The organism is Bradyrhizobium sp. 170 (assembly GCF_023101085.1).
Taxonomy (GTDB): Bacteria; Pseudomonadota; Alphaproteobacteria; order Rhizobiales; family Xanthobacteraceae; genus Bradyrhizobium.
This window is the reverse complement of the sequence record NZ_CP064703.1, coordinates 1,531,849-1,588,618: the sequence shown is the minus strand read 5'-3', so window position 1 is coordinate 1,588,618 and position 56,770 is coordinate 1,531,849. Positions and strand designations below refer to the sequence as shown.

Genomic DNA, 56,770 nt, shown 5'->3' with positions numbered 1-56,770 from the left:
CGCTGCCATCTCGGCCGTACAGGCCGTGAGAGCAGCCGGAGCGTACGGTGTGCTTCAGGAGCTATGGATTTCTTGCGACTTCCGAAGCTCTGACCACGGTCGGCATCTGCTCGAGGCGGTACATTCGGAGGCGAAGCGCCGAGGCTGGCAGATGATTGAGGTTGCGTTGCCCCGGATGGCTATCCGGCCTTAGAACGGGTACGCCGTTTCTACGAGGAGAGGGGATATCGGGTTGGAGGATTGCGCGCGCGCAAGAGGCTATGACAGTACTGCGACCTCTGCTCCACACAGTTAAAAGCGCTCCTGGGCCTATCAGTAAAGACTTTCAAAGCAGCAAACCCTGCTGCTTGTTGGTTCTCAAAACGAACGCTCCAACGCGTGCGTCGCGGTTGCTCGAGGATGATCGGAGAACCTCGACGCTGATGCGGTGCTTACTCCCACTGCGAGCGGTTACCTCTTCGACCTTCTTGGCGGGAACGTTCAAGATATCAGCCATCAAATCGTTTCATGGTGCGAAGCGATACGATGGTCTTCTCAAGGCTCGTGGACCGCGAGCCGAAACCTGCCCGGCTAAAAGGCGCGAAGCCAGGTCGGCGGCGGCCCGTTGCGGGCGAAGCCCGACCGAGCCTTACGAACGATAGCCCAGTCGTACTTTCGCGCTTTCCACACAGTGCTGCTTACTGACTCCAGTTTCGGATCACCGCACACAAATGCGATCCATTCGTCGCCAAGTACAATGCCTTGGCAACTAGCAAGCCAATCATCTACCGGGCTCCTTCCTGCATCTTGATTCGGTGGACCGTCGCGTGAAGGATTCGGTACCACCTTGTCACTCCTGCTGGCGAACGTTCAAGGAAGGTGAGCGAGATCAGCCATCAACACTGATCCGGTAGAGGATTCCGTAATGAGCAATGTGCCGTTTGCCGCCTCCAATACGAGGTTCGTGCAGGTCGCCCCAGCGCAGGACTTGATGCGGGCGATCGTTTCGCCGTTCGGCGCCATGACGAAGACGTGGCCGAGGGAGGCATGCGCGACAAAGAGCCGCCCTTTTTGATCCACCGTCAGCCCGTCAGGACCGCTGGTCCCGAAGAACAAGCTGAACCGTCCCACCTTCGCAACCCCGCCGTCACGCATCAGCGGCACGCGCCAGATGCTGTTGTCGCGCGTCATTGCAACGAACAACACGGCCTCGTCGGGACTGAGCACCAGCCCGTTCGGGCTAGGCCCGTTCGAAATCAGGCAATCGAGCCGGCCGTCAGGGCACAGTCGGAACACCCGGCCTGTCGGATCGTGCAATCCAGTTTGCCCCTGATCGGTGAAATAGATGCCGCCGTTGGTCGCGATATGCAGGTCGTTGCAGCCTCTGAAGGACTCGGAATTGCGGTGCCCCAGAAGCGGCCTGATAGTACCCCGCTGCGGATCGAGCTCCATGAGGCCGTTCATGTAGTCGGCCACCAGCACCCGGCCATCAGGTGCGATCTTCAGACCATTCGGCCAGCCGTCATATTCGATTATCAGAGACCAGATGCCGTCGGGCGAAATCCGGAAAATGCGGCCGAAGGGGATATCGACGACGTAGAGATTCCCGGACTTGTCGAACGACGGCCCCTCGATGAAACAATCCACCGGATGGCCCCCGCGGTTGGCATCCGCCCATTTCGAGGAAACACCCGGGCGACGAAATTCCGCCGGCATCGACGAGAACACGCGGGTCTCAACCAGCTGAGGCGACTTGTCGAGATACATCATGACGCGCCTCCCAGCGTGCGGCGCGGCTGGCCCTCATATTTGTAGCCAAACTGCTTGGGCATCGGTCCCTTGTTACGATCCTTGCGCCTGGTCTGTTCCCAGGCGTGGGCCAGGATTCCGACGGCGCGCGACAGGCAGAAGACGCCGCGCGCCAGCGAAGGCGCGAAGCCGAGCTCTCCGTAAATGACCGCGGTCGCGCCATCAATGTTCATTGGGATGAGTTTGCCCTTGCGCTGCTGCATCACGCGCTCGATCGCGCGGGCGGCCTTGGCATAGTCGCCGCTGACACTGCCCTCAGCACCTGCGCCATCCACCAGCGCCAATAGCGGTGCCGCGCGCGGGTCGACCGGATGAAACCGGTGGCCGAAGCCGGGCAGATATTTGCCGCGCCTTGCGGTGAAATGGTCGATTGCGGCGGCCGCGGCCTCGCCGATCTCTAGGCCATCGCGCCTCCGCAGCACATCTTCGTAGAGTTCGACCGCCTGCTCCCCTGCTCCGCCGTGCACGTCATCGAGTGTATTGATTGCGGAGGCCATCGCACCGTTCAGGGGCAGCCCGCAGCTCACCGCCATCTGCGCAATTGCGATGGAGGGCGCGTGCGGACCGTGGTCAACGGACGCGACCAGCGCAGCTTGCAGCAGCCGCTCCTGCGCTGGCGTCGGCAGATCGTCGCGCAACATCAGCCAGATCATGGCGGGAAAGGAAATCCGGCCGATCAAATCTTCGATTGGATAACCCCGATAGGCGATGCGACCGGGCGCGATATCGCAGATGGAGGTTCGCCACCAACGGGCCGCTTGCTGTCGCAATTCTTCTTCGCTCATTTCCGGTTCCGCCCCTCCAACCTGCCGATTGCCAACCGCCGCAAGCCGTCGAATATCATGATATTGGTCCGTCCGCGGCTACGCGGACGGGCAGGAAATCAGCCTCTCCTTGCTTTGGCGTCCCGACGGCCCGGCTTGAGACCAGTTGCTCGACCTCCGCATACGAATAGCCGAGCCGCTGCAGCCATCGCTCGGTGTCTGCTCCGAGCGTCGCAGGTGGTGAAGGCACCGAAAACTCCTCATCCAGCCGGAAGCCCGGCCGCGTGATTCGTAACGGCTGCGCACCGTGTTGTTCTGGAGCCAAAGTCTCGACGAATCCGCGCTCGAGGAGCTGTGGCTGCTGCAAAACTTGCGAGACCGTCAGCACGCAGCCTGCGGGGACTCCAGCCAGATTCATTTGGACCTCCCATTCGTCAGCGCGCTTGCAACTCAACGCCTTGTTCAACTCCGTGTTCAGCGCTGCGCGATTGACCTTGCGCATCTCGCGCCCAGCAAAGCGTGGATCGGTCTTCAGGTCCGGTCGGTCAATCAAGTCGCATAGGGCTTGGTACTGCTTCTGCTCGTTGGCGGAAATGTTCAGCGGGCCTGTTGCGGTGCGGAACGTGCCGGAGGGAGCCGCGGTGAAGTTCTCGTTGCCGATGGGCTGCGGCTCGACACCAGCGTTCAGGTGGTTGGAGACGACCCATCCCATCGCTGCAACGGTGGCTTCGAGCAGGGACACGTCAATGAACCGACCGCGGCCGCTATGCCGCTGTTCGACCAGAGCCGCGGCGATGGCAAAGGCAGCAGTCAGTCCCGCAATCGTGTCCGAGATCGGAAAGCCCGTGCGCAGGGGAGCCGAGGCCGTATCGCCAGTGACGCTCATAGCACCAGACAGACCTTGAACGATCTGGTCATAGGCTGGACGGGCGGACCACGGCCCGCTCTGCCCAAAGCCGGAGATCGCGCAGTAGACGAGACGTGGGTTCTGCCTGCTGAGCACATCAAAGCCCAGGCTAAGCCGTTCCATCACCTTCGGCCGGAAGTTTTCGAGCACCACATCGGCTTCCTTGACGAGTCGCAAGAATACCTCGCGGCCCGATTCCGACTTCAAGTCCAGCGCCACGGATTGCTTGCCGGCGTTCACCGCGACAAAAGAGAGGCCCTGCAGGCGCTCTGCCCTTTTCGGATCGGCGCCGAGGCGCCGCGCGAGGTCGCCGCCGTTCGGATTTTCGACTTTGATGACCTCCGCGCCAAGACGCGCGAGATGATAACCGCAGAACGGACCGGCCAACACGTTCGACAGGTCCAGGACGCGGATGCCGGTGAGCGGCAGAGACATCTGAAGACGCCTTCCTTTAGGTGATCCGATGGTGAGGGCTTGGCCTGCGGGCAGCTATTTCAGTTGTTGTGCGGCGCGTTCCGCGAAGCGATTGGTGAAGGTTTTGTTCAGGTCGATCTTTGCGGCAGCGATTTTTGGATCAAAGTCGCTCAGGACAGCCAGCGGGACCTTGGCCGCCTCAATGTCCATCTGCCCGGTTGGCGAGAAGAGCGCTTTCGATGCGTTCATGATTTCGATATTCACCTCGCGATTGTCAGTCTTGTAACCAGGAGGAATCGCATCGACGAGCTGCTCCGTCGGCGTTGCGTTGATCCAGCGGTGAGTTTTGAGCAAGGCGTTGACCAGGCGCTGGACCGTTTCTGGATTTTTGTCGAGGAAAGACTGCTGAAGATAGAGACACGCGGTCGGATAGGATCCGCCGAAGGCCTGCTTTGAGCCTTCGATCGTGCGCGCATCGAACAGCGCTGTCGCGCTCTTCTTGCGCGCGAGAACCGTCGCGATGGGATCGAAATAGACCAGGGCATCAACGTTCATGGCCTCAAGCGCCACCATGCCCCGTGCGCCGCTGCCGACGGCAATGATGTTGACATCGCGTGGACCCAATCCTGATTTCTTGATGTAGTAACGCGCCATAGTCTCCGTCGATGACCCCGGCGCTGTGATCCCGAGCCTGAGACCCTTCAGGTCGGCGCCGGTTCTGACCTTGTCGGCGAGGTCGCTGCGGACACCGAGCAGGACGCCGGGAATGTCATTCAGCAGGAACACGCAGGAAATTTGCTTACCCTGCGCCTGCATCTGAATGGTGTGGTCGTAAAAGCCGATAGTCCCGTCGACGGAGCCGCCGATCAGGGCCTGCAGAGCCTTTGAACCACCGGCCTGGAAATTCTCGACGGTAACGTCAAGGCCTTCTTCCTTAAAGGAGCCAAGCTTCACTCCAAGTTCGACAGGCATATAGTTGAGGATCTGTGACCCCACGGCGATCTTCAATTTTGTTTTCTCGGGCTCGGTGGCATGCGCCAAAATGACCGAGAATGCGGCCAGCGCCACGACCGGCGTCAGTCTTATGGAAACGTGCATGCGAACCTCCATGATTGATGGGAGAGCGTACGATCAGCTTTCGTGCGCAGGCGCCGGCCGCCAGACCAGGAGCCGCTTTTCCGCGCAGTCGACGATGGCATCGAGGACAACGACGAAGGCGGAGAGAACGATAATTCCTGCGAACACTCCGGTCGCATCGAGGACGCCCTCGGCCTGCGCAATTAAGTGCCCCAATCCTGCGGACGAGCCGAGATATTCGGCGACCACGGCTCCCATCACGGCCATGCCGACGGACACCCGCAGGCTCGACAGAATCCAGGTCGTGGCGGACGGCAGGTAGACGTGCCGTAGCAGGGACGACTTCGATGCACGCAGCAGGCGGGCATTCGCCAGCACGACCGGATTGACCTCGCGGACGCCCTGGAACGTGTTAAAGAATGCGACGAATAGAACCAGCGTGACGCCGAGCGCAACCTTGGAGGTGAGGCCCAATCCGAACCAGATGACGAAAATGGGTCCAAGCAAGATCCGCGGGATTGCATTGAACATCTTGATAAAGGGCTGAACGACTTCGGCAGCGAACGGGCTTAAGCCCAGCCAGATACCAAGTGCTGTGCCGATCCCGATGCCAGCCAGGAACGACAGGACCGTCTCCAGCAATGTTATGCCAATATCGGTCCAAAAGTCCGCCGTCGACATCCACTCCCCGATCCTTGCGACAAGTGTCGAAGGTGCCGGAAAGAAGAAGGAATCGATCAGTCCCGCCCACACGCCCAATTCCCAGATCAGGATCAGGCCAAGGACGATGGCGAACTGCGTGAGAGCGACCCTACCCCTGCGTGACATAGCTTTTCTCCACTTCGGCGCCGAGCAGCGACCAGATTTCACGATAGAGCGCGACGAATTCGTCGGTGGTCTGCAGCGCAGAAACATCGCGCGGACGAGGCAGCGTGATCCTGACGTCGGCAACCATGCGGCTGGCGGGACCGGCAGACATCACAACGACGCGGTCCGCCAGGGTGATGGCCTCATCGAGATCATGGGTGATGAAGACGAGCGAGCGCCGGTCCGCCTGCCAGAGGTCGAGCAGGATGCGGTGCATGAGCCGGCGTGTGTGAACGTCCAGCGCGGAGAACGGCTCATCCATGAGAACGATTTTGGGCTCCATGATCAGGGTTTGTGCCATCGCAACGCGCTTGCGCTGGCCGCCGGACAATTGATGCGGATAGCGCTCCTCGAATCCCTTCAATCCGACCTTGGCGAGCCAGGGCCGTGCCTGCTCGCGCGCTTTCGCGATCGAGCTGCCCTGAAAGACGAGCCCGAGGCCGACATTGTCCTGGGCGGTCTTCCAGGGCAGCAGCCCTTCCTGTTGAAGCATGTAGCCGGACTGACCGTTCAGGCCCGTAAGAGACTTGCCGAAAATGCGAACGTCGCCGGCGGCGGGCTTCAGCAGTCCGGTGACAGTGTTGAGAATGGTCGATTTTCCGCAGCCGGTCGGCCCCACCACTGCAACGAATTCAGTCTCGGCTACCTGGAGGTTCATGCTTTTGACGGCCGTGAAGTCGCCGAAGCGAATCATCACGTCGCGCAAGTCCACGGCAAGTCCCGGCCGCCCCATTGTTTCGCTCCATAGAACTTGTTCTGGCGTCTGGAACCGAGTAGCTCGCGTCTCACGAGGAGTCAATCGTATTCTGATGTGCAGAATGGCCCTCGTGCTAGCTGGCTGGACTCCTGGCGTCATTCTGACTATTGGTTCTGCACAGCAGAACCAGAGGTATCGATGGTAAGAACAGGGGTTGATGCGGTCGCGCGGGCACTGGCAATCCTTAAGGCGTTCGACCCGGAGCGCGCCGCGATGACGCTGACGGAGATTGCGGATGCGACTGACCTCTACAAGAGCACAGTCCTTCGCCTTGCCGCATCTCTGGAGGCGGATGGCTTCCTGGTGCGGGGTACGGACCGGCTATTTCGACCCGGGCCGGAGCTATGGCGCCTTGGGGCGCTCTATCAGCGCGGGCTCGACCTCGGTGACCTGATCAGACCCTCGCTCCATCGTCTGGTCGAGGCAACCGGAGAGACCGCATCCTTCTACATCGCGGAGGGCGACGAGCGCATCTGCCTTTATCGCGTCAATTCTCCGCGTTCGGTCCGGCATCACCTCGAAGAGGGTCAGCGATTGCCGATTGACCGCGGCGCTGCCGGCCGTGTTCTTACCGCCTACCGCGATTCTGCATCAGCCGATGGAAAGAAGGTCAGAGATCGTGGCTTCTACGTCTCGATCGGCGAACGGGATCCTGAGGTCGCGGCCGCAGCTGTGCCTGTGATCGACGTTCATGGCCAATTGCGCGGCGCCCTCTCGGTCTCCGCCATTCGGACTCGCTTTGATGCAGATGCTCGGAAGGCTGCGATTGTAGTTCTGAAGTCCGAGGCTAAAGCGCTGATCGGTCTGCTGCCTGCAAGCGAGCGCTGAGCTACAATGGCAGCGTTCCGTTTATGACGCACAGCTCAGCGGGTGCCGCAAGGGCCTCTCCTGAGCGCAGGGTGCATTTCTCACATTGTTGAGGCGCATCGGGGCGCGAATCGGCGAGGCGTTCTTTTGCGACAAGAATTTTGTGGTGGTTCAAGGAATGCCCTGATAACGACAGAGCGTAGTGCAGATCAGTCTGGAGTGGTGGGACGCCCCTGAAGCTGTTCCTGGAGTCGCCCAAGTGATCCCGCCGCAGATCATCCTCGATCTCGACGCCACCCACCCGTATACGGGCATCAGGAGGGAGGCTTCTTCAAAGGCTATTACGCTGCTCGATATATGTGCTGGTGTTCTGGAGCCGGCATATGCTGAGGGCCAAGCTGCGGCGCGCCGACATCGATGCAAGCGCGGCCAGAACGTTGCGCAGATTGTGCGGTCGTTCGACCCATTCGGCCACCATCTTCGGCGTGGTGTTGAACTGGCGCGCGGCGGCGTGCATTGCTCAGTCCCGCTTCCACACACCGCACCCTGGCCTCTCGACCTTTCGGCGTCAGTGGAGCATTCTTGTGGCTGTTCATCTGGTCTTTCCGTGGAACACTGAAGCTTCGCAACCTCAGCTTCCTCGGTTCGGACCAGATGGACAACCTCCTGAAAGACCACATCTAGCTCATGCACCGGCGTGGTCTTCGCACGCCTGATGATGTCGAGCGCCACGGTCTGATTGGTGTCGCACCCCAGGCACCGAACTTCCAAGTAAAAATAACCGGCATTGATCGCGTCGCCGATCGTAGGTGACGGCGGGGTCGGTCCCTTGTAACCAAGCATCCGAAAATTCCACGCCTCACAAGTCAGCTTGTCTTCTTGCTTGCGCGCCTCCTTTGCACGCTCGGCCGACATTCTGATTTGGGTGCCGAACAGATACTCGCGGGATTTCGTGGACATGGCGCTACAGAGAAGCGCAGTAAGACCATCAACGCAAACAATCAAGTAGTGGGGGCACGAGCGGGGCCGTGAAGTTCGGGTCGGTGCTCTCACACCAGGACTTGCGAGCCGCGGGGTCAATCTTGTGGCTGCACAGGAACCGCCAGACATATTGGACGTCAACGTCGCCCAGCGCCTCGGTCAGCAGAGGGCCTGTCCAGCGCGCAAACCCTTGCGGGGGCAGCTTATCCAGCAGCTTCAGAATCCGCTTGTAGGTCGTCCTCGTATAAATCGGCTGCTTGCCAGGCCGCGGCTTGTCTTGCGGCCCTTCAAGGCCATGGTCGGCATAGCGATGCCGCCAAAGGCTGACAATCCGCGGCTGGACCCCCAACTTCCTTGGCGATCGACCGGGTGCTGCGCCCATCCGCCGCCAACAGAACGATCCGCGCCGCTTCAAATCGCGCTGCAACGTCATTGGCGAGCGACAACACGCCTCAAGCGCCTTGCGATCTTTCCTCGAAAGGTGGACTTCTCTTGCTTCAAGGATCATCCATATCTTGAATCACGACTCACGACCAAGAAAGTGGGTACTGGTCTCGTTCATGGCGTATCGCTCTCCTTGAGATAGGCTCGACACCCGCCTCGATACGCCGCCTATCTCAGTCCGTCATCACCCAGCTTAGTCAGAGATCGAAGTGATCGATGATGATCTCGGTCGTTCAGCCGCCGGCGCCGTACAACGCGCCGGCTTCGAGCGAATGGTAGCGGAGGTTTGCCTTGGTAAGGTTGGTGCGGTTTGCGCCCGCGAGGTCTCGCGCTTCGCTCGCAGCAGTCGGGATTGGCAGCAACTCATCGAGATGTGCCGCGTGGTCGATACCGGTTCTGGTCGATCAGGAGACCATCTACGCGCCGAGGCATGGCAGCGACCGCCTGCTGCTCGGGCTCAAGGGCAGCCTCAACGAGTACGAACCGGATCTGTTGCGCCAGCGCTCGCTCTCGGCACGCTATGAGAAGGCGCGTCGGGGCGAGTTGGTTGTGGCAGCGTGTCCAGGAAGCGATCAAGATGGTGTTCGACAAGGTCGAGGAACTGGGCGGCGCGCGACAGGCGCTTTGCTGGCTCAATGAGTACAATCTCGATCTGCCGGTGAAGCAGACCAACGGGGACACGGCCCGGCGGCGACCACACTACTCCGCCATCGGCAGGCTTAAACACCGGGATGTGGTAGTTCGTGCGGCGCGGCATCAGGATGGAAGTCAGCACCAGTTGGCGCACGGCTGGATGATGTCGGCGGAGAGCATCACGCACCTGATCCCGCCGTTCCTTAGCTCTCTGCAGCCGCGATTGCAGCGGCGATCGCCCCGGGACCGATGACGCCAAGCAGCGCTTCCTCGATCACCGCGCTGAACGATGCGGAGTTGAATGCCCTACATTAACGCGCGCCCCGCGTATTGAGGGGCGATGGGACAACTGTTCGAAGCGCAACGTCCTGTCGGACGATAGCAGCGCAGACTGTCAGTCTTGAGACAAATGTCAGCAACTTGACGCTACACACCTTACGGAGTGCCTGCAGAGCCTCGAACTCTCTTCGGCACGAGGTTTGCTTTGTTCACGTCATCATCACCAATCGCAGTGCGATGGTCTTCGGGACGACTCGGCGCGCATCGCCGTTAGCGTCTGGTCCGCCCCGACGGTTTGCTGCGGGGATAACTTAAGGGCGCTCGGTTGTGGACCGAGAAAATGCACGGAAGTATTGGATACGATCTGGAGTTCTTCTTTCGGGAGCCACAACAATTGCGCTCATCGCAAGCGGTGCAGCCAATGCGGCGGACCTTGAGCCAGAAGTGAAACTGTCACCCGCGGTGTGGAGCTGGTCCGGAGGCTATATTGGCGGGCACGTCGGCGGTGGGTACGGCCGAACCTCCTTCAGCAATCCCGACGGTCCGTCAATCTATGGCGGCGTCGTCAATACCCCAGTGTTCCTCGCAGGAGGCCAGATCGGCTACAATTGGCAGAAGAACGGCTGGGTGTTTGGCGTCGAACTAGATGCCAGCCGTGCTGTCTCCGATGGCACAAATACTTGCCTGGCCGCCTCGGGCTTTGTGTGAGCGCAAACTGCACGGCAGGTCCAAACCTCTTTGCCACCGGGACCGGCCGCGTCGGTTACGCGTTCGGCGCTCTCGGCCATACGCTGGCCTATCTCAAGGGAGGCGTGGCTTGGCAATACAATCAGGGCAACGTGCTCAATAACAACGAATATAATGGCCTGCAGCCACAGGAGAACACTCATCTCGACTATGGTCAGGTCGGTGGCGTATCGGGCTGGGCGTCGAGCAAGCGCTTACGCCTGCATGGTCGGTCAAAGTAGAGTATGACTATCTGCATTTCGGTGGGCCAAGTGTCGCAACGCCTTCGACGGTGCAGTTTCCGCCGTTCGCAATTCTTCCGGCGAACATGACGAGCCTGTCCAGCAACTATCACATCGGAAAGATGGGATTGAAATACCATTTCGGCGCGGACCCATGGGCGGCGCAATGGTCCGATGCGCCGCTGTACGCGAAAGCACCTGCCGGCGCGCCGCCGATTGCTTACAAGGCCGGTTGGTCGTTCGAAGGCGGATCGCGGCTCTGGCTCAGCCGGGGACGATTCCAATGGGACGCCAGCGCTATTCCCGATGAGATCGCTACTGGAGATCCTAACATTCTTATATCAAGCTCACCTACCACGGCCTCGACGGACTTTCCGGGGAATTATTTGGCCGTCTTGACAGCGCGTGGGGAGTGTTCCTGAAGAGCAACGTTGGCATCGGGCGCTTCGATAAAGGAAAGCTCAACGATGAAGATTGGGGCATCCATCGCAGGCTCTCTTATAGCAACACGATATCGGGCCAGGCAAACGGGAGGTTCACGTACTACACGGCCGACGTAGGTTACGATTTTTCGCGTGGCGCCAACTACAAGGTCGGCGGATTTATCGGCTGGACCTATTACGCCCAGAACTCCGACACGATGGGATGCATGCAGATTGCCAACCCCATGTCTCCATGCACGGCGTCCGCTGATCAAATCGTTGGCAGCCAGGATACGCACTGGAATGCACCTCGCGTCGGCCTGAGCGCCGAAACCATGCTTACCGAGCGTTGGCGTTTAAGCACCGATGTCGCTTACCTGCCTTGGACCGATTTCGCTGGTCGCGACCACCATCTCTTGCGCCCGACGACTACCTTCGCTGATCAACGCGGGAACGGAGGCGGGGGTGTACAGGTCGAAGGCGTGTTGTCCTACTTCATCACCAATAATCTCAGCATCGGCGTCGGCGGGCGCTATTGGGCAATGTGGACCCAAAAGGACAACGAAACGATATGCACAGGCTGTTATCCGGGAACCACTGCGACTGAGTTTTCGAAGTTTAGCATGGAGCGCTGGGGTACGTTCTTTCAGGCCTCTTATAAGGTCAATTGAAAAGGCCCCACCGTAGTCAAGCTCCAGACTCCAGCCTTCCTGGACGAGCATCCTGAAGCCGTACGCGTTTCCCTAGCAGAAGTACCTTGAACCGTCCGAGACGTTTTCGAAGGTGGAAGTCATTACCGGCGTGGCCCGCCGGCGGCGGGTTTACGGTGGATTCCGCCGCCAAATAGTAGTCAGATACTGTCGAGCAGCTGATGGAAACGTGGAAGCGGCGCCAGGCTGGAATCGGCAACTTCAACAAGCCCCGCAAAGATTTGCCCTTGTAGGACGATTCACGAAGTGTGACGGGTGAAAACAAGGTTCAATTCCTTTGAAATGACGCACAGGCTGCTAGTGCTGCGATCGACGGGCGATTCGTAAGACGCACGCACTCATTCACTAGTAAAAAAGGGGCCGCCGCGTGAACTTCGGCGGCGACCCACCTGGGCCTACGGTGCAGAAAGTCCGGTCTGTTATCGGCCCGACATATCGAACTGACAACAAAGACATTCAGCGAGATCACACTACTAGGGAAACAGTCCGCGTGTTTCTTTTGCTCCGCGAACGCGCTCGACACCTATCGCCATGGCTGCCGTGCGATTGAACAGTTTTTCACGTTTGCTTCGCGCCAGGACGCGCTCGAAAGTACGGTCCAAAAGTTGATACTCCCTACGCGTGACTTCCTCCTCCTCCCAGAACAGTCGCTGGAGGTCCTGCACCCATTCAAAGTAGCTGACCACGACACCGCCCGAGTTGCAGAGAAGATCGGGGATGAGGAAGATCTCCTCCTGATGGCCTTCCTGCTGGCTATTTCGGCGTCGATGACCCGTTCCAGGGCAGCCGGAACAAGCACGTCACACGGGATCGTCAGCAACTCGCCTGGGTCTAGAGCAAGCTCGCTGGAGTAGCCATCCAGGCTACCTTGCGAGGCAGCATGTCCGACCAGCTGTGGTATATCGAGCCCCCGAGGTCGATAAAGCGCGCCCGTGTGATCGCTGACCGCGATCACTTTCGCTCCCATGTTGTGTAGCTCGAGTGCGGTCATCGAACCGACATTTCCAAAGCCTTGAACAACGGCTGTTGGCGCCATTGAGTGGGATTTTGAGCTCGTCCGCTGCGCGGCGAACCAAATGAGCCACACCCCGGCCTGTGGCTTCACGACGACCGAGCGTTCCACCAGCGCTGACAGGTTTGCCAGTCACGATCTCGGTGACGGTTTGGCCCTGATACATCGAGTAGGTATCCATGAACCACGTCATGATCTGCTCGTTTGTTCCAAGATCGGGAGCTATGACATCAGTGTGCGGCCCAACAAACGGGATCATTTCCTGCATATACCGGCGCGACAGAGTCTCAAGCTCACGGTTCGACAAGCTAGAAGGGTCGACGTTAATTCCGCCCTTGACGCCGCCATATGGCAATCCGACCAGGGCACACTTCCAGCTCATCCAGATCGCGAGCGCTGCAACCTCGCCAAGGTCGACGGTTGGCCCGAACTGGTGCCCCCTTTTGTAGGGCCAAGTGTAAGGTGATGCTGCACCCGATAGCCTTCAAAAGCCGCCGTTGTGCCGTCATCAAGGTGAATTGGGCACGACACCGTGACAGATCGCTTCGGCAGCAGCTGGCGGGGTCTTACGTCGTCTGGTATCCCCAGATAATCGCGATCACGTCGAATTGCTTTACGGCCATCTCAAACACTGGCCCAGTGTAGACAGTCACGATAGCTCCTGAGGCTGGATATGAAACATCGGAATGCTTGTGCTTCAGAGCACCGAGCTCCCTGGTGCGTGTTGCGCGTTTCAGATGTGGGCGAGACAACTAGTCCAATCAGCAAGATTGCGTCTCGCGGTCACGCCAAAAATATGACCAATGCGATGAAAGCGAGATTGACCGAGGCGGCCACGACGGCCCAACAGCGAATCGCGGCAGGCGAAAATTCAAGAGCGTCCTGCGAAGTGTCGGCCCAAAGCGGCGGCATTCAAGTTAGGTCCAAAGACCCGGGTTAAGAGACAAACCTGCATAAGCGCAGAAACCACCCACTCTGCTAAAGCCGAGCCTTTCGACCGCCGCGTAGAGCCCTTGCCGCCCCGCCAACCGCGCTCGCAAAAAGGCACCCCCGGCTGGCCGCGTCGAGCCTGACAACAGATGTGGTAGACCGACTCAATATCATTCCCCGATGCGGCATCTGGATCCGGCAGGCCGGCTGCTGTTTTGCCGCTCACGTTCGATCTCCTGATTGACCACAGAATAGCACTCCGCAGGTACCGATGCTCGGCGTTACGCCCGGCAATCTTCCAATTTCTTGGTGAAACTCATCGCAGAAGCTCTGGTTTGCGAGGTATTTCTACAAGCATGGCCGAAACGAAAGTCGAATCGATCCACCGCGGCAGACGATTCGGGCAACTTTGTTAAACGACCGGGGAATGGCAACAGCTCGCTTTCCTTTTTGACGCATGCTGCAAACTCGGAAGAGGCAAGGCAGGAGAACGCAGTGCCCTTTCTCCTGCCGAAAATTAGCCGGTCAGTGTGAGATTGAGTTTCAGCCTGCGCGGCAGCGATCGACCACCGTTCATGACGATTGATTGCCCGGTCACAGCAGAAAACTCCGTTCTGCGGCTCTTAAGTCAGAACAACGAGGAGCCTGATTGAGGTGTTCGTGGGTAGCCACCCAGGTTCTGCCAGTCATATTGTGCCGTTCTGCCCTTTTGTTGGCTTCTCGTCGATTGCGTTCACTTCTGTTTCTTCGATGATGATCGGCGGGGGAACGCGGCCGGCACCCTAGGGCCTCAAGTTGGCTTCTGCATCTACCGGATCTTGTAGTAGACGCTCCATCATCTGCATGGCACAGGCAATGAACGTGCCCAGAACCACTGTTGCGGTTCGGCGACGATCTCGTGCAAGCGCTCCATGATCTCAGGTTCCTCATCGCGATCGAGACGAACGGCAGCCTGCCGGTCCCGGCCGGCGTGGTGACTGGATTTGCGTCAGCAAATCGCGCCGCGTGGCCATCACTCGCGGACACGAACTCAAAATTCGTGTAGCCGCAGCCGGAAGCTCTGCCGGACCGGTTCGATGAGAGGGGGCTCGGACAATTTGACGCCGTCGACCACATGCGGCACGCCGTCGCGTAATGTCTGCTCATTGGAAATGGCGACTCAGCGTGCAATCCCACAAACATCCCGGCATCAGATGAAGATATCCCAGGTATTTAAGTTCGAGGCAGCGCACCGACTTCCAAATGTCCCGCAGACACATCGCTGTCATCGGATGCACGGTCATTCCTATCGGGTCGAGGTCGTGCTGAACGGGCCCGTCGATCCGCACACCGGGTTCGTAATGGATTTCTTCAACATGGAAGAAGCGTTCGGTCTTCTTCTAAAGAACCTCGATCACCGTTGCCTGAACGAAGTCCCGGGACTGGAAAATCCGACGGCGGAAAATATCGCCATCTGGATCTGGAAGCACGCGAAACCGCGCCTTGCGCAACTCTCGAGCGTGAGGGTGTACGAGACGACCGATTGTTGGGCGGAATATGACGGGCCCGATGGCTGAATTCAGCGCTCATTTGGGACTGTGTCGATGCGGCACGCCTGTCCTTCTTCGGCTCCGAAGCCGACTTGCTCGATCTGCACTTCGGCTCCTCGTCGGCCGGGTCCGCGGGCAGATTCCCGTGCTCGCGGAAGGCCCGTGGATCTCGCGGGAGGTCAGAGGACCGCGCCCGGCTTGGCCATGAGGACCCCCTAGCACGTGACCGCATTCGGCCAGACGATCCGGAATCCCGCGTTGTGCTAACCGCCGGAACTGTCTGGGGGGATTCGTTGGAGCGAATTCGATGCTGATTGTACCGGAGAGAGGACCCTCGATCCCGGACGCTCGCGGCTGGGCGATCTCGGTGCTGCAGCAGGTCGGCGCTAGCCGCGAATGCGAGGAGCACGGGTGGATGCGAGCGTGCCATAGAGATCGCCATCAATATCCGCCGTTCGACACTTCGGCGGGCGAAGCCTCTAGTGAAGTTGGCAAGGTGCTGGACTCGAGCGTCCCCGCTGGCTGGTCGCGGATGCCGTTTCGCCCGACTGGTTATTTCCACCCAGCCGATAGCTGCGGACGTAAACCGGCGAATAGCTGTCCACAGGCACCGATGCCTCGCCCGAGCGCATCCGGTAGAGTGCAGTCAGGTGCACACGGAGCGCGGTTTCATCTGTTGACCAAGAAAATGACCGATCCCGTAACCCTGGCCGAAATGGCGGCCGCGACGGCTCTCACCGGGATTACGACGAGATGGTCAATGGCCACAACCTTGACCCGAATCACGTTGCCGCCTTCGCGGCAGATGCCGTTGTCGTCATCATTGCGCACAATGCCGCTTTCGATCGCACGTTCATGGAGCGTTACTGTCCGTCGTTTGAGCATCAAGCTTGGGCGTGTTCGGTCAGTGAGATTGAATGGCGCAGTCATGGCTTCGAAGGCTCACGGCTGCCGTATCTGCTGATGAAGGCGGGCCTGTTTCATGAGGCTCATCGCGCTGTCGATGACTGCCTCGCGCTCCTCGAGATCCAACCCTTGCAGCTCCCCGATCACAATCGGACCGTTCTTTCCGCACTGCTGGAACGTGCGCGGCGCAAAACCACTGGGATCTGGGCCGAAGATTCGCCGTTCGAGCCGAAGGATGAACTCAAGACGCGTGGATATCGCTGGAGTGACGGTATCGATGGACGGCCAAAGTCTTGGTACATCGATATCGACGAAAGCGATCGAGACGCGGATATCGTGTTCTTGCAAAGGACGATCTATCAGCGCGAAGTGGAGCTCCGCATTCAGAGCCTGACAGCTTTCAACCGCTTTTCGTCAGGATCTAGAAGGAGACGGGTGCTGCTCGATCCGGAAAATCTACACGAAATCCGCAACAGGCATTAAGACGATTGTAGACGCCAGACCAAACGCCGGGGTCGAGCCGATTCATGCTTCCTGCGCCGTTTCCCGCGACGACGTGATGTATGTGCCTACATGCATGATGATCAGGACCTTTACGCGAGAAGCGGCCTTTGGCGGACGACCGAGTTTGACGGGAATCTGGGTCGAGAGGCCCTCATCATAGGCACGTTCGGCTTCGGTAGGTTCCCATTCCACGCCAGGCTCGTCGAGCGCCTGACGCGCCACGCCGGCCAAGCCATCTGGCGTCAGCCGCGAGGGACTGCACGGCCATAGGGCGTAGCCGAGCCGTACGAGACGGCCCTTCCCCAGAAGGGTACGAAGCGCGGCAAGACCTGATCTTCGCCGAGCTCGTGAACTCACGCGATAGGAAGACAGCCTCATCCTTCTTCCGCTCGATCTTCTGTTCGATCTTTTCAAGCGAGGTCTGATGCTTTGGCATCGCGGTCTCCGTTCCCGCAAAACATGGACGCATAAACCCGACAACATTCAACAAAATCGGAAAAAACATAATTTACACCACTCCGACGCACCGGGGCGGCTATGTTAACGCCTCGACGGAGCCGGGATTCCCGTTGCGGGCTGGCTGATTCCTCGTGGAAAACGGCGAACCGTATCTGCCCAACCCGATCTTGGCCGAGACGGCAGACTCGGCGTGCTCTTCCCACCACAGGCCAGCGGGTCGCGTATCTCGCCAGGGCTGGTGAGGCGCCACGGGGCATGATCGACGGTGTCTCGCCAGCCGACATGGAGGAATCCGTGAGGGTCCAGACGCCGGACGGGACCTGGGCGCCGCAATCCAGAAAGCGCCACAACATAGTCAAAAAGCCAGAGCTGCGGATCGTTCCGCAAGTGCTCTGGAATCGAGCGCAGGAGGTTCGTAGCGCGCGCAAGCCGCGGCGTCGCGCCGTGATCCCGCGCAACAATGAGCACCCGCTTGCCGGTGTGCTCCGGTGCGGCGTCTGCAATGGCCACATGCGAATCGCTCAATCCTCGCGTAACGCTGCACCGCGCGCGGCATGCGCGAGCGCGCATCAGCGGGGCACCTGCGAGCACACCCGTAGCTTCGACATGGACGTTCTGCTCGAGGATGCCTCCGACAAAATCAAACTGAAATTGCTTTCGCCGAAAGCCATTGAAGAGGCGATGTGCGCCTGGAAGGAGGAGCGCAAAAACGATCGGAACAAGGGCAGCGAACACGCTAAGCTAGAGCGTCGACGCCGCGTATTGACTACCGAGATCGAACGCCTGTCATATGCCATCGCAAATAGCCGTCGGAAGCCGGACGAGTTGCTGAAGCGGATCGATGAGTGCGACCTGGAGCGGGAAAGCGTTGAAGAGCGCTTGCGGCTGCTGGGCGGTGGCGGCGAAAATGTCATTGGCTTCGATCACCCGAAATTCAGTGACCGATACCGTTCGGAGATTAGAAGGCTGGTGACCGCGCTGAAGACCAATCCGAAGGCGATCGAAACTCGCGTCGCGTTCCGCAGCTTGATTGAATGCATAGTAGTGCATCCGGTTCGCACGGATGCCCTACCAATATACGCCCTACCTGAACAGCTCCGCGTTTTACGGCAAGAACCTTTTCCCCGAAAACCGCAGCAAGGAGCGAGAAATCAGCACGTTTGCCTACTACGACAATGGCAAGTCAGGGAATCCGGTCGCGATGTACTGACGGACATTCCGACGAACCCCGTTCTCGTCGTGGCCCCGGACATGTCGAAAGGGGTGTGAATCGCTGCCCAGATTTCGGGGATTTCTTGCCCGATAGCCATCTTCGTCCCTACTGGTCGTATTCAGCACGCAGACGCCTGCGGAGGAACACACGAAAGTCGAATGCGCCAATGTAAAGATTCACTCGGAGATCGCGAAAGCTGGTCGCGCGAGAGATTGCGAGCGCGTGCGTGCACTTATGAAGGCACATATGGAGGAAGCTTCGGAATACGTGAAGCGTTTAGACGGCCGTCTCGATGGCCGACTGATCCTCGACTCGGAAATGGCGCCGCGCCCGCGGGCTCTGTCGTGACGAGATGGTAGCGACAGAATACCTACAGTTTTTTCGCGCAGGCTTCCGGGAGGACGACTACGCTCAGTGCGATCGATTGGAATTTGCTATGGGTCCGCGCGGGTCAGAGGCTCGTGCTTGAGGCGATCCGTCGACATCGCCGGCAATTCGCATCGCTCCTGCCTGTTGCGATTTCTGCAGAAGACCTTGTTATCGCAACGATCCCATCACATTGTCGAGAGAAGGCTCTTCGGCCAACCTGCAAAAACACCGGTTGAAAAAGCGTTTTAGATCGGTCTTCTCAAACGGCTTCTCTCCCTAAGTCCTTGAAAGGCTTGCTGGGCTCACCAGGGCTCGAACCTGGGACCCGCTGATTAGGGGTCCACAAAATCAACAGTTGGCCGCCAGGCGGAAACGAGGCGGAAGTGCCGGCCAAGCTTATGAGCTTCCCCTTCCCAGCGGCGACTACGCCCAACGCATTCCTTTAGTACGATATGCTACGTTTTTGCGCGATCTCGCTACTGTCGCGGTTTCAGGCATCGGCGGCAATCTGCATGATGCATTGGTACCATACGACTGGAAGCCGATTTCGGCAGCTCAAGCTTAGATGGGTTGCGATGCCACGTTTTGCCGTAATTCCTGCTGGTTCTTGGCTACGTCGTATGCCAGCCGCAGTCGCAGCGGGCTATTGCGGAGAGCCGACTGTCGAAGCCTTTCTCAAACGAGTCGGGACGGAGTATCCTCGACCACGTGTGAAGGAAGAGAGGAGTCAGCTGTGGTTGAGAGACGATCTGGACCGAGCTATTGCCCCGGACATGGTGCCGGGCGACCTCGCCGAGGATTTGTGACGTTGGAGCGCCCGCTTCCACGCTTTGTGGAGGTGCGTCGGCTTGCCCGCGGTTCGGTCGCGTTCTATTTCCGGATCCCGACCTATTACCGCAAGCTCGCTGCGAGATGGCGAATGAGCCACTTGGGACGAGAAGCTGCATGCGGCGATGACGGAAAAGACGGACGCGCCGCCACACTCAATGCCTTGTTCGATGAATGGAACGACCAGCGCAGAGGAGAGCCGGGCGAGCAGGGAAAGATTGCGCGCTATGGCACAATCGATTGACTGTTCCGGCAATACAAGACGGAGAAGGCCTATACCGAGAAAGTCTCTCCCAGGTCACGGCCTGACTACGAGCGGATCATGCAGATGATCTGCGATACCGTCGGTAAGAGCGGACGGCGGATCGGCGAACGGCAGATCAGGAAGTCACGCCACGGGCCGCTGACAAAATCTATGACAAGATCATCAACGGGCCGAACGGACTCAGGCTGCGGCAGGGCGAGAAAGTGGTCGGCCTCTGTCGCAAGGTCTGGCGCATCATTCGTCGGCTGCACCCGGAGCTGTTCGACAAGCAACACCCGAACCCCTGGGACGACTTCACCCTCAAGAGCCGCACCAAGACCACGTGGAGAATTTACAGCGTAAGCCATTCAGTTAATTGATCTATTTTGTCTCCGGTCGACCCTATAAGTTGAACCGACTGAGGAAATCAGCGCGACCAAGCTTCCGCACCTTGGATTTTCTAGGGTCATACATGACCCGATTGGAAGGGAAAAATCACCCGGATGCGTTCTCAGTGCACACATAGTGCACACGACGGCCCGAGTGCACACGTCCTCACCTTAGATTGCGCCGGCGAGGATATTCGTGACGTCGCCGCTGATGCTACCGCAACGGCCTCGATCGGACTCTATATTGGGCTCACGACGACGTTCAAGGAGCCGGCTTGTCCTGAACAGAGTCGTCATCGGCAATCGCTCGCCACCCCGCTCCTTCAAGATCGTTGTATTGGCCGTTCCTGAGCGACCAGAGAAACCCCACCAGGCCGAGCAGGCCGAGCACCAGCGCCAGCGGAACGAGGAATACCAGGACTTCCATCAGCTCAACTCCCTGACACCACGATGCGCGCGAAGGGCGTTCAAGATCACCAGCAGCGACGAGCCCGACATGGCAGCAGCGGCCACCAGCGGCGTCGCCAAACCAGCAATTGCCAAGGGCACAGCCAGCAGATTGTAGACAGCGGCCAACCATAGATTCTGTCGCATTAGCCGCAGCGCTTTCCGCGAGAAGCCGATGGCAGCCACCACGGGTGTCAGGCGGTCGCCGAGAAAGACCAGATCGGCGGTCGCCTGGCTCAAATGGGTGGCGGTCGCCGGCGACATCGAAACATGCGCGGCCGCCAGCGCAGGCGCGTCGTTCATGCCGTCACCGACCATCATGACCTTGACGCCATGTCGCTTCAGCTCATCGATCCGCGCAATTTTGTCGGCAGGGGTTACGCCTGCCCGCCATTCGTGAATTCCGAGCGACTGCGCGGCGTGACGTACCGCTGGCTTGCGATCGCCGGACAGTATCTCGACTCCGATGCCACATTGTTGAAGTGCGGCGACAGCTCTGGCTGCATCTGGACGCAGCCGCTGCCGTACCGCAAAGACGTGGCACGTTTCGCCATGACGGAAGGCAACGACCGACGCTTCGGGATCCCTGCACAAGATATCATTGGCCAGATAATCCGCGCCGCAGAATGACGGCCTGCCCAATCTGACTTCAAGTCCGTCGACGAATCCATGCACACCCTGACCGGTAATCTCTTCGACCCCAGCCAGCGGCGTTTTTGCTTTGGCCGCGCGGGCTACCGCGGACGCGACCGGGTGATGGCTGGCAAGCGCAAGCCGGCCGGCCAGTTCGAACATTTTGGCCGGAATGCTCGCAGCGTTGGCGACATCAAGTTCGGGCAAGGTCAGTGTCCCCGTCTTGTCGAACACGGCCCTGTCGACGTCGGCCAGCCGCTCGATGGCATCGCCGGAATTGAGCAGCACGCCGTTCCGGAACATGGCGCCCGATACGACGGTTTGCACCGCCGGTATGGCGAGGCCGAGCGCGCATGGGCAGGTAATGATCAGAACCGCGATCGCCATGACGATGGCATCATGCCAGGACGCGCCGAACGCGACCCAACCCAGCATGGTCAGAAGGGCTGCGGCGTGGACCACGGGCGCATAGAGCCGGGCCGCGCGATCCGCCAATTGCACATAACGGGTGCGCGCCTGCACCGCGTTGTCGAGCAACCGGCCGATTTCGGACAGCAGCGTGCCTTCAGACGCCGCCGACACCCGCACGCGCAATGCACCGGAGAGATTGAGCGTTCCCGCATAGACGGCGGTCCCCGGTCCCGCCTTCACCGGCAGGGTCTCGCCGGTGATCAGGCTTTGATCGATCTTGGACCGGCCCTCGATCACGGAGCCGTCGACGGCCGACCGTTCACCGGGCCGCAGCAACACGATATCGCCGGCCTGCACCGCGGCGATCGGCACTTCGGATATCTCGTCAACGCCAACGAACTTCGTTGCCGTCTCGCCCCTGAGGGCGGCCAGGTTTCCCGCGACGGCGCGAGTCCGCCGGCGCATGCTCTGATCGAGATAGCGGCCGGCCACCAGAAAGGTGATCAGCATCAGCGCCGCATCGAAATAAGCGTGTTCAGCGTGGTGAATGGTTTCGACCACCGACATCGCGAGCGCCAGCACGATGCCGATGCTGATGGGAACGTCCATGTTGGTGCTGCGCGCCCGCAGTGCGCGGAACGCAGACCTGAAGAACGGCTGTCCCGAATAGGCTGCCGCGGGCAAAGCAATCAAGGCAGACAGCCAGTGGAAAAAATCACGCTGCTCCGGGATCATGTCGGTGACGTTGCCGGACCATACCGGCACCGACAGCATCATCACGTTCATCGCGCCAAACGCCGCAACGCCGAGGCAGCGCAACAGGAAGCTCGCCTGCTCAGTCTCGAGCGCTTCGGCACGGACCGGCTCGAACGGATAGGCCTTGTAACCTAGTTCGGCCAACCGGTCGATGAAGCGGGTTGGATCGTGCGCCCCTTGCTTCCATTCCAGCGCCACTCGACGGTCAGTCAAATTGACACGAGCCAGCGTGACATCCGGAAGCGCGGAAAGGGCGCGTTCGATCTTGGACATGCAGCCGGCACAACTGACGCCTTCGACCGCAAGATCGATATGCGACACCCCGGAACCGAGGTCCCTGACATAATGTGAAAAGTCCCGCGCCGCCTGCATGATATGCCCTTCCTAGTTCAACAGCACACGGTTCTTCGACAGAAACAACCGTTGCCCGGCCGAAGCTCCTTCGAGCACGAGGTCCCATTGACCCGGCGCGATCGCGAGGGCGCTTCCCTGATAGATGCCGATCCCCACTTCGGCGAGGGGCACCGGCAAATCGGCGCGCCGGTCGGTCGGCCGCTCGAACCGGCCGTGAAACTTTAGGCCCGATATCGGCCGGCCGCTGCTGTCGCGCGCCTCGATCTGCAGCGTCGCGCCGCCCTGCCCGCTGCGCTCGACATGCGCATCGACCTTCCAGTTTCGCGCGTTCTGATCGCGGGCCGCCGTGATTTGCTTCTCATAGGCGAGGCTTGCGCTATAGGCGCTGTCGACCTCGGTCCCGGGCAGCGTCTGGATAGCAAACCGCATCATGACGAGGTTGACTCCGATCACGACGCCAAAGAACGCGATCAGCATTGCCAACACCTTGCGGCCGGTGATGGGTTTTGGCGCCTGCGATCCCGTCATGTGGTGGCTCCTGCCGCTTACGGCGTGACGAAATTATCGGTGGCGGATGCCACCTCGCCGAGGCCGATATCGGTGATGCGGAAATGCACCGGAACCGACTTCTCTGGATTGTTTGCGGCAGGCGCAGTCACCAGCACCCGCAGCTCGGTGGTCTGGTCGCGCCCCAGAATGATCATCGGCCGCTCCGGGGTGACGGAATCGACGCCGACGACATGGACCGTTGCGTTGACCGGACCGTCGATATCGATCGCGATGACCCGGTCGAAGCCCCGCTTGTTCAACAAGCGAACCGTATAGGCATTGCGGATCGACCCGTCGCTCAACTTCACCGCGACCGGATTGCGGTCGTGGAGTACATTGACATCGAGCAGCGTCCGCGTCAGTAGCGCATAGAGCATGAGCGCGCCGACGCAGGCGATCATGGCGAAGTAGACGACGGTGCGCGGCCGCACAATGCGGTAGATCGGCGGCTTGCCGGCCTGACGGCGGTGAATATTGATATCGTTGTCATACCCGATCAGACGGGTTTCCCGGCCGATCTTGGTCATTACGGTGTCGCAGGCATCGATGCACAGTCCGCACTGGATGCAATCGAGCTGCGCGCCGTCACGGATATCGATCCCGGTTGGGCACACGGCGACGCATTGGTAGCAATCGATGCAATCACCGACCGACTCGCCGAGGGCCCGCAACTCGTTCGCCTTCTTCAGCGACGTGCGCTTTTCACCATGATCGTATTTGTAGGTGACGTTGAGCGCCCATTCATCGGTGAGTGCCGCCTGAATACGGGGCCACGGACACATATAGACGCAGACCTGTTCGCGCATGAAGCCGGCGAGCAGATAGGTCGTTGCTGTCAGTATCGCAATCCAGATATAGGCCAGCATCGGCGCCTGGAACGTCACCAACTGCTTCACCAGTGTCGGCGCGTCGTTGAAATAGAGCACCCAGGCGCCGCCGGTCCACCACGCGATCATCAGCCAGATCGAATGCTTCAGAAGGAGCTCGGAAAAGCGCTGCAGCTTCATGGTGCCGCGCGCGGCATTCTTGCGCATGCGCTCGCGGCGATCGCCCTCGATCAGGCGTTCGACGGCATAGAACAGATCCGTCCACACGGTTTGCGGGCAGAGGTATCCGCACCAGATACGGCCGCCCAGCGAGTTCATCAGGAACAGCGTGATCGCGGCGACGATCAACAGGCCGGTGAAGTAGTAAACCTCCTGCGGCCACAGCTCGATGAAGAAGAAATAGAAACGGCTGTTCGGCAGGTCGACCAGCACCGCCTGGTCAGGCGCGCCGAGGCCGCGATTCCAGCGCACGAACGGCAGCAGATAGTAGACCCCGAGGCAGAACGCCATCAGGCCCCATTTGATCCGGCGGAAGGTCCCCGACACGCTCTGCGGATAGACCTTCTTCTGGGCCACATAGAGCGGCCCGTCGTCTTCAAGCTGCAGATCGATTGGATTCACGGGCTTGTTCATCGAGGTTGATCTCAGGTCCGGCGTGGACTTTAGGCACGCCCCCGCAACCGCGATTGATCCACCTCAAACAATGCGCAAGTTCCGGTGCCCGCCCGTTATTTGCCCCCGCCGAGCGAGTGGACATAGACGGCCAGCGCCTTGATCGTGGGAGGATCGAGACGACCGACCCAGGTCGGCATGACGCCGGCGCGACCATTGCTGATCGTTTCGATCAGCGTCGCCTCGTCCGAGCCGTAGAGCCAGATCTTGTCGGTCAGGTCGGGCGCTCCGAGTTCCTGATTGCCCTTGGCATTGTCGCCATGGCACGCCGCGCAATTATCCGCAAAGATTTTCGCACCGGCCGATTTGTTGTAGCCCGGGCTGGTCGATAGACCCGAGAGCGACCGGACGTAGTTGGCAACGGTGACGATCTGATCCTTCTTCAAAACGCCATCCTTGCCAAAGGCCAGCATGGCGTTTTCGTGGGCCTTTGGATGCCCGGAACGGACACCGAACTGGATCGTCTGCATGATCTGATCGAGCGAACCACCCCAAAGCCATTCGTCATCGTTCAGGTTGGGATATCCCTTGGCACCGGCGCCGCCGCTGCCGTGGCACGGCGCGCAGTTGTCGCCGAATACCGTCTTGCCGCGGGCGCGGGCCAGCGCCAGCAATGCCGGATCCTTCTCGATTTCCGCCAGCGGCGCCGCGCCGAGTGCGACCATCTTGTCGCCGCGAATTTTTTCGAGGTTTGCGAGCTCAACGGCAACGTCCGCGCGCGACGAGTAATTCAGCACGCCGGTGGTATGGCTCCACAGCAGCGGCCACGCCGGATACACGATCCAGTAGCCGATCGCCCACACGATGGTCAGGTAAAACGTGATCACCCACCAGCGCGGCAGCGGCGTGTTCAATTCCTTGATGCCGTCCCACTCGTGGCCGGTGGTCGTCTTGCCGGAGACTTGGTCGAAATCGCTGTGCTCAGTCATGATCCGTCACTCCTCCCGCAGCGGCATCTGCGCGGCTTCGTCGAACGCGGCCTTGCTCCGCGGCCAGTACGCGTAAGCTACGATCGCCAGGAAGATTCCCACGAAGATGGGCGTCCAGAACGTGGTGACGAAATCGGATGTAAAATTCTGGACTGTCAGGATGGCTTTCATCGTTCTGCTTGCTCGACGGAGATGTGCTCAGCGAAGATTGGCTTTTTTGTTGTAGAGCTTGAAATCGACCAGCGTGCCGAGCATCTGCAAGTACGCGACTAGCGCGTCCATCTCGGTGGGCATGCCCGGCTTGCCGTCGAAGTTTCTGGCAACCGCTTTGGGATAGCGTTTGGCGAAAGCGTCGACACCGGCGTTATCCGGGTCAGCCTGCGCCTTGAGATCGGCCACGGAGTTGGCAATCTGGTCGTCCGAATAGGGCACACCGACCGCGCGGCTGGTGCGAAGATGGCTGGCCATGCCAGAGACATCGACTTCCGTTTCCGACAGGAACGCATATCCCGGCATTACAGATTGCGGCACGATCGCGCGCGGATTGGTTAGGTGCGTGACATGCCATTCATCGGAATATTTGGCGCCGACGCGCGCCAGATCCGGACCGGTGCGCTTCGATCCCCACTGAAACGGGTGGTCATACATGCTCTCGGCCGCGAGCGAGTAATGGCCGTAGCGCTCGACTTCATCCCGCAATGGCCGGACCATCTGCGAGTGGCAGAGATAGCAGCCCTCGCGGACATAGACGTTGCGACCGGCGAGCTCGAGCGGCGTATACGGCCTGACGCCGTCGACGGCTTCGATGGTCGACTTGAGATAAAACATCGGCGTGATCTCGACGAGACCGCCGATGGCAATGACCGTGAGAATTCCGCCGATCAGGACGATCGAGTTCTTCTCGAATATCTGGTGTCTGCTCCAGAAAGACAACTAGTCGCTCCTCATTCCGCCGGCTGAAGAGCGACAGGCGATTGCGCTTCCGCTTCGCCGACACGCACCGTCATCCAGAGATTATAGGCCATGATCAACGCACCGATCAGGAATAGCGCGCCGCCCGCTGCGCGGATCGCATAGAAGGGATGCATCGCCTCGACGGACTCGATGAAGGAATATTCGAGGAAGCCGAGCGAAGTGTAGGCGCGCCACATCAGGCCCTGCAGGATCCCTGAAACCCACATCGCGGAGATGTAGAGCACGATGCCGATGGTCGCGATCCAGAAGTGCCAGTTGACGAGCTTGAGGCTGTAAAGGCCCTTACGATCCCACAACCAGGGGATCAGGCAGTACAGTGCGCCGAACGAGACGAAGCCGACCCAGCCGAGCGCGCCGGAATGAACGTGACCGACCGTCCAATCGGTGTAATGGCTGAGCGAATTCACCACCTTGATCGACATCAGCGGGCCTTCGAATGTGGCCATGCCGTAGAATGCGACCGACACCACGAGCATTCGGAGCACGGGGTCGGTGCGCAATTTGTCCCAGGCCCCTGACAGGGTCATGAGGCCGTTGATCATGCCGCCCCAGGACGGCATCCACAGCATGATGGAGAACGTCATGCCGAGCGTCTGCGCCCAGTCCGGCAACGCCGTATAGTGAAGATGATGCGGCCCGGCCCAGATGTAGAGGAAGATGATCGCCCAGAAGTGGATGATCGACAGCCGATAGGAATAGACCGGCCGCTCGGCGCGCTTCGGAATGAAATAGTACATGATGGCAAGGAAGCCGGCGGTCAGGAAGAAGCCCACCGCGTTATGGCCGTACCACCACTGGAACATGGCATCCTGCACGCCGCCCCAGGCAATGTAGGATTTCGAGCCCCAGACGGATACTGGCAGCGCGGGATTGTTGCCGAGATGCAGCACGGCGATGGTGACGATGAAGGCGAGATAGAACCAGTTCGCGACAAAGATATGCGGTTCCTTGCGCTTGATAATGGTCATCAGGAACACCAGCAGATAGGCCACCCAGACGATCGTCAGCCACAGATCGGCGTACCATTCCGGTTCGGCATATTCCTTGGATTGGGTGACGCCGAGCAAATAGCCGGTGCCCGCGATCAGGATGAAGAAGTTGTAGCCGATCACGACGAACCACGGCGCGAGATCGCCGGCGAGGCGCACGCGGCAGGTCTTCTGCACGACATAGAACGACGTTGCGATTAACACATTGCCGCCAAACGCAAAGATCACTGCCGATGTGTGAAGCGGACGCAGGCGGCCAAAGCTGGTCCATGGCAAGTCGAAATTGAGCGCAGGCCAGGCAAGCTGCGACGCGATCAGCAACCCGACCGCAAATCCAGCGATGCCCCAGAACATCGCCATCACAGCCGAAAATTTGACGGGACCCATATTGTAATTGGGCCGGCCATTGATTTCCCGGAGGGGGAGCGCCGCGGGCCGGTCATAATACCGGTTCACGATCGCAAAGACCGCCCACAAACTAGCCGCGCACGCCAGAGACGCGTGAAAGGCGAACGCCGTATCCAGCGCCTTGGCGGTGGCGAACAGGCATAGAAACGCCGACGCGGCAAAAACTATTGCGAGGCCGGCTTCGCCGTGCGTCATCGATTTTGCGGATTGAGACTGGTTCATGCGCGGGCTTCTCTTCTGCAAAGGTCAGTCCCGAATGATCACACCTGGGGCGTCATCGAATTGATCAAGGTCAAACTCCGGCGAATTTGCGAGAGCGCTGGGGAAAAAGCTGTCAAAACGTCAGCAACACGGAGCGATCGGGACGGACATCCGTAGGGCTGCACGATGCTTCCGTTCGATCTTACGCAGTCGCTTCGCAAGCTGCGGAGATGCCTCGAGTTCCGCTGCCAGGCATTCATCCAGCGCGTCAGCGGAGACCCGACACCCCGTCAAAAGCCCGTAAAGCTCCGGGGGCGACAGATTCAGATCTCGCGCAATCTGCTCGAACTCGGCGCGGTCCATGCCGCGCAGCTCGTTCGCGCGGGAAAAACTGGCGGCGACGGACTTTGCCCATGCGGTCAGAACACTGAATCCGCGCAACTTGCCTGTTTGGCCGAAAGCATTCGTCATGGGAGGTCTCCAGGATGATGATCCCGCAGCAATGCTAGTTCGGACGGGGATTGCCTTGATCGAAGTCAAGCCGGCTGCGCGGGTCACGCCGCCTTGCTGAAACGCGCCGCATCCGTGCGCGTGTGCGGATCGAATACTGCCGCGATGACCCGTACCACCTGACGGCCGGTATCGGTCGCCGTCACGACGCGGCCTTCAATGCGTACCAAGCCGTCGTCTACCAAAGGCCGCAGCGAGGCAATTTCTTCCGTAAATTCCATTGCCGGCGCGGTGACGTCGAGGTCGGCCCGAAACGCGCACATCAGGCTTTCGATTGTATTGGCGCGCTGCTTTTCGGCGGCATCGACCCGACAACCGCGCGCCGCCGCCAGGCGGCCATCCGCAATGACACGAACATAGCTTGGAACGTCGGAGATATTCTGGACATATCCGTCCCTGAACCGCGAAATCGAAGACGCGCCGAAGCCGATCAGGGTTTCCCTGCTGTCGTCGGTATAGCCCTGGAAATTGCGATGCAGCCGTCCCGACGCCGCGGCCCGCGCCAGCGCATCACCCGGTTTTGCAAAATGATCGATGCCGATCTTCAGAAAGCCGTGGCGCTGGAATTCCTCGGCGATGGCCTCGGCCTGGTCGATACGCTCCTCCGCACCGGGAAGCATCTTCTCATCGATAAGCCGCTGATTGGCCTTGAGACGCGGCATGTGGGCGTAGCCGTAGCAGGCGATGCGATCCGGCGAGAGCATCGCGACGATCTCGCAGGTCTTGCGGAGCGAGGCGACGGTCTGCAGCGGCAATCCGTAGATCAAATTCAGATTGCCGATGCCGGCAGCCCACAGCCGCAAAACGGCCGCGGTGACATCCTGCATCGGCTGCCACCGGCCGATCGCCGCCTGCACCATTGGATTGACGTCCTGCACGCCCAGACTGACGCGGTTGATACCAAGCTCATTCAGGCTGCCCGCCAGCAACGACGTCACACAGCGGGGATCGAGCTCGATGGCGTGCTCGAGACAGGGTTCAAGAACGAAATGCCGGCGCAGGACTGCCATCACGGATGCGAGACCCTCGGCCCCCAGAATGCTGGGCGTTCCCCCACCCCAGTGCAGTCGCGCAATGTGAACCGACGCTGTCAGATTGTCGCTGACCAGCACAATCTCGTGCTCCAGCGCCGCGCGATAGGCGCCGCCGACGTCCTCGCGCAGCGCCTTCTTGGTATTGCAACCGCAATAGAGGCAGAGTTCGCGGCAATACGGCACATGCAGATAGACCGAGACGGCCTCGGCCATATCCAGATCGCGCAACCAGCGTTGCTGGTCCGCGGACGCCACCGCCGGCGTGAATTCGGCCGCCGTCGGGTAGGGCGTATATCGCGGCACCTGCAATCGGGCATAACGGCGTACAATATCGTTCACGGCAGGGCTCTCTTCGCCAGACTACTTGACCGGATGCCTCGGGTCAGAAAGGCCGGCGCCTGGCGTCAGTCTGTTGGGCCAATTGCTTGGGGCGGGTCTGAAAATCGCCCCACGCCAGAACGGCAGCAAAGACGACGAACATCAGGACAACGCCTGCGGCAACGAGCATGGAATCAGCGGGCATAGGTGATCTCCTTGTGATGGAGGAACAATGCCTGCTTCACGCAAATCGTCTTTGCGCTGAATCAAATAGATGGGTTACCGCTTAAGATGGTTTCACGCCGCGGCCATCGCCTCGGCACGTGGGCAATCGAGCAGGCGCACGCCTCCGCTGACGATAACAAGCATCTTTTCGCGCTCGAATCGGGTCAACGTCCGGCTCACCGTCTCGATCGTCAGCCCGAGATAGTCCGCGATATCCTGCCGACTCATAGGCAAGGAAACAGTTTGCCGCTCGTCGCCGATATGGGCCAGCCGCGCCCGCCAGCCGACCAGGAAGGCTGCGACCTTCTCCTCCGCCGTGCGCCGCCCCAACAGCAGCATCTGTTGCTGCGCCAGCATCAGTTCGCGTGACGCGAATTCGTTGATCCGGAGCAGAAAGTGTGGCCGCTGCTCGATAAAATGTTTAAAGGCATCCACGGGGAAGCGACACGCCGAAACACGCTTAATCGCGTCCGCCGAATAGCTGTAGCGAATAGATGGCATGGTGCCGAGAAAATCTCCCGGCAGTGCAAATCCGATTACCTGCCGCCGCCCATCTGGCAGCAGCTTGTACAGACGCGCAACACCCGCGGTCAGATTGTGAACCGAGCTGGCAACCTGGCCCGCAGAGAACAGCGCTTCGCTGGGCGCCAAATGAACCTGGCGGGCTATTCGCTCGAATTCGACAAGATCTGTCTCGTCAAGCGCGCCGCAGATGCTGAGCGACCGTACAGCGCAGGCCGTGCAACGACCGAAATTGGCGCGTAATGGCGAGATAGTTCGGATCATGTTCTCTGTCCATTCGACCGACCGGCAATTGCATCCCGCGGTCATAGGCCGGCTACTCAACGACCGCTGAGACGCGTTCCATTTTAAAGGATCCACGGCAGGCCAGTTGATCGAGATCAATTGGGTTCTCGAATAAACCTGCACTGTGCCGTCGATGTCTGGAAACCCGCCAGAGTGGACGCTGCAATGATCGAACGAATTTTGAGGCCTATCGCTTTTGCGTTCATCGCGTTGACGCCGGCCCTCGCCGCTTCACCTGACGAACAGCGCGGCAAGACATTTGCACTCAATAATTGTGCACGATGTCACGCCGTCGACCGCGTGGGCCAAAGCCCGCTAAAGATAGCGCCTCCGTTCCGGATATTGCACAAGCGCTATCCGATAGAGAATTTGGCTGAGTCGCTCGCCGAGGGCATCCAGACCGGGCATCCGACCATGCCGGAGTTCCAGCTCGATCCCGACCAGATTCACGACCTGTTGTCGTATCTGAAGACGCTGGAATAGCTTTCTACAAAGCCGCCACCGTCCAGGCGATCACGTTCTTCGCAATCCGGCCGAATGCATCGCTGAACGCAGCGGCGGCTTCTGGCGGCTCTACCTGGTCGAACTTCTCACTTTCCTCGAACAGGCGTGCCGCGACGACCTTACCGCTCTTGTATGATCCTCGCCGACAAAGCGGTTCGGCTGAAGGCTTCGCATCGACCACAGTACGGAACCGGCGGACGTCGATCACAAGCTGGAATTTGGTTTGGCCTATGTCCGCCATGCACAGCGGCGCATGCGCGAGGTCGTAGTTCTCAAAGCTCTCGATCAGCCTTGCCTGCAACAGTTTTGGACGCGAATCGGCCCACATCGCTTCGGCAAACCCTGGATGGTCCTGTGCCGGCGAGAAAAGAAATCGCTGGGTCTGCGACCGCCGTGGGCTCCGGGATCGCCCATTGCACGTTCACCGTCTTGCCCGCCGGTCCCTGATTTTGCAGGGCGCGCAAATCATAGGTGATCTTTACCGGCGGCGCGGTCACGCCGGTCATACGTTCGAGGCCGGCGACGATGCCGTCGAGCTTGCCGGCGTTGCGGGCAAGGCCTTCCGAAAACACTTGAAATTGGCGATGGTGTCCTTCAGCGCGCCGGAATTCTCCGTCAGCACCGAATCCACCTTGCGCAGCGCGTCACGGGCAGCCTGCGACATGCCCTGCCCGGCACCGGGGTCGGCAATAAGCGTCGGCACCTTGCCGGTATTGGCAACCAGCATACCGCCTTCCAGCGTGATAACGGGAACGCCAGTCAGGCCCTGGAATTCCAGACCGACCTTGGTGTCGGCGCGTACCGCTACCGTCGAAGCCACCGAAATGGTCGCATTGACGCCGCGCGGTTTACCCGGCGCGAGACCGAGCTCGGAGACTTCGCCGACGCGGATGCCGTTGAACAGCACCGCAGCGCCAACCAACAGCCCGGGCACCGAGCCTTCGAACTGGACGTGGTAGGTCGCGCGCGGACCGAGACCACCGGCATTGTGCAGCGAGTAGATGAAGCCAAATACGGCGGCGATCGCCGCCAGCACGAAGGCGCCGACAACGACGAAGGGAGCGCGGGTTTCCATGGTCTAGCTCGCTTTGGATTGCAGCATCTGGGAACGCTTGCCCTGGAAATAGGCCCGCACCCACGGATGCGGATTGGAGCAGTTCGCGCATCGGCTCGATGGCGACGATCTTGCCGTCGGCGAGTGCCACGACGCGGTCGCAAACGGTATTCAGACTGGCAAGATCATGGGTGATCATGAACACCGTCAGCCCTAGTGTTTTCTGCAATGTCTTAATCAGGGCATCGAAATCGCCCGCCGCAATCGGATCGAGGCCCGAAGTCGGCTCGTCGAGAAACACGATCGCGGGATCGAGTGCGAGCGCACGCGCCAGCGCCACCCGCTTGGTCATGCCTCCGGATAATTCGGACGGAAACTTGTCGCCGTCCTCCGGCTGAGCCCGACCATTTCGAGCTTGGCGGTGGCGATCTCGTCCATCAGTTCATCCGACAGCATGAGATTTTCGCGCAACGGAAACTGGATGTTTTGCCGCACGGTAAGCGAGGAAAACAGCGCGCCTTGCTGAAATAGGATGCCCCATCGCCCGGCGGCGCTTCGCGAGGTGCGGTCATGGTTGCCACCAATTGTCGCCCCCATCACCTCGATCTCGCCTTCCTGCCGCGGAATGAGGCCGATGATGGTGCGCATCAGCACCGACTTGCCGCCGCCGGAAGCGCCGACCAGGCCGAGGATCTCCCCCGGCGCACATCGAGATCAAGATGATCGATCACGACATGGCGACGGAAGCCGACCACAAGGTCATGCACGCGTATCGCAAACTGTCCGTCCGCTTCCTGCATCGCTACATTCCGATCGATGCAAAGAACACCGCAAACAACCCATCGAGCACGATCACCAGGAAGATCGACTGAACCACCGAGGTGTTGGTCTGCTTACCGAGCGACTCGGCACTCCCCTTCACCCGCAAACCCTCGCTACAGGCGACGATGCCGATCACCAGCGCCATGAACGGCGCCTTGATGATGCCCACCTCGAAATGCGTGACGGATATGGCCTCGTGCAATCGCGCAATGAAGATCGCCGGCCCCATGCCGCCATAGAACCACGCGATCAGGTCGCCGCCATAAAGTGCGGCCATCGAGCCGATGAAACTAAGGATCGGCAGCGCGCAGGCAAGCGCGATGATCCGGGGCAGCATCAGGAGCTCGATCGGATCCAGCCCCATGGTCGACAACGCGTCGAACTCCTCGCGCATTTTCATCGAGCCGAGCTCGGCGGTGTAGGCGCTGCCGGAACGGCCAGCACTTTATGAGTTAGCTAGGTGACCTTTGGTTCCATCCGGATAGTCGCTTGCATGGATGGTCCTTGGCAGGAAGCACACTTAGAGAGCGCGTTGCACCTTGCCGCCGACACTTCGCTGCAACGCCCGCATCACGTCTTCGCGAGAGATGATGCCCGCAAGCCGCTGATCACCGTCGATCACCGGCATGCTGCGGATGCGATGATCGACCATGAGCTGAAGCACCCTGGTCAGCCCGGTATCCGTCCCGACATAGATGAAATCCGAGGTCATGATATCGTTGACCGTCCGCTTCATCAGATCGTCGTAACGCGGCATCATGCGGGCCGGAGTAAAGACAAAGCAGGCAAGATGGTCGAACTTCGAGACAAGCCCTACGACCTGCCCGTTTTCCTCAACCGGGTAGGTATTGAAGTCTTCTCGTTCAAAGAGATCGCCGAGTTCGCGCAGTGTAAGGCCGCGCACGACCGTCGTGACTTTGCCCGTCATATGGTCTGCAACAACCTGATCGATGAAACTATCCAAGATGCGATCCTCAATCGAAATTCTGTGCGATTCAATCAGACCGTCAGCCGGCGGTATTGATTGAAATCAAGTTCAGTGTGACAGCAGGGAGCAGCGGTTCGATGGGTTGGTGAGATGTCGCGTCACGCCCCCGAGAATCCACTCGCTGAACCGTGAGTGGCCATACGCACCGGCAATGACAACGCTAGCGCCGACGTCAGCCGCAATCCTATCAAGCTGTTCCGTCACCCCGGCTGCTGACTCCGGAACCACGGTGCTCGCAACGATACCGTGGCCAAGCAGCCACGCCGCCACGTCCGCAACATGTAACAACGCATCGGCGCGATGGGCGCCCTGATTTCTGCAACCGTAATGTCTTTTGCAGTGGCAAGAATCGGCAGCGCATCGAGTATTGCCCGGTGCGCCTCCCTCACATCCTTCCAGGCCACCAGCACGCTTCTGAAATCGAACCATTCCACCGCAGGAGGCACGACGATGATCGGACGGCCGGCCTTGATCAAAAGTGCGCTGGGATCCGCAGCAGCGCAGGGGTCGACAATGGCCTCGCTGCGCGCACCTACCACGAGGATGTCCGCGGCCCTGGCCTGGTGCACGACGTAAGGGACTGGCATCGCCTGGACGGAACGCCACTCCACCGACTTGGCGCGCTTCCCGACCGCAGTACGGAATTGCGCCTCAAGCTCCGACAACCGCCTTCGAACGGCCGTGGCCTCATCGAGGAATTTCTGCGCCTAGCCGCCATCTGCAAAATACAATGGCGCCTTGACGTCCGAGGCCGCAATGCCGATCATTCGCGCCCCGAATCGCTCGGCCAGATCCCCTACCACCGCGAGACAGGCATCATTGGGACGGTCCAGCGCCAGACTGACCATGACGGTTTTGTAGTTCATATCCTGCTCCACCCTTTGGGTCGAAATGCCGAATGGGCGTGCTGCCCACAGAGCTGCACCTTAGAAAACGATTCCAGATCGAACCTGACCTAGATCAAGACGGAGAGCTTTCGCCGTTACGAGCAAACCCGGCTTTGCGATACCCGGGGAGCAATACAGCTCGTGGATATTGCCTTTTCTCTCAATAAGATAAACGCTAGTGATAATTCGCCGCGTTCCCAATAATCGGACACGATTTCCGGCGTGCATGGAATGGTTCGAGGCAAGGCATGATAGACGTCGACCGACCCTTTCGCAGTCAGGATCCGCTCGACCAGAACGTGCGCAGCGGGGCCGAGGGATCCGGCGTCGGCACCTGGGATTTTGAGTTTTCGACCCGGGAATTGACCTGGTCCAACACCACAAGGAAGCTTTTCGGCGTCGCACCTGACATGCCGATCGATTACGACAATTTCCTCTCCCTGCTTGATTTGCAGGATCGCGATCGCACCGCGAAGGCGATGCAGCAATCGATCGAAACCGGGTGCAATTTCGATATTCAATACAGGGTGCACCGGCATGCGGATGCGGGTCATTGGGTGCGCGCGCTCGGCGCCATCTTAGCCGGCCCGGATGGTGCCCCTGCCCGGCTCAGCGGTGTGATGATCGACATCGATCGTGAGAAGCGTTTCGAGGATGAGTTAAGGATACGCGAGCGGCACTTCCGTTCGATCCTGGACACGGTCCCCGATGCCATGATCGTGATTGACGAGCACGGCATCATGCAGTTTTTCTCGAGCGCCGCCGAACGGCAATTTGGCTACACCGAACCTGAAGCGATCGGGAAAAATATCAGCCAGCTGATGCCGGAGCCGGATCGCAGCCGCCATGACGGCTATCTCGCCCGCTATTTGAAGACAGGTGAACGCCGCATCATCGGCATCGGCCGCATCGTGACCGGGATGCGCAAGGACGGCACCACATTTCCCATGCATCTCACCATCGGCGAGATGCAATCGGCCGGGAAACCTTACTTCACAGGCTTTGTGCGCGACCTCACCGAGCAGCAGCAGACCCAGGCAAGGCTGCAGGAACTGCAAGCCGAACTGGTTCACGTGTCGCGCTTGAGCGCGATGGGAGAGATGGCGTCCGCGCTGGCCCACGAACTCAATCAGCCGCTTTCAGCTATCAGCAACTACATGAAGGGATTACGCCGCCTGCTCGCGGACAGCACCGACGTCAACGCGCCGAAGATCGAGGCCGCGCTCGACCGTGCCGCGGAACAGGCCATCCGGGCCGGTGACATCATCCGGCGACTGCGCACCTTCGTCGGGCGCGAGGCATCGGAGAAGCGCGTCGAGAGCCTTTCGAAGCTGACCGAGGAAGCCGGCGCGCTCGGGCTTACCGGTGCTCGCGAACAGGGGGTATTGCTGCGCTTCAACCTCGACCCGGCCTGCGACCTGGTGCTTGCCGACAGGGTCCAGATCCAGCAGGTCCTGGTCAACCTCTTCCGCAATGCGCTGGAAGCGATGGCCAATTCGATCCACCGCGAGCTGATCGCTTCCAACGCCAAGGTAGCGGACGATATGATTGAAATTGCCATATCGGACACCGGACATGGATTCGGCAGCGACACCCATGTGAACCTGTTTCAGCCGTTTTTCACCACCAAGGAGACAGGCATGGGCGTCGGCCTTTCGATCAGCCGGACAATCATAGAGACCCATGGCGGCCGGATGTGGGCCGAAACAAATCAAGCCGGCGGTGCAACATTTCGTTTCACGCTGCCCGCCGGTGCTGCCAAGGATGTGACTGATGGGCGGTAAGGTTTATGTCATCGATGACGATGCGGCGATGCGCGACTCGCTGGATTTCCTGCTCGGCTCGGCCGGCTACAGCGTGCGCCTGTTCGATTCCGCGCAGGTTTTTCTGAGCGAGCATCCGAAGCTGGAGGCCGGGTGCGTGGTCACGGATATAAGGATGCCGGGCATGGACGGCATGGAATTGCTGCGTCAACTCAATGGAGCCTCCAGCGTCCGAAAGCTTCCGATCATCGTCATGACCGGCCATGGCGACGTGCCGCTCGCCGTCGAAGCCATGAAGCTTGGCGCGCTCGACTTTCTCGAAAAGCCGTTCGAGGATGACCGGCTGATCGGGATGATCGAGACCGCGCTCTCGCAGAATGAAGGCGGCGCGAAGAGCGAAGCGCTGACGGCCGACATGGCCGCACGAGTCGCGTCCCTCACCCAGCGGGAGCGGCAGGTGATGCAGGGCCTGGTGAGCGGCCAATCGAACAAGGTGATTGCCAGGGAATACGATATCAGCCCTCGCACGGTGGAGGTCTATCGGGCCAACGTCATGACCAAGATGCAGGCGGCTAACCTTTCGGAATTGGTCAGGTTTGCGATCCGGGCCGGGATCGTCGACGATTGAGCCAAGTCAATATGGGCGTGGGCGGACTGGCTATCCTGCACTGATGCAGCATACCCATCACACATTCGGCCGTTCCGAGACTGGCCCGTCCCCCAAAAAATCGCTGATTTACGTCGTCGACGATGACCACGACGTCCTGAAGTCGCTGCGGTTTTTGCTGGAGACCGAGGGCTTCGAGGTCCGCACCTTCCGCAGCGGGTCCGCGTTGCTGGAATCTTCGATCCCGCAGGGCGCGGATTGCCTCGTCGTGGATTACAAGATGGCAGGGATCGACGGTTTGGAACTTGCCCAGCGACTGCGCGGCCTCGACATCAGCACGCCGATCGTCATGATTACGGGTTATCCACACGGGAGCATTTCGGCGAAGGCCAGCTCTGCCGGGGTGCTTCAGGTCCTCCTCAAGCCCAATCTCGAAGACAATTTGGTGGAATGTATTCGAAACGCCATCAATCCGGGCTCCGCGACGGGCCAGTCCTGAATAATCAGGCGAGACGCGGCACCCGTAAAACCCCGTAAGTAGACCCCCTTAGGATATCGTCCGAAATATCGCCGAACAGATCTCCTCGATAAACCAAGCCATCCCGCATCGAGGAGATGGCGACATGCATACCCAGACGATCACCGCGCCGGCAGCCCACGTTCTCAACGCCCCGCGCAGCCCGGTACCTCCGTCGGCCGACCAGTTCAGCGTCATCGCCAGTTGCTCGGGTGTGGTCGCGACCGAATTCTCCTACCGCAAGGACGAGGAAATCTACGGCGAAGGCGAACTTGCCGAGTACGTCTATCAGGTAATCCGGGGTGCGGTTCGTACTTACAAGCTGCTGAACGACGGACGGCGCCAGATCGGCGCATTCCATCTGGCCGGCGACGTCTTCGGCCTCGATCCCGGCACCTCCCATCGCCTGACGGCGGAAGCCATCTCCGATACCACCGTCCGCCTGGTGAAGCGCCGCAGCCTGGAAGCCGCCGCGGGATCCAACGTCAGGGTCGCCCACAATCTCTGGATCATGACCGCAAGCGATCTCAGGCACGCGGAAGATCATATGCTGTTGCTCGGCCGCAAGACCGCGATGGAGAAGGTTGCGACGTTCCTCCTGGAAATGGACCGCCGGCTCGCCAAGACCGGTATGATGGCGCTGCCGATGTGCCGCCGCGATATCGGCGATTATCTCGGCCTGACGCTGGAAACCGTGTCGCGCGCGCTGTCGCAGCTCAACGATCAGGGCGTCCTGGTGTTTTCGAGTGCCCGTCAAATCGTGCTGCGCAACCGCCAACGTCTGGCAGACATGGACGCCTGAGGCAGGCCGCCTGCCTATGTCTCCATCTGTACGCGACAATGCGCAACGCACACGGCTAGGAGTCGAGAATGAACAATTATCGCGTCTCGTTCTATAAGGATATCCTGAATTCGGACGGCCACAGCTTCAAGTGCCTGCAGCGCCAAGTCGATGTCCAATCGAATGGTCCGTCGCAGGCGATGGTGCTGGCTGAACGGCTGGTTGACAATGAACGCCTGAACGCCAACTGCATCGAGGTGAAAAGGTAAATCGCGCCGGCCCAGCGCAGGGTTTCGTAAGCGAACAGGATTGTTGAGGATCAGCGATCCCGCACCAAGCCCGACCGCGATGCCGAGCAGCGCCAGTCCCAGCGCGACGCCAAGGACGGCGGAGAATCCGGCGAGGCAGCCCCGGCTCGCACCGAGCACGGCGAGATAGGCCATGTTCGGCCCCCGCGTCATTTCGATGATGAGCGATGTCAGGACAAGGGCAATGACGGGCGATTGAAATGCCGCGGAATAGAAGGCGGCAAGTTCTAGGAAACGGTGCATGTCATGGCGCGCTCGTCAGGAGGCGCGGCTCCAGGTGTGTTTGCAGGGAGCGGACGATGGATCCGACGTGTTGCTCGAATTCATGATGGCCGCTTGCGCCCCTGGGCATTTCCCTGCCGCAAGCGCGAGGCCATGTGGTTCAACGTCTGGGCCGACCAGCCCGTGCTGATTCATCCGACGCACTGGCGCGTATGGCGTCAATAAGGAATTGAGAGGAGGCAAGCGTACACACCTTCATGCCATTTGATCTACCGCAACGACTCAGCGCGGCCATACGTTCATGCTCGGCCGGTTTCAGCACGTTAGGGAGCGCGCCATGACAACCGAGATCAAGACATACCCGATCGTCGAAAACGTCATTAATCTGTTCGGCGACTGGCTCCAGCATCAGCGCGAGATGCGTGAACTTCGCGATATGAATAGCGGGGATTTCGCACGTATTGCGCGGGACCTTTGTGTGAGTCCTGCCGAGCTCGATGCCGTTGTCCGGCAGGGACCACATGCGAGCGATGAGTTGCCGAGGCTCCTGAAAGTCCTGGGCATCGACGAAGCGACCCTGTCGCGGACCCAGCCTGTCCTGCAACGTGACATGGTCCGCGTCTGCTCTGCATGCGAGCGGAAGGCCCTGTGCAACCACGACCTCGACGCCGGCACCCTCGCCCAACGGTATGACGAGTACTGCCCCAACACGGCGGCAATCGACGAACTGGGTCAGAAGGCGTGATGCATTCGTCAGCTTCGGCCCGTGAGCAACGGGCCGAATTTGGCTAGATACCGAGGAAATTCGCTGCGACGGCCTCGATTCCGAGGCGCGGCAAAACGCCCCCGATTTCGCACTGCGGAAACGGCGAACTCGGGCCGGATTGATCTAGATCAAAGCAGCGAGCGATACTTCTTCTAGCGTTGACGCGGGCAGCGGCACCGATGCCGCCAATGATCCAGCCATCAAATCGCAAACGAGATTCAGCATGTCGGCCGCAAGCGACGACAGGAGGCGGAAGGCCGCGCCGCAGGCGCATGGAAAAATTCGCGTCTCTATTTCTGACTGCCGTGCTTTTGCCGGCCTTTGCGGTCGCGACCGTCGGCAGCTACGCCCTCGCCGTTTGGATCTACCAGATGATGGCCGGGCCCCCCGGCCCTCCCACGCGGTAGTTGCAGCTCTTCAGGGAGAAAAACGTGCCAGACCTCATAGCGCGGATCGATCGTCGGGCCCTTGTTACGGGCCGTCTGCTCAATCCGGATCGCGTGGTGGCGCCGCCCGGCGGCGAGATCGCCAGCATTCTGGTGCAGGCCCGCCCGGAGCGCCTCGCAGACGTGGAAGCTGCAATCCTGACCCTGGAGGGATGCGAAATCTACGGCCGCGATCCCAAGGGCAAGCTCGTCGTCGTGGTCGATTCGCCGGATGCCGGCGCGCTCGGCACCACGCTCAACCAGCTCGCGCTGTTGCCCGACGTCTATTCCGCTTCGCTTGTTTTCCACGCCATCGACGCGACCACCTGACTTCGGGAGAATTGCCATGACCGAACCCACGCTCGATCGCCGTCAGGTTCTCAAGCTCGAGGCGGCCACAATGGCGGCACTCGCCGGCGGAATGCCGTCGATCGCCGGCGCCGCCGTGGCCTACGTCCTCGATGACGTGCAGCTTGCCGTCGCGATCGCCAGGTCGAAGGACCCGTCTGCCTATATCATCAGCGACAAAACTTTTTCAAAGGCCGAACCCTATAGGACCATGCTGCGTAAGGACGACGCAGCCTTCAAGGCAGTGGCAGATCGTACGACTGCGGAGCTTTACCGCAGCCCGGAGATCGAGGCGCTCTACAAAAAGTGGCTCGAATCGCCGGTCCCGCCGAACGGGCTCAACTTCAATACGCTCATGTCGGCGGTTCTGCGGCAAGGCATTTGCAAATCCGTCGGACAGCCCGGATCCCGCAAGCTACGAGCGCTGATGATAGGCGGCCGCCACCGGTGCTTGCGTCCCTTCGGCTTTGCCCGTGGCTTCACACGGCCCAGCTCTGCGTCGGCGCCCGGCCACCGCCGTCAGCGATCAGCACCGCTCCGGTGATGAAAGAGGCTTCGTTGGATGCTAGAAACAGACAGCAGGATGCGATCTCCGATGGCTCGGCAATCCTGCGCAATGCGATTCGCTCCCTTAACACCCTGAATTCGTCTTCTGGTGTACTGCCTTTTTTTTCCGCGAGAAGCCGCATTTCATGCTCGCTCATCGGCGTCCGCACCCATCCCGGAGCAACGGCATTGGCGCGAATTCCGTCGCCACCGTGGGCAAAGGCGAGCGAGCGCGTGTAGGACACGACCGCCGCCTTGCTCGTCGCATAGCTCACGCTGTCCGGGCTCGAATTGAACGCCGCAACGGAGGCGATGTTCACGATCGCTCCGCCCCGCTGCCTGAGCAGCGGAAGGGTAGCGCGGCAGACTCTCATCGTTCCCGTCAGCTTGACGTCGAACATTGTCGTCCAGGTCTCGTCCATCACGGTTTCCGGTTCATCCGGAATGATCAAGCCGGCGGCGTTGAGCACGATATCAAGTCTTTCGCCGCACGTTCCGATGGCCGCGGCAATATCCGCTTCGTTCGTCACATCGCCATGTACGGCAGTTCCACCGGCCGCACTGGCGGCATCATCCAGCGCCGGACCGCCCAGGCCAAACAGAACAATGCGGGCACCTTCGCGTGCAAACAATTCGGCCGATGCGCGTCCGATTCCGGTCGCAGCACCCGTGATCAGGGCGATGCGCCCTGCAAGACGACTGCTCATTCGATCCCCCATTGCTGCTCGACGGCAAATCCGGTTTCCGGCAGCGTCGAGCCGCCATCGACGAGGATCGTCTGGCCTGTCACATATTTCGCCTGTTCCGACGCGAGATAGACCATGGCGTAGGCGATGTCGTCGGCCTCGCCCATCGATCCGACCGGAATAAACCGTCCGATCCGCGCCATGTTCTCCGGCGTGCTCAGGGTACCGCGGCCGGGCTTTGCGATGAAGCCGGCTTCGACGCCGTTCACGGTGATGCCATCTCGGGCGTGCTCAAATGCCGCGCCGCGAATGAACGCGTTCACGCCGGCCTTCGCGGCCGAGTAATGGGTGCCGCCTCCCATCGCGACCCGGGCCGAAACCGACGACGTCACCAGGATTCTCCCGAACCGTTCGCCCGCATGTGCGGAATGGCGGCCTGCGCCAGCCAGAAGCATGCATTGAGATTGAGTGCCAGGGTCGCATCGAGCTTTTCCTCGTCAAGCTCTTCGAGCGACGACCACAGGCATCCTCCCGCGTTGTGGACCACGATGTCGAGGCGGCCGTGCCGGCTTGCGGCCTGACCCACCAGTGCATGCAGGCCTGCCCGATCCAGCCCGTCGAAGGGAACGTCATGCACACGGAGGTTGCACGCCTCGAGTTGCCTGACCAGTTCCGCAGCAGCAACATCCCTCGTGCGGTTCGCGATCACCATCGTCGCTCCGGCCTCGGCGAAGCGGGTGACGATAGCGGCGCCAATGCCGCGTCCCGCCACCGGTCACCAGCGCTACTCTTCCCGACAGGTCGAAAGGGGCTGATGTCATGAGCATCGAGCCATTGCAACTCCGCCTTCAGGCCAGACCGGCCTCGCGCAAGAGGACGATGAAGCGTTCAAACACCCTTGTATGCTTCTCGATATCGTCAGGCGTCGTCGCCGGACACATCAACAACATGGTGTGGAACGGCGTCACCAGAATGCCTTCGTTCATGTAGAAGGCGTGAAGCAGCGTTTCGAGATCGCTGTTTCGATGAGCAATCACGTCGGCACCGTTTCGCGGCGGCTCCGGCACGAACATGATCTCGGCGCGGGCGCCGATCTGGGTGACATGCCAAAGCAGACGCTGGTTGGCGATGAGGCTGCGGACTGCCCGGCAAGCCGCGTCGCGTTGGCAATCATGCGCTGGTAGTTTTCCGCCGTCAGTACGCTCTCGAGCACCGCGCGCATGGTTGCGACCGTAAGCGCATTGCCGGCCAGCGTGCCGCCGATGCCGAGATGGGCGGACTGGCGTTGTCGCGGGTTGGCAAGGGGTATGAGTTTCCACATTCGTTCGGCGATCTCGGCGTTGAGGCCGAAAATGCCCGCGGGAATGCCGCCGGCAATCGCCTTGCCGGCGGCGAGAATGTCGGGCTCCAGGCCGTGAAGCTGCGTAAAACCGCCGGGCCCACAGGACAATGTATGGGTCTCGTCGATGATCAGGACGGTGCCGGTACGGCGTGTGATATCGCGCAGCGCTTCGTGGAAGCCGGGCGCGACCGGGATCATCCCGAAGTTCGTCATCAGGGGATCGGCCAATACGACGTCACCGTGCGACAGCGCCCTCTCCAGGCCCTCGACATCGTTGAATTCGACGATCCGGCTGACAGCGGCGTGGTCGACGCCGTTCGGATGGATCGAGTTGCGCATGCCGACGCGGCCGTCGCGGATCTCGATATGGGCCTCCTCGATGCCGCCGTGATAGCAGCCGGAGAACACCAGGACTTTCGGCCGCCCCGTGATCATTCGCGCGATGCGGATCGCGCCGCGGTTGGCGTCGGTCGCCGACGTCGTCAGCGTCCAGTACCGCGGGCCGAAGCGGCGGGAGAGTTCGGCGCCGACCCAGAGGCTGTCTTCGGTCGGCAACATCATTGTCGCGCCGCGGCTTAGCTGGCGCAGTGCGGCCCGGGTGACGGCCTCGGGGGCATGACCGCACATGCCGCCGGTGTCGCCGAGGCAAAAGTCCACATAGTCATGCCCGTCGATATCGCGGATATGCGCGCCATTGGCTTCCTCAACATAGCAGGGAAACCCGCCGGCCCAGCGCCGCATCCAGTGCGAGGGGCCGCCATAAAGAAAATGCTGCTTGCCCTCCTCCCACGCCCTGGCCGAGCGCGGATGCAGCTTCAGGAAACGTTCCTGTTCGCGCGCGATCAGCATGTCCAGCTTTGCGGCGTTCATCACAGCGCAATCCAGGCGGTCTTGAGGTCGCAATATTCGTCGAGCGCGTGCAACGACTTGTCCCGTCCGAATCCCGATTGCTTGAAGCCGCCGAGCGGCACGGTGATGTCGGCACCGCCATAGGTGTTGACGTGCACGACGCCCGCGTTGATGGCGCGCACCATGCGGTGCGCAGTCGACAGGCTGCCGGTCCACACCGCCGACGCCAGCCCATAGCTGGTGGAATTCGCAAGCCGCACGGCCTCGTCCTCGCTGTCAAACCGCGTGACCGCAAGCACCGGTCCAAACACCTCCTCGCGCGACCACGTCATTTCAGGCGAGACGTCGGCAAAGATCGCCGGCGACACGAAGGTCCCGCCGGTGTCGCGAAGAATCCGCTCATCGCCGGTCAGCCGCTTCGCACCCTCACGCTCGGCAAGCTCCACTGCACCGAGGCTGCGTTGCAACTGGGCTTCGCTCGCCACCGCGCCGATGTCAGGACGCAAGCGCAGGGGATCGCCAACCCGGAGCGAAGTGGTCACGCTCAACAACTCGTCCATGAAGCGGTCGTGGATCGAGGATTGCACGATCAGCCGCGATCCGGCGACGCAGACCTGTCCCGAATTACGGAAGATGCCGTTGGCGGACACCTTGGCCGCCTGCTTGAGATCGGGCACATCGGCAAAGACTATGTTGGGCGACTAGCCGCCGAGCTCGAGATAGACGCGCTTGAGGTTCGACCGCGCGGAGTATTCGAGCAACCGCCTGCCGACCGCGCCCGACCCGGTGAAGGCAATGGCATCGACGTCGCCGTGAAGCGCAAGCGCCTCGCCGGCCGTTGTCCCCCGGCCGGTGACAACATTCAGCACGCCATCCGGAAGACCGGCTTCGCTGGCAAGCTCGGCCAGCCGAAGCAGCGTCAGCGAAGCGAGCTCGGGCGGTTTGACCACGACCGAGTTGCCGGTCGCAAGCGCCGGCGCGATCTTCCAGGCGCCGATCATCAACGGGAAATTCCAGGGTACGATAACGCCGATCACGCCGAGCGGTTCGCGATGGATCAGGCCAAGAACATCCCGCCCGGTCGGCGCGATCTCGCCATAGACCTTGTCGACCGCCTCGGCGTAGAAGCGCATCGTTCCGGCCGCTGATATCGGTTCGGCCTTGTAGGCCATGTTGATCTCGGTGCCGTTGTCGCGGACCCCCAGCACGGCGAGTTCGAGCGCATGGCCTTCAGTCAATTCCGCCAGCCGCAGCAGGATCTTCTTGCGGTGAGAGGGTGCCGCCTTCGACCACGCGCCCTGCTCGTAAAACCTGCCGGGCGCCGAGCACCGCCCGGTCGATATCGTCGGGGCCACCGTCGGCGATGCTGGTGAACGTCCGCCCGACGATCGGAGAAACGACGTCGAGCCGTCCGCCTCGCAGGCTGCGAACGTGCGTGCCCGCGATGAAGAGCTCCCTTGGCGTTATCGCAACGTCTCTCAGCCGATCGATCTGCTCCTGCTGCATGCTTCACTTGCCTCGTGAAGACGGCTTGCGCACCCCCACGTCCTCTCGCCAAGAGACCTTTTTGCAACGGGAATAGGCGCTCGCGGCCCGTTCCGTCGCAATCAACCGATAGGTGGATGCTGCAACGACCGCCCCAAGGCCGGCAAACTTGAAAGCCACCAGTTTTCGACCTACCACTTTTGCTGTGCCGCAGCCTGAGCGGCCGTTCGGATGCGCGGCTCCCGGCCGGCGCGCAACCGAGGAAAATTTTGGAGCATCCATCGACCATGACCAAACTCGCGCATCCCCGAATCCTGGTCATTGGGACAGGCGACACCAAGGCGGATGAACTGCGCTTCATCGGAGACTGCATCGCGGCAGCCGGCGGCGAAGCCATCATGATGGATGTCAGCGTGCTCGGCGATCCCCCCTACTCGCCGCATCACGACAAGCACGCAGTGGCGCAGGCAGCCGAGACCACGATCGACAAGATCGCCGAAAGCGGCGACGAGAATTCGGCGATGTCGCTGATGGCGCTCGGGGCGAAGCGGTTGGCACGGCGTTTATACGATAGCGGCGACTTCGACGGCATGCTCGCGATCGGCGGCACCATGGGGACGGATATCGCGCTCGATGTCGCGCAGGCGCTGCCGATCGGCGTACCGAAATTCGTGATCTCGACCATTGCCTACTCGCATCTGGTGCCGCCGGAGCGCATCGCGGCCGACCTGATGATGATCCTGTGGGCCGGCGGTCTCTATGGGCTCAACAGCACCTGCAAATCCGTGCTGTCGCAAGGCTGCGGGGCAGTCGTGGGCGCTGCGAGAAGCGCGATGAAACCGCGGTCGGACCGGCCCGTCGTCGCCATGACGTCGCTTGGAAAAAGCTGCCTCAGCTACATGGTCGAACTCAAGCCTGCGCTGGAACAGCGCGGCTGCGAGGTCGTGGTGTTTCACACCACCGGCATGGGCGGCCGCGCGATGGAATCGATCGCCGCGAAGGAGGGCTTTGCTGCCATTCTCGATCTCAGCCTGCAGGAGGTCGCCAACCAATTGACCGGCTCGGTCGTGAATTCCGGCGCCGATCGGCTGGAGAACGCCGGCAAGGCCGGAATAGCGCAGATCGTGGCGCCGGGCGCCATCGATATGGTGGATTTTCCGGCCTGGCTGCCAACGCCGAAGGAACTGCTCGAACGCCCCTACCATGCACACAACCGGCTGCTGGCCTCGGCGACATCGCGCCCGGACGATCGGCGCAGGATCGCGCGCGCAATTGCAGACAAGCTTGCTTCAGCTCAGGCGCCGGTGGCGTTTGTCCTGCCGACCGGCGGTATCCAGCAATGGGACCGCGAAGGCGAAGCACTGCACGATCCGGAAGGACTGGCCGCCTTCGTCGGCGAGATGCGTTCGGCCATCAAGCCGCCGGTCGAGCTTCACGAGATCAATGACCACATCAATAGCGCGGCATTCAACGCCACCGTGCTCGGCATATTCGATCGTTGGGTCAAGGCCGGCATCGTGCCGGCCGGCCGGGCATCGGTCGCGGCGTGAGTTTTCCGCGCGCCAAAGCCCTCGTGCTCGATTTCGGCGGCGTCATCTCGAAGACGCTGTTCGAAACCCACGGACTGACCGAAGCCGCCCTTGGCCTTTCCCCGAGCACCTTGCGCTGGCGCGGACCCTTCGCGATCGAAACCGACCCGCTTTGGGCATCGATGCAACGCGGCGAAATTTCGGAACGTGACTATTTGGTCACGCGCAGCCGCGAGGTGGGACGTCTGGTCGGCGAAGACTGGAACGACATGGCGACCTTCGTCAAACGGGCGCGTGGCGCCGACCCGGAAGCCGTGATCAGGCCCGAAGCCAAGCGGGCGATCGAACTGGTTGCGGACACCGGCTTCAAACTAGCGATCCTATCGAATGAGCTCGACTTGTTCTACGGCACGGAATTTCGTGGAAGATTGCCGTTGTTGCAGCGCTTGCGGCAATCATTGATGCCACCTACACAAAGCTATTGAAACCCGATCCGCGCGCCTATCAGATGGTGCTCGACGCGTTGTCCCTCGACGCCGGGGCTTGCGTGTTCGTGGACGACCAGCGGCGCAACATCGATGGGGCCGAAGCGTGCGGAATGCACACTGTCCTGTTCGACGTCCGCGATCCCCGCTCCGGCTACGTCGCCGCGCTCCGACCCTTCGGCCTCGAACTCACTTGAAGAAATGGCAGGCAGATCATGCGCGACACCAATTTCCTGATCGAGAACAACGCCAAATCGATATGGCATCCGATGGCGCATCCGGCGGAAATGCGCGCCCATCCGCCAAGGATCATCATGAAGGGCGAAGGCGTCCACGTCACCGACGTGAGCGGGCGCACCCTGCTCGACGCCGTTGGCGGGTTGTGGAACGTCAACCTCGGCTATAGCTGCGACCCGATCAAGAAGGCGATCGCCGACCAGCTCGATGCGCTCCCCTATTATTCCGGGTTTCGCGGCACCTCGAACGGCCCTTCGATCGAACTCGCCTACGAGCTGACCGAATGGTTCAAGCCGGAAGCGATGGTGCGCGCCTTCTTCACATCGGGCGGCTCCGATTCCGTCGAGTCGGCGCTGCGGCTTGCGCGGCAGTACTGGAAGATCAAGGGACAATCGGACCGCACTAAATTCCTTGCACTGAAGAAGGGCTATCACGGCACGCATTTCGGCGGCGCCTCGGTCAACGGCAATGCCAACTTCCGACGCAATTGCGAGCCGCTGCTGCCCGGCGTGTTCCACATCCCGGCGCCCTGGACCTATCGCAATCCGTTTAATGAGACCGATCCGGCCAGGCTGGCGCAGCTCTGTGCGGCCGCCATGGAGGACGAGATCGCGTTCCAGGGCGCGGATACGATCGCCGCCTTCATCATGGAGCCCGTGCTCGGCGCCGGAGGGGTGATCGTGCCTCCTGACAACTTCATGAAGCTTGTGCGCGAAATCTGTGACCGCCACGGCATCCTGATGATCTCGGACGAGGTGGTGACCGGCTTTGGCCGCACCGGCGCCTGGTCGGGCGCGCGGCTTTTCGGCGTGGAGCCGGACATGATGACGATCGCCAAGGCGATCACTTCGGGTTATTTCCCGCTCGGCGCCACCCTGATCAATGACAAGATCGCCGAGACTTTTGAATCCGATCAAACCACTTTCGGTTCGATCGGCCACGGCTACACCTATTCGGGGCACCCCGTTGGCTGCGCCGCGGGGATCGCGGCGCTCGCTGAAACCAAGCGGCTCAAGCTCGACGAGAATGCCGTTGCGCGCGGCAAGGAGCTGGGACAGGCGCTGGAACAGCTCAAGGCGCGGCACGCCGTCGTCGGCGATGTCCGTTACAAGGGGCTGATGGCCGGCATCGAACTCGTCTCCGATCGCGACAGCAAGAAGGCGGCCGACAAGAAGACGATGGCGGCGGTGGCGGACGGCGCCTACGAGGCCGGCGTGATGCTTCGCGTCTCGGGCAATAACCTCATCCTGTCGCCGCCGCTGATCCTGACGTCGGCGGACGTTGCAAAAATCGCCGAGGGCATCGACGCCGGGCTAGAGGCGGTCAAGTAGTTCAAAAACCCAGCGCCAGCCCGTCCTTGCGGTGATCGGACGCGCCGAGGAGACCGCCGCGTTCGTGGTCGATGCGGATCGCCTGGCAGCCGCCGATCGGCTCCTCTGACCAGCGGACATTGTGCCCGCGCGCGGCGAGATCGTCCTTGGCTGAGGCCGATATCGTTGTTTCCAGCGAGAGCACGCCGTCAAACGAGAACGATCGCGGCGCCTCCGCGGCGGCTGGATGTCCAGGCCGAGGTCGAGGATGTTCGAGATCAGGTTGGCGTGGCCCGTGGCCTGATAGTGCCCGCCCATCACCCCGAACGGCATCACCGCGCGTCCGTTCTGCATCATCATGCCGGGAATGATGGTGTGCATCGGCCGCTTGCGCGGCCCGAGCGAATTGGGATGCCCCGGCCGGGCGCGAAAGCTCCAGCCGCGGTTATGCAGCAGCACGCCGGACTTCGGCGCATAGATGCCGCTGCCGAACGGATAGAACAGCGAGTTGATCAGCGAAATCGCATTGAGGTCGCGGTCGACAACCGTGACATAAACGGTATCGCGGTGCTCGATATCCTCCCACGCCTCGATGGTTGAGGCGCGTTTCATGTCGATCTTTTTGCGGATTGCGCCGATATAGTCGTCGGAAAGGAACGAGGCGCTGTCGATATTGCTGGTGGCGGGATCGCAGAAGAAGGAGTCGCGCGCCCGGTAGGCCGCCTTGGTCGCTTCCGCCAGCAGATGGCGTAAAGCACGACGACGCGGTCGACATTCTCGGCGACGACACCGAGGTCGTGCGAGATGAAGATCATCGCCGAACCGAGCTCGTCCTTCAGCTCCCAAGCAGATGGAGGATCTGGGCCTGCACCGTGACATCGAGGGCCGTCGTCGGCTCGTCGGCGATCAGGAGCGCCGGCTGGCAGATCAGCGCGATTGCGATCATCACGCGCTGGCGCATGCCGCCGGAAAGCTGATGCGGGTATTCGTCGAACCGCCGTTCGGCGGCGGGCAGCTTGACCTTGCGCAGCAGTTCGATCGAGTGTTCGCGCGCCTCGCGCCGGTCGCAGCCGCGATGCCGTATCAGCCCCTCTGCGATCTGATAGCCGACGGTGAGCGCTGGATTGAGGCTCGTCATCGGATCCTGAAAAATCATTGCGAGGCGGTCCCCGCGAAGATCGCGCATGGCGGCCGGCGCCAATTTCAGGAGATCGGCGCTCTCGAACTCGACGTGCCGCGATACCGACATGCCGACTGGCAAAAGGCCCATCAAAGCGAGTGACGTCAGCGATTTTCCGCAGCCGGACTCGCCAACGATGGCCAACGTTTCGCCGCGGTTGAGTGTAAAGGAAAGGCCATCGACCAGCGGATAGCCAGCGTTGCTGGTTACGCGCAGGTCGCGTACGTCCAGCAAGAGTTGCGGTGCGCCCTCGGACTGCCACGCCGTCGATTTGCTGGAAACCGCGCGTGGCGCTGCGCGTCCGGCATTTTGCGCAAACAGGAACGCTTTCCCGTTCTTCGAACGAAGCGGTCCTCTCGCAAGCGGATGGATGCTGTCCAACACATACGGTGACATCGCTAGAATGACGCCGGCCCCTGAAACACCAGGGGAACCGTGATCCGGCAACCATGCCGGATCAATCAACCGAACGGTGGATGATCGATCATGAAGGGCGCCATCGCTTCGCGACGGCGCGCAAGCCTATCAGTGCAGTCTCGACATCAGCGCGACCACCGCCGAGCGCGTCTCCACACCGAGCTTCTCGAAGATGTGGATGAGATGCGTCTTGACGGTCGCGTGGCCTATCCCAAGGCACTCGCTGATCTCTCGGTTGGTCCGTCCGCAGCAGACGAGCTCGATCACGTCGAGTTCGCGCGAGGTCAGGCCATAGCGCGCGGCCTGTTCACTCGCCGACGGCGTGCAACCGACCAGGTTGAACTCGAGATAATCGTGAATCTTCTCAGCGATATTTGTAGCCTCGTCGGGAATCTTGCATCCAGGCATCCAGATGACGCTCATGCCGGCGACGATCTTATCACCTCGACGGAAGAAAAACTCCATCATGTCGGCGATTCCGAACTGGTCGGTAAATGACCGGTATGCTGCCGTTTCCGCATTCGAGTATTGCGTTGACATGACGCTGAGCCACGCAAATGGCTTTCCGGCGGCGCGTTTGGGATGAAGCGGGTCGAACTGCCCCATCCGCTCAACATATTCGCGATGAAAATCGAGCGGAATTCCGCTCAAGAGAAATCGATTGTGGTTAAGACCATCATCGACGGCGTAAAACGCCATCGCTGATGCATCGAACATCCCTCTCGCAAATTGAACGGCCTGACTGGCTGCCGGATCAGAGCGACTCGCGATCATGTACATGGCCACCCTCCCAATTTGCTTCCTCTGAAAGTCGGACATCGAGCGCATCCGTCTCGCGCACGGGGCAGACGCACCTTTCAGTCAAGCAAAATGCGGGCCAACCCCTTAAAAACGCGATCAAAAAAGGACATACTGCCCGGCGCGGGCGGCGGACAGCGACAACTCATATCCACCGTCCGGTGGATTGCTGCGACACCCGCCGCCGCGATGATCCCGCCAGGCTCGTCTCCCAGAGATGCTTGGCGCTCAAGGTACCATGTCGATTGTCCGGCTGACGAAGGTCAGATCACGCTCGCCAACTGGCGCCAGCATCCGCAGATGGAATGGAGCTATCGGAATGTTCGCGAAGTGCTTCCCACCGCGAACATTGCGCGATCGAGCACGCCAGTAGCGCTGCCGCGGTCGCCCCGCTATCTCGACGAGATCCCCTTCGCGGACCTGAAGGGCGAAAAGAGGACGGTCGCTGACGCGTTGCGCTCAACCCACGTCGACGGCTTTTTGGTGCTCCATCGCGGCCGGACCGTCACGGAGTGGTATGCGCACGGTCTCGCGCCCGATGCGCAGCACCTGATATTTTCGGTCAGCAAATCCATAGCCGGCACGGTCGGCGGCATCCTGACCGGGCAAGGCCGGCTCGATCCCGAAGCGCCGGTCGTCCGCTATCTTCCCGAGTTGAAGGCTTCGGTATACGGCGGCTGCACCGTCCGCCACCTTCTCGACATGAGCGTCTCTGAAGCGGATTAATCCTGCTGTTCGCACGATCGCCGTGGAGCCGGCCGGCTCGATCGTCTGATGAATGCAGCCGCGCCGGAGAGATCCGCGCTAAACATCGAGGGTTCGAGCTCGGCGGTGCTGGCAGTAAAGAAACGCGCGTGTCGCGGCGAACTTTAGAGTTGCTGAGTGTTCTCAGCGAAACGAGGAAGATCAGACTTCTCGAGCATCTTTACGGACCACTTTCCCAAGCACGGAGTATCTCACGCGTCGCCAGCCAATAACTATGCCAGTTATTGCGAACAGCAGTCCACACATGCAGAGGCCGACTATCAAAGTGCTCCGGACGCGAGGACGAATCACAAGGATTGGAAAATCCAGCGTGTGTAATGCGCTGTAAAGCCAGCGATACGCGCGGCGCGACGAGTCCAATCTTTGCAAGATGTTCCCGCTCGCGCCGTCAATGTCATACCACACGTTGCCGCATACCGAACGGTAGACAGGCGCACCCGGTATCGTGGAGGACGCCATGTAGTTGTCATCTGCCGCAAGGATTGCTGGAAAGCCGCAACCAAATGCCAAGCGGTGGGTCAACGCTTGGACCTCGCGCGAGTCCAGGAACCCTGATTGATCGTCCGATCTCGGGCTCCCCGCTCGAACTAGCGTTTGCCTCCCGAGATCGATCCGGTCGCGTCGATAGCGGTCCCCATTGAAGGCGAACCATTCGATCTCTCGGGCAGACGGCGATATTGACCCCCAGTCTGTAGACGGAAGCCTGTTCCAGGCTGGTGGGGACGCGGCGGCGTTAGCCTCGGTGTCGGTCAATTGCCCACGCGAGAACAACCGCCCGTGATCCATGGATAGCCAGCCGCTGAAGATCCACGTCAGGACGAAAACTGTCGCTATTAAGCCAATGACGTGATGCAGCGCATGCCAGCCATGATAGGGCGAAACGGCAGTCCCCTGCTGAATCCTGATCCGCGCGCCCCCAAGCACCGCGCCGAGCGCCGCTCCGATCAAGGCAAGCAGCGACAGCGTCCATACCACGCGATCCCAGAGCGACCAATTGCTTCGGAGCATCATGGGATAGATCCAGTGCAGCACGCTGCCCGCAAGATTCCACCACCTCTCGCTGCGCGTCGTGTCCAATACGATCTCGCCGGTGACCGAGGACACATAGACTGCTGTATCGGCCGCATCGTTGAGCGCCACGCGAAACAAGGGACGGTGACGATCGAAGCCGTTCGGCACGCTCCATTGATCATAATCTGCGAGCTCAACGATTGACGCGCGCGAGATATCCATGCCGCGCCGCCTTGCATGATCCCTCGCCGCAGCGAGGGCAATGTCGGGAGATTTCTTCAATGCGGCACCCGTCGCATCTGATGCACGGATCGTCCGCAATTGCGACGACCCCGAAACGACGTACACCGGCCCGTCGGTCCGCTGGATCAGCCGAACGCGCGCGGCGTCCTCGATGCCGCTTGCCTCGACAGCTGTCGACGGATCGATGGTCACACGAGCGCTGTCCACGGCGGCAAGTCCGGCAAAGCGTTCCGCTTCCGTGAGCGACGGAAACGGAACGAAGTGCATGACAATGCCGGTCGCAAACCACATTGCGAACAGGAGGCAGAACGCGACCCCGAGCCATCGGTGCAGCAGGACCAGTCCGTCCATCATACGGCAATCACCTCACCATTTGAGGGCGGCGGAGATCTCATAGGTGCGCGGGGCTCCCAGCAGGATCTGGTCGGGATAGAACGGATCGCCCCAGATCGCGTAGCGCTTGTCGGTCACATTCCGCACCCGGAAAGTCAGCCGCGTTTGCTCGACGGCATTGAAGACGGATTTGGGGATGTCGACGAAGGCATAGAGATCGGCCACCGTGCAGGCGTTCATCGTCACCGTGACGGTGTTGTAGCGATCGCCGACATGGCGGCCGATCACCCCGAGCTCGACCGGCCACGGCGTGAAGAACCGGTAGGACGCGCCGGCGTTCGCGACGACGCGCGGCACGTTCGGCGGCGTATTCCCGGAAAACGAGCCACCAGCAAAATTGTAGTCGGCATAGCGCGCGTCGACATAGGCGATGTTGCCCCACACACGCCAGGCTTCCGTCAGGCGCATGGAGGCTGCGAGCTCCACGCCCTTCGATTCCTGCCGTCCGGCGAAGTTGAGCTGCATGCCGCCGGCCGCCGCATAGACATTCTTGCGCAGGATATCGAAGGCTGAGAACGACCACTCCGCCCGGTTGTCCCAGAACAGATGCTTCACGCCGGTTTCATAGGTCCGCGATGTTGTCAGGTCGAGCGGCTGGAGCGGCCCGAGCAGAAAAATGTTATTGGCCGACACGTCTGCACCCGTTGCGTATTGGCTGAAGAACGTCAGGCCGGGAACGGCCTCCCAAGTGTAGCCGATGCGGCCCGTCACCGGCATCCAGGATTTCGAGAAGGGAAAGCCCGTCTTCACCACGCCGTTCGCGTCGGTCGAATTCCGATCGAGCCCGATATGCTCCATGCGCAGGCCACCGACCAGAGCAAATGTCCGTGTGATCTTAAGGCGATCCTCGAACGACAGGGACTCATTGTCGATTCGAGCGGTCTGTCGCTGCGTCGTCAGCAGGCCGTAGTATCCGCGCGCGGGATCGACCAGCGTGACCAGGTCGTGGGGGAAGTTGGCGGCACCCGGGCGGACGAAATCGAGGCCGCTCGCCGCAACCGTCGTCACGAGGCGGTTATCCATACCGACGATGTTCGCATCCCAGGTCAAGTCGGTGATGTTGCCTGCGAGCTTCTGGCGATGCGCCACGTAGAAGCGCTCGCGATCGACCAGGTTCGAATTGGCGTTGAACGCCTCAACTTCGTTGTTGAGCCACTCGCGCTCGGCGCCATAGCCATAGGCCTGGCTCTTCAGGGTCAGACCGGGTGCGAGCCTGAGCTCGAAGCCGCCGCGAAGCCATACCTCCTTCGCCACGTTACGATTATCGAGAACGTTGTAGTTGGTGTTGAAGGTGCGGTCGTCGATCGTGACGGGCCCCAGGTTCGATCCGTTGTAGTTCGAGACGTAGCTCCCGGAGACAATGCCGGCTGTGGCATGGGATCCGCTGAAGGCGACCGGAACGAGCGGCACGCCCCAATAGGCCCTCGAACGGTCCTCCTTGTATTCGATGGCGCCCCAGACCTTGAGATTGTCGGATATGCGGTAATTCAGTTGGCCCGATACGTCGAGCGTCTTCGTGTTGGTGTCGTCGGCAAAACCGTTGAGTGAGGAGCGGCTGATGTCGAACCGGTAGTCCAGGCTCTGGATGTTGGTGCTGCCGCCGGAGCCGTAGTAGCTCCGGAACGAATTCAGCGAGTCATAGGAGAAGTACGCCTCGTTCCGGATCGGCCCGATGTGCGGCTGCTTGGTCAAGAAATTGACCGCACCGCCTGCGGCACCCTCGCCCGACAACAGTGAGGCTGGTCCCTTCAGAAACTCCACTGCCTTGAGATTGGCCGCATCCATGATACGCGACGTCATGTTCTGCGGACCGATCTTGATGCCGTTGTAGAGCACGTTGATCTGGCTGTTGGTGAAGCCGCGCATCGAGAAGGCCGAGGGCTCGGCCGGATTGTCACCGGACGTCACGCCGACCGCGCCTTGCGCGACTTCCGACACCGTCCGATAGCCTTGCTCACGGATCGTCTCAGCTGAAATCACCTCGACGGTTGCCGGAATCTCGCGCACGGTCAGGCCAAGACGCGAAGCGCCCTTGGCGACAGCGTTCGTGTTCGGCGGCGTCTGCATTGCTTGCTCATCAGGCTTCGGTGCTGTCGCGGCGGACGTGGCTCTGCTTGCCGCCGTATGGCGCGCGCCGCGTTCGTCGCGACCGGCCGGCTTTGCCGGTCTGCGCTTCTGATCGGCACCCGGATAAATCTCGACGGGTGGCAATTGCTCACGGGAGCTCGCCTGTTGCGCCCAGGCTACGGAGATGTC

The 56,770-nt window shown here is 60.7% G+C and carries 51 protein-coding genes and 13 pseudogenes (2 of these 64 running past the window's edge); 24 read left to right on the top strand and 40 right to left on the bottom strand.

All coding sequences use genetic code 11. The annotated features are described in order from the left end of the window. Positions 1–193 carry the end of a GNAT family N-acetyltransferase gene (locus IVB05_RS07655; RefSeq protein WP_247783760.1) on the top strand. Its footprint begins 251 nt before the window's first position, so 193 of the gene's 444 nt are visible here — the last part of the coding sequence; its start codon lies beyond the left edge, outside the window; it ends in the stop codon at positions 191–193. A 656-nt stretch (positions 194–849) separates the two neighbouring features. On the opposite strand, the gene IVB05_RS07650 is transcribed toward IVB05_RS07655, so the two are convergent. The 6 genes from IVB05_RS07650 to IVB05_RS07625 all read right to left on the bottom strand — a co-directional run bounded on the left by IVB05_RS07650 (position 850) and on the right by IVB05_RS07625 (position 6,550). Next, positions 850–1,749 carry an SMP-30/gluconolactonase/LRE family protein gene (locus IVB05_RS07650; RefSeq protein WP_247783759.1) on the bottom strand — a complete coding sequence of 300 codons (900 nt, stop codon included), beginning with the start codon at positions 1,747–1,749 and terminating at the stop codon, positions 850–852. Then, positions 1,746–2,573 carry a citryl-CoA lyase gene (locus IVB05_RS07645; RefSeq protein WP_247512594.1) on the bottom strand — a complete coding sequence of 276 codons (828 nt, stop codon included), beginning with the start codon at positions 2,571–2,573 and terminating at the stop codon, positions 1,746–1,748. Before IVB05_RS07645 ends, IVB05_RS07650 begins: the two co-directional genes overlap by 4 nt. 55 nt (positions 2,574–2,628) lie before the next feature. Then, entirely contained in the window at positions 2,629–3,894 is a 1,266-nt protein-coding gene (locus tag IVB05_RS07640) for a CoA transferase (RefSeq protein ID WP_247783758.1), read from the bottom strand. Between the two features lie 54 nt (positions 3,895–3,948). After that, positions 3,949–4,941 (bottom strand): ABC transporter substrate-binding protein, encoded by a 993-nt coding sequence (locus IVB05_RS07635; protein WP_247783757.1) that lies wholly within the window; start codon positions 4,939–4,941, stop codon positions 3,949–3,951. Between the two features lie 63 nt (positions 4,942–5,004). Further along, positions 5,005–5,778, bottom strand: coding sequence for an ABC transporter permease (locus IVB05_RS07630; protein ID WP_247512597.1), 774 nt, complete (start codon positions 5,776–5,778; stop codon positions 5,005–5,007). After that, positions 5,762–6,550 carry an ABC transporter ATP-binding protein gene (locus tag IVB05_RS07625; protein ID WP_247512598.1) on the bottom strand — a complete coding sequence of 263 codons (789 nt, stop codon included), beginning with the start codon at positions 6,548–6,550 and terminating at the stop codon, positions 5,762–5,764. The genes IVB05_RS07630 and IVB05_RS07625 overlap by 17 nt, the downstream gene beginning before the upstream one ends. A gap of 162 nt (positions 6,551–6,712) precedes the next feature. On the opposite strand from IVB05_RS07625, the gene IVB05_RS07620 reads away from it, so the two are divergent. Then, the gene (locus IVB05_RS07620; protein WP_247389246.1) at positions 6,713–7,402 is read left to right on the top strand and encodes an IclR family transcriptional regulator; all 690 of its coding nucleotides are present in this window, start codon (positions 6,713–6,715) and stop codon (positions 7,400–7,402) included. Between the two features lie 310 nt (positions 7,403–7,712). Here IVB05_RS07620 and IVB05_RS07615 read toward each other — a convergent pair whose 3' ends face one another. The 3 genes and pseudogenes from IVB05_RS07615 to IVB05_RS07605 all read right to left on the bottom strand — a co-directional run. Continuing rightward, positions 7,713–7,898: a hypothetical protein gene (locus tag IVB05_RS07615; RefSeq protein WP_247512736.1), complete on the bottom strand. Its 186-nt coding sequence runs from the start codon at positions 7,896–7,898 to the stop codon at positions 7,713–7,715. Between the two features lie 161 nt (positions 7,899–8,059). After that, positions 8,060–8,341, bottom strand: a pseudogene (locus IVB05_RS07610) (hypothetical protein); the annotation flags it as partial. Positions 8,342–8,405: 64 nt separating this feature from the next. Continuing rightward, a pseudogene (locus tag IVB05_RS07605) lies at positions 8,406–8,870 on the bottom strand (helix-turn-helix domain-containing protein); the annotation flags it as partial. A 208-nt stretch (positions 8,871–9,078) separates the two neighbouring features. Here IVB05_RS07605 and IVB05_RS07600 point away from each other — a divergent pair. The 5 genes from IVB05_RS07600 to IVB05_RS07580 all read left to right on the top strand — a co-directional run bounded on the left by IVB05_RS07600 (position 9,079) and on the right by IVB05_RS07580 (position 11,779). Next, positions 9,079–9,330 (top strand): hypothetical protein, encoded by a 252-nt coding sequence (locus tag IVB05_RS07600; RefSeq protein ID WP_247520568.1) that lies wholly within the window; start codon positions 9,079–9,081, stop codon positions 9,328–9,330. A gap of 53 nt (positions 9,331–9,383) precedes the next feature. Further along, a complete protein-coding gene (locus tag IVB05_RS07595) occupies positions 9,384–9,692 on the top strand; it encodes a hypothetical protein (protein ID WP_247512599.1) in 309 nt (102 codons plus the stop codon). A gap of 470 nt (positions 9,693–10,162) precedes the next feature. Beyond that, on the top strand, positions 10,163–10,426 hold the full coding sequence (locus tag IVB05_RS07590; RefSeq protein ID WP_247520377.1) for a hypothetical protein: 264 nt from the start codon (positions 10,163–10,165) through the stop codon (positions 10,424–10,426). Beyond that, positions 10,423–10,686, top strand: a complete 264-nt coding sequence (locus IVB05_RS07585; RefSeq protein WP_247783756.1) for a hypothetical protein — start codon at positions 10,423–10,425, stop codon at positions 10,684–10,686. Before IVB05_RS07590 ends, IVB05_RS07585 begins: the two co-directional genes overlap by 4 nt. Before the next feature lie 412 nt (positions 10,687–11,098). Then, positions 11,099–11,779, top strand: coding sequence for a hypothetical protein (locus IVB05_RS07580; RefSeq protein WP_247512602.1), 681 nt, complete (start codon positions 11,099–11,101; stop codon positions 11,777–11,779). A gap of 512 nt (positions 11,780–12,291) precedes the next feature. Here IVB05_RS07580 and IVB05_RS07575 read toward each other — a convergent pair. After that, positions 12,292–13,483: pseudogene (locus tag IVB05_RS07575) on the bottom strand (Glu/Leu/Phe/Val dehydrogenase). 1,470 nt (positions 13,484–14,953) lie between these two features. Here IVB05_RS07575 and queD point away from each other — a divergent pair. Further along, complete coding sequence (queD, locus tag IVB05_RS07570; protein WP_247520569.1) at positions 14,954–15,316, top strand: 6-carboxytetrahydropterin synthase QueD; 363 nt, start codon at positions 14,954–14,956, stop codon at positions 15,314–15,316. A 726-nt stretch (positions 15,317–16,042) separates the two neighbouring features. Beyond that, positions 16,043–16,678: a 3'-5' exonuclease gene (locus IVB05_RS07565; RefSeq protein ID WP_247783755.1), complete on the top strand. Its 636-nt coding sequence runs from the start codon at positions 16,043–16,045 to the stop codon at positions 16,676–16,678. Positions 16,679–16,720: 42 nt separating this feature from the next. On the opposite strand, the gene IVB05_RS07560 is transcribed toward IVB05_RS07565, so the two are convergent. Further along, positions 16,721–16,891 (bottom strand): hypothetical protein, encoded by a 171-nt coding sequence (locus IVB05_RS07560; protein WP_247783754.1) that lies wholly within the window; start codon positions 16,889–16,891, stop codon positions 16,721–16,723. Between the two features lie 522 nt (positions 16,892–17,413). Here IVB05_RS07560 and IVB05_RS07555 point away from each other — a divergent pair. Together IVB05_RS07555 and IVB05_RS07550 are read left to right on the top strand one after the other, a co-directional pair. Then, on the top strand, positions 17,414–18,427 hold the full coding sequence (locus IVB05_RS07555) for a recombinase zinc beta ribbon domain-containing protein (protein WP_247783753.1): 1,014 nt from the start codon (positions 17,414–17,416) through the stop codon (positions 18,425–18,427). A gap of 1,121 nt (positions 18,428–19,548) precedes the next feature. Further along, positions 19,549–19,812: a hypothetical protein gene (locus IVB05_RS07550; RefSeq protein WP_247783752.1), complete on the top strand. Its 264-nt coding sequence runs from the start codon at positions 19,549–19,551 to the stop codon at positions 19,810–19,812. 65 nt (positions 19,813–19,877) lie between these two features. Here the strand turns inward: IVB05_RS07550 and IVB05_RS07545 are convergent, their stop codons facing one another. The 13 genes from IVB05_RS07545 to IVB05_RS07485 form a co-directional block, all read right to left on the bottom strand. Then, on the bottom strand, positions 19,878–20,108 hold the full coding sequence (locus IVB05_RS07545; RefSeq protein ID WP_247783751.1) for a hypothetical protein: 231 nt from the start codon (positions 20,106–20,108) through the stop codon (positions 19,878–19,880). A gap of 355 nt (positions 20,109–20,463) precedes the next feature. Beyond that, complete coding sequence (gene ccoS, locus IVB05_RS07540; RefSeq protein ID WP_247783750.1) at positions 20,464–20,628, bottom strand: cbb3-type cytochrome oxidase assembly protein CcoS; 165 nt, start codon at positions 20,626–20,628, stop codon at positions 20,464–20,466. After that, a complete protein-coding gene (locus IVB05_RS07535; protein WP_247783749.1) occupies positions 20,628–22,820 on the bottom strand; it encodes a heavy metal translocating P-type ATPase in 2,193 nt (730 codons plus the stop codon). Before IVB05_RS07535 ends, ccoS begins: the two co-directional genes overlap by 1 nt. A gap of 12 nt (positions 22,821–22,832) precedes the next feature. Further along, positions 22,833–23,330, bottom strand: a complete 498-nt coding sequence (locus IVB05_RS07530; protein ID WP_256473219.1) for a FixH family protein — start codon at positions 23,328–23,330, stop codon at positions 22,833–22,835. 17 nt (positions 23,331–23,347) lie between these two features. Continuing rightward, complete coding sequence (gene ccoG / locus IVB05_RS07525; RefSeq protein ID WP_247783748.1) at positions 23,348–24,811, bottom strand: cytochrome c oxidase accessory protein CcoG; 1,464 nt, start codon at positions 24,809–24,811, stop codon at positions 23,348–23,350. A 95-nt stretch (positions 24,812–24,906) separates the two neighbouring features. Next, entirely contained in the window at positions 24,907–25,779 is an 873-nt protein-coding gene (ccoP, locus tag IVB05_RS07520) for a cytochrome-c oxidase, cbb3-type subunit III (RefSeq protein WP_247783747.1), read from the bottom strand. Positions 25,780–25,785: 6 nt separating this feature from the next. Continuing rightward, positions 25,786–25,950, bottom strand: a complete 165-nt coding sequence (locus IVB05_RS07515) for a cbb3-type cytochrome c oxidase subunit 3 (protein ID WP_247512611.1) — start codon at positions 25,948–25,950, stop codon at positions 25,786–25,788. Positions 25,951–25,977: 27 nt separating this feature from the next. Beyond that, positions 25,978–26,712, bottom strand: coding sequence for a cytochrome-c oxidase, cbb3-type subunit II (gene ccoO / locus IVB05_RS07510; protein ID WP_247783746.1), 735 nt, complete (start codon positions 26,710–26,712; stop codon positions 25,978–25,980). Between the two features lie 11 nt (positions 26,713–26,723). Further along, a complete protein-coding gene (ccoN, locus tag IVB05_RS07505; RefSeq protein WP_247520383.1) occupies positions 26,724–28,373 on the bottom strand; it encodes a cytochrome-c oxidase, cbb3-type subunit I in 1,650 nt (549 codons plus the stop codon). Between the two features lie 120 nt (positions 28,374–28,493). Next, the gene (locus IVB05_RS07500; protein WP_247520384.1) at positions 28,494–28,823 is read right to left on the bottom strand and encodes a hypothetical protein; all 330 of its coding nucleotides are present in this window, start codon (positions 28,821–28,823) and stop codon (positions 28,494–28,496) included. Positions 28,824–28,906: 83 nt separating this feature from the next. Further along, positions 28,907–30,235 (bottom strand): oxygen-independent coproporphyrinogen III oxidase, encoded by a 1,329-nt coding sequence (gene hemN / locus IVB05_RS07495; RefSeq protein ID WP_247520385.1) that lies wholly within the window; start codon positions 30,233–30,235, stop codon positions 28,907–28,909. 43 nt (positions 30,236–30,278) lie between these two features. Continuing rightward, the gene (locus tag IVB05_RS07490; protein ID WP_247520386.1) at positions 30,279–30,419 is read right to left on the bottom strand and encodes a hypothetical protein; all 141 of its coding nucleotides are present in this window, start codon (positions 30,417–30,419) and stop codon (positions 30,279–30,281) included. Positions 30,420–30,511: 92 nt separating this feature from the next. Next, positions 30,512–31,225: a Crp/Fnr family transcriptional regulator gene (locus IVB05_RS07485; protein ID WP_247520387.1), complete on the bottom strand. Its 714-nt coding sequence runs from the start codon at positions 31,223–31,225 to the stop codon at positions 30,512–30,514. A gap of 186 nt (positions 31,226–31,411) precedes the next feature. On the opposite strand from IVB05_RS07485, the gene IVB05_RS07480 reads away from it, so the two are divergent. Continuing rightward, positions 31,412–31,729: a cytochrome c gene (locus IVB05_RS07480; RefSeq protein ID WP_247783745.1), complete on the top strand. Its 318-nt coding sequence runs from the start codon at positions 31,412–31,414 to the stop codon at positions 31,727–31,729. Between the two features lie 4 nt (positions 31,730–31,733). On the opposite strand, the pseudogene IVB05_RS07475 reads toward IVB05_RS07480, so the two are convergent. The 5 genes and pseudogenes from IVB05_RS07475 to IVB05_RS07455 form a co-directional block, all read right to left on the bottom strand. Continuing rightward, positions 31,734–32,825 (bottom strand): annotated as a pseudogene (locus IVB05_RS07475) (MlaD family protein). A gap of 3 nt (positions 32,826–32,828) precedes the next feature. Beyond that, positions 32,829–33,604: pseudogene (locus IVB05_RS07470) on the bottom strand (ATP-binding cassette domain-containing protein). Positions 33,605–33,606: 2 nt separating this feature from the next. Next, positions 33,607–34,068: pseudogene (locus IVB05_RS07465) on the bottom strand (ABC transporter permease); the annotation flags it as partial. Positions 34,069–34,146: 78 nt separating this feature from the next. Next, complete coding sequence (locus tag IVB05_RS07460) at positions 34,147–34,590, bottom strand: CBS domain-containing protein (protein WP_247520389.1); 444 nt, start codon at positions 34,588–34,590, stop codon at positions 34,147–34,149. Between the two features lie 72 nt (positions 34,591–34,662). Beyond that, a pseudogene (locus IVB05_RS07455) lies at positions 34,663–35,480 on the bottom strand (universal stress protein). 269 nt (positions 35,481–35,749) lie between these two features. Here IVB05_RS07455 and fixL point away from each other — a divergent pair. The 4 genes from fixL to IVB05_RS07435 all read left to right on the top strand — a co-directional run bounded on the left by fixL (position 35,750) and on the right by IVB05_RS07435 (position 39,190). Next, complete coding sequence (fixL, locus tag IVB05_RS07450) at positions 35,750–37,285, top strand: sensor protein FixL (protein WP_247520390.1); 1,536 nt, start codon at positions 35,750–35,752, stop codon at positions 37,283–37,285. Next, positions 37,275–37,892, top strand: a complete 618-nt coding sequence (gene fixJ / locus IVB05_RS07445) for a response regulator FixJ (protein WP_247520391.1) — start codon at positions 37,275–37,277, stop codon at positions 37,890–37,892. The genes fixL and fixJ overlap by 11 nt, the downstream gene beginning before the upstream one ends. A 43-nt stretch (positions 37,893–37,935) precedes the next feature. Then, positions 37,936–38,370, top strand: a complete 435-nt coding sequence (locus tag IVB05_RS07440) for a response regulator (RefSeq protein ID WP_247520392.1) — start codon at positions 37,936–37,938, stop codon at positions 38,368–38,370. Between the two features lie 124 nt (positions 38,371–38,494). Continuing rightward, positions 38,495–39,190, top strand: a complete 696-nt coding sequence (locus IVB05_RS07435) for a helix-turn-helix domain-containing protein (RefSeq protein WP_247783744.1) — start codon at positions 38,495–38,497, stop codon at positions 39,188–39,190. A 14-nt stretch (positions 39,191–39,204) separates the two neighbouring features. Here IVB05_RS07435 and IVB05_RS07430 read toward each other — a convergent pair whose 3' ends face one another. Next, positions 39,205–39,612, bottom strand: coding sequence for a hypothetical protein (locus tag IVB05_RS07430; protein WP_247783743.1), 408 nt, complete (start codon positions 39,610–39,612; stop codon positions 39,205–39,207). Between the two features lie 424 nt (positions 39,613–40,036). Here IVB05_RS07430 and IVB05_RS07425 point away from each other — a divergent pair, with 424 nt between their 5' ends. From IVB05_RS07425 to IVB05_RS07410, 4 genes and pseudogenes are all read left to right on the top strand, one after another. Then, positions 40,037–40,444 carry a hypothetical protein gene (locus tag IVB05_RS07425; RefSeq protein ID WP_247520394.1) on the top strand — a complete coding sequence of 136 codons (408 nt, stop codon included), beginning with the start codon at positions 40,037–40,039 and terminating at the stop codon, positions 40,442–40,444. Between the two features lie 209 nt (positions 40,445–40,653). Beyond that, positions 40,654–40,872 carry a periplasmic nitrate reductase, NapE protein gene (locus tag IVB05_RS43470; protein ID WP_256467463.1) on the top strand — a complete coding sequence of 73 codons (219 nt, stop codon included), beginning with the start codon at positions 40,654–40,656 and terminating at the stop codon, positions 40,870–40,872. Positions 40,873–40,896: 24 nt separating this feature from the next. Continuing rightward, positions 40,897–41,220, top strand: a complete 324-nt coding sequence (locus IVB05_RS07415; protein ID WP_247520396.1) for a chaperone NapD — start codon at positions 40,897–40,899, stop codon at positions 41,218–41,220. Between the two features lie 112 nt (positions 41,221–41,332). Continuing rightward, a pseudogene (locus IVB05_RS07410) lies at positions 41,333–41,666 on the top strand (transporter substrate-binding domain-containing protein); the annotation flags it as partial. Between the two features lie 51 nt (positions 41,667–41,717). On the opposite strand, the gene IVB05_RS07405 reads toward IVB05_RS07410, so the two are convergent. The 5 genes and pseudogenes from IVB05_RS07405 to IVB05_RS07385 form a co-directional block, all read right to left on the bottom strand. Beyond that, complete coding sequence (locus tag IVB05_RS07405; RefSeq protein WP_256473218.1) at positions 41,718–42,491, bottom strand: SDR family oxidoreductase; 774 nt, start codon at positions 42,489–42,491, stop codon at positions 41,718–41,720. Next, positions 42,488–43,182, bottom strand: a pseudogene (locus IVB05_RS07400) (SDR family oxidoreductase). The gene IVB05_RS07405 and the pseudogene IVB05_RS07400 overlap by 4 nt, the downstream one beginning before the upstream one ends. Positions 43,183–43,318: 136 nt before the next feature. Next, positions 43,319–43,507 (bottom strand): hypothetical protein, encoded by a 189-nt coding sequence (locus IVB05_RS07395; protein WP_247783741.1) that lies wholly within the window; start codon positions 43,505–43,507, stop codon positions 43,319–43,321. Next, positions 43,504–44,682, bottom strand: coding sequence for a transaminase (locus tag IVB05_RS07390; RefSeq protein ID WP_247783740.1), 1,179 nt, complete (start codon positions 44,680–44,682; stop codon positions 43,504–43,506). Before IVB05_RS07390 ends, IVB05_RS07395 begins: the two co-directional genes overlap by 4 nt. After that, positions 44,682–46,167: pseudogene (locus tag IVB05_RS07385) on the bottom strand (aldehyde dehydrogenase). The gene IVB05_RS07390 and the pseudogene IVB05_RS07385 overlap by 1 nt, the downstream one beginning before the upstream one ends. Positions 46,168–46,433: 266 nt before the next feature. On the opposite strand from IVB05_RS07385, the gene IVB05_RS07380 reads away from it, so the two are divergent. The 3 genes and pseudogenes from IVB05_RS07380 (at position 46,434) to IVB05_RS07370 (ending at position 49,728) form a co-directional block, all read left to right on the top strand. After that, positions 46,434–47,696 (top strand): Tm-1-like ATP-binding domain-containing protein, encoded by a 1,263-nt coding sequence (locus IVB05_RS07380; protein WP_247520400.1) that lies wholly within the window; start codon positions 46,434–46,436, stop codon positions 47,694–47,696. Continuing rightward, positions 47,693–48,357, top strand: a pseudogene (locus IVB05_RS07375) (HAD-IA family hydrolase). The gene IVB05_RS07380 and the pseudogene IVB05_RS07375 overlap by 4 nt, the downstream one beginning before the upstream one ends. A gap of 18 nt (positions 48,358–48,375) precedes the next feature. Beyond that, positions 48,376–49,728, top strand: a complete 1,353-nt coding sequence (locus tag IVB05_RS07370) for an aspartate aminotransferase family protein (RefSeq protein ID WP_247783739.1) — start codon at positions 48,376–48,378, stop codon at positions 49,726–49,728. Between the two features lies 1 nt (position 49,729). Here IVB05_RS07370 and IVB05_RS07365 read toward each other — a convergent pair. The 3 genes and pseudogenes from IVB05_RS07365 to IVB05_RS07355 form a co-directional block, all read right to left on the bottom strand. Further along, positions 49,730–50,454 (bottom strand): annotated as a pseudogene (locus tag IVB05_RS07365) (gamma-glutamyltransferase); the annotation flags it as partial. Continuing rightward, positions 50,454–51,103, bottom strand: a pseudogene (locus IVB05_RS07360) (ABC transporter ATP-binding protein); the annotation flags it as partial. The pseudogenes IVB05_RS07365 and IVB05_RS07360, both read right to left, overlap by 1 nt. Positions 51,104–51,412: 309 nt before the next feature. After that, a complete protein-coding gene (locus tag IVB05_RS07355; protein ID WP_247520403.1) occupies positions 51,413–52,084 on the bottom strand; it encodes a helix-turn-helix transcriptional regulator in 672 nt (223 codons plus the stop codon). Positions 52,085–52,402: 318 nt separating this feature from the next. Between IVB05_RS07355 and IVB05_RS07350 the strand changes: the two genes are divergently transcribed. Then, a complete protein-coding gene (locus IVB05_RS07350) occupies positions 52,403–52,828 on the top strand; it encodes a serine hydrolase domain-containing protein (protein ID WP_247783738.1) in 426 nt (141 codons plus the stop codon). 180 nt (positions 52,829–53,008) lie between these two features. On the opposite strand, the gene IVB05_RS07345 is transcribed toward IVB05_RS07350, so the two are convergent. Beyond that, positions 53,009–54,475 (bottom strand): PepSY domain-containing protein, encoded by a 1,467-nt coding sequence (locus IVB05_RS07345; protein WP_247783737.1) that lies wholly within the window; start codon positions 54,473–54,475, stop codon positions 53,009–53,011. Positions 54,476–54,487: 12 nt separating this feature from the next. Further along, a protein-coding gene (locus tag IVB05_RS07340) for a TonB-dependent receptor (RefSeq protein WP_247783736.1) crosses the window boundary here: on the bottom strand, positions 54,488–56,770 show its 3' portion. 75 nt of this gene lie beyond the right edge of the window; the window shows 2,283 of its 2,358 coding nt (coding positions 76–2,358); its start codon lies beyond the right edge, outside the window; its stop codon occupies positions 54,488–54,490.

Bases quoted from the DNA above. Each gene is read 5' to 3' on its own strand.
- ccoS (WP_247783750.1), bottom strand. From the start codon at position 20,628: ATGGAAGTCCTGGTATTCCTCGTTCCGCTGGCGCTGGTGCTCGGCCTG.
- ccoG (WP_247783748.1), bottom strand. From the start codon at position 24,811: ATGAACAAGCCCGTGAATCCAATCGATCTGCAGCTTGAAGACGACGGG.
- IVB05_RS07430 (WP_247783743.1), bottom strand. From the start codon at position 39,612: ATGGCCTATCTCGCCGTGCTCGGTGCGAGCCGGGGCTGCCTCGCCGGA.
- IVB05_RS07530 (WP_256473219.1), bottom strand. From the start codon at position 23,330: ATGACGGGATCGCAGGCGCCAAAACCCATCACCGGCCGCAAGGTGTTG.
- ccoP (WP_247783747.1), bottom strand. From the start codon at position 25,779: ATGACTGAGCACAGCGATTTCGACCAAGTCTCCGGCAAGACGACCACC.
- IVB05_RS07620 (WP_247389246.1), top strand. From the start codon at position 6,713: ATGGTAAGAACAGGGGTTGATGCGGTCGCGCGGGCACTGGCAATCCTT.
- IVB05_RS07355 (WP_247520403.1), bottom strand. From the start codon at position 52,084: ATGTACATGATCGCGAGTCGCTCTGATCCGGCAGCCAGTCAGGCCGTT.
- IVB05_RS07350 (WP_247783738.1), top strand. From the start codon at position 52,403: ATGGAATGGAGCTATCGGAATGTTCGCGAAGTGCTTCCCACCGCGAAC.
- IVB05_RS43470 (WP_256467463.1), top strand. From the start codon at position 40,654: ATGATCCAGCCATCAAATCGCAAACGAGATTCAGCATGTCGGCCGCAA.
- IVB05_RS07600 (WP_247520568.1), top strand. From the start codon at position 9,079: ATGGTAGCGGAGGTTTGCCTTGGTAAGGTTGGTGCGGTTTGCGCCCGC.
- IVB05_RS07555 (WP_247783753.1), top strand. From the start codon at position 17,414: ATGATCGACGGTGTCTCGCCAGCCGACATGGAGGAATCCGTGAGGGTC.
- IVB05_RS07480 (WP_247783745.1), top strand. From the start codon at position 31,412: ATGATCGAACGAATTTTGAGGCCTATCGCTTTTGCGTTCATCGCGTTG.
- IVB05_RS07380 (WP_247520400.1), top strand. From the start codon at position 46,434: ATGACCAAACTCGCGCATCCCCGAATCCTGGTCATTGGGACAGGCGAC.
- IVB05_RS07345 (WP_247783737.1), bottom strand. From the start codon at position 54,475: ATGATGGACGGACTGGTCCTGCTGCACCGATGGCTCGGGGTCGCGTTC.
- IVB05_RS07405 (WP_256473218.1), bottom strand. From the start codon at position 42,491: ATGAGCAGTCGTCTTGCAGGGCGCATCGCCCTGATCACGGGTGCTGCG.
- IVB05_RS07535 (WP_247783749.1), bottom strand. From the start codon at position 22,820: ATGCAGGCGGCGCGGGACTTTTCACATTATGTCAGGGACCTCGGTTCC.
- IVB05_RS07615 (WP_247512736.1), bottom strand. From the start codon at position 7,898: ATGCACGCCGCCGCGCGCCAGTTCAACACCACGCCGAAGATGGTGGCC.
- IVB05_RS07630 (WP_247512597.1), bottom strand. From the start codon at position 5,778: ATGTCACGCAGGGGTAGGGTCGCTCTCACGCAGTTCGCCATCGTCCTT.
- IVB05_RS07425 (WP_247520394.1), top strand. From the start codon at position 40,037: ATGACAACCGAGATCAAGACATACCCGATCGTCGAAAACGTCATTAAT.
- IVB05_RS07515 (WP_247512611.1), bottom strand. From the start codon at position 25,950: ATGAAAGCCATCCTGACAGTCCAGAATTTTACATCCGATTTCGTCACC.
- ccoN (WP_247520383.1), bottom strand. From the start codon at position 28,373: ATGAACCAGTCTCAATCCGCAAAATCGATGACGCACGGCGAAGCCGGC.
- IVB05_RS07485 (WP_247520387.1), bottom strand. From the start codon at position 31,225: ATGATCCGAACTATCTCGCCATTACGCGCCAATTTCGGTCGTTGCACG.
- IVB05_RS07595 (WP_247512599.1), top strand. From the start codon at position 9,384: ATGGTGTTCGACAAGGTCGAGGAACTGGGCGGCGCGCGACAGGCGCTT.
- IVB05_RS07490 (WP_247520386.1), bottom strand. From the start codon at position 30,419: ATGCCCGCTGATTCCATGCTCGTTGCCGCAGGCGTTGTCCTGATGTTC.
- IVB05_RS07625 (WP_247512598.1), bottom strand. From the start codon at position 6,550: ATGGGGCGGCCGGGACTTGCCGTGGACTTGCGCGACGTGATGATTCGC.
- IVB05_RS07645 (WP_247512594.1), bottom strand. From the start codon at position 2,573: ATGAGCGAAGAAGAATTGCGACAGCAAGCGGCCCGTTGGTGGCGAACC.
- IVB05_RS07390 (WP_247783740.1), bottom strand. From the start codon at position 44,682: ATGAACGCCGCAAAGCTGGACATGCTGATCGCGCGCGAACAGGAACGT.
- queD (WP_247520569.1), top strand. From the start codon at position 14,954: ATGAAGATATCCCAGGTATTTAAGTTCGAGGCAGCGCACCGACTTCCA.
- IVB05_RS07650 (WP_247783759.1), bottom strand. From the start codon at position 1,749: ATGATGTATCTCGACAAGTCGCCTCAGCTGGTTGAGACCCGCGTGTTC.
- IVB05_RS07640 (WP_247783758.1), bottom strand. From the start codon at position 3,894: ATGTCTCTGCCGCTCACCGGCATCCGCGTCCTGGACCTGTCGAACGTG.
- IVB05_RS07435 (WP_247783744.1), top strand. From the start codon at position 38,495: ATGCATACCCAGACGATCACCGCGCCGGCAGCCCACGTTCTCAACGCC.
- IVB05_RS07565 (WP_247783755.1), top strand. From the start codon at position 16,043: ATGGTCAATGGCCACAACCTTGACCCGAATCACGTTGCCGCCTTCGCG.
- fixL (WP_247520390.1), top strand. From the start codon at position 35,750: ATGATAGACGTCGACCGACCCTTTCGCAGTCAGGATCCGCTCGACCAG.
- IVB05_RS07500 (WP_247520384.1), bottom strand. From the start codon at position 28,823: ATGACGAATGCTTTCGGCCAAACAGGCAAGTTGCGCGGATTCAGTGTT.
- IVB05_RS07440 (WP_247520392.1), top strand. From the start codon at position 37,936: ATGCAGCATACCCATCACACATTCGGCCGTTCCGAGACTGGCCCGTCC.
- IVB05_RS07370 (WP_247783739.1), top strand. From the start codon at position 48,376: ATGCGCGACACCAATTTCCTGATCGAGAACAACGCCAAATCGATATGG.
- fixJ (WP_247520391.1), top strand. From the start codon at position 37,275: ATGGGCGGTAAGGTTTATGTCATCGATGACGATGCGGCGATGCGCGAC.